The sequence below is a fragment of the Pantoea sp. SJZ147 genome, from assembly GCF_007828605.1.
Lineage (GTDB): Bacteria > Pseudomonadota > Gammaproteobacteria > Enterobacterales > Enterobacteriaceae > Pantoea > Pantoea allii.
In genome coordinates this window covers 57672-115342 of record NZ_VIVB01000009.1, presented here as the reverse complement: position 1 = coordinate 115342, position 57671 = coordinate 57672, and the positions used below count along the sequence as shown (strand labels likewise).

The window sequence follows — 57671 nt, the reverse complement described above, 5'->3', positions numbered from 1 at the left end:
CCACACGTGCCAGCATCAGTAAGTTATAACTGTAAGCCAGCGCACACAGCAGATTGCCGATGATAAAAATCACCATCAACAGGATTAGCGTTTTCTTACGCGGCAATTTCGCCGTTAACAGCGCCATGACTGGCGCACCGATTGCCACGCCTAATGCATAACCGCTAATTAACCAACCAGCTGACGGAATGGTCACACGCAAATCGTTTGCGACTTCCGGCAGCAGGCCCATGATCACAAACTCAGTGGTTCCGATGGCGAACGCACTCAGCGCCAATGCCAGCAATGCAACAGGCATAACACTCTCCCAAAAATGATAATTGCTGCGTGACAGGTGACTCACGCAATGTTATGAACGAGCTATAATTTATGATCTACATCACACTGTGTATTACAGCATAGCTGCCTGTCATCTGATACTCACATAACAACAACAATCTATTGCGTAAATGGCAATAATTGACACGCACTCCAACTACGCTTATTAAACATACTGTTAGAGAAAGAAATTCTGCTTTACGCACCAGACGTTGAGAAAGGTTGCCAGCGAAGTAGCCGTTTTTTTGCTAATACCGATTTTAGTTATCAATAAAGTATTAGCGTTGCCGATATAGCTCTTATGAATCGCCAGATGAAATGCAGTCCTACTGACGCGGAGAGAGAAAATGCAACGGCTTATCGTTTTAATGGTAATCAGTCTTACGGGCTGCTCAGTCGGTCATTATGAATACAGCAGAGAAGCTGAGAAACGCGTTGATATGACCGTGACCGGCATTCCAACCGTGCTGGGTGTGGGCACACTGGGTACCACCATTCCGTTAACCCCGAACTACAGCCTTACGGCGGCCCACGTGGCGAAATATTCGCTTTACCGTGTGAAAGCCTGGCATCCGGAATGCGATCTTGCGGTCGTGTACCACAAAAACAGCGAAGCCAACCTGCCCCCGTCATTCCGTAACAGCCATATCGGCGACAAAGTGAATCTTTATGGCTACAGCTTCATCTCCGCCATGCCCGTGAGCTCAACAGGCAAAAACCTGGTGAACACGACGTTAGCCAATGACTGGAATAAAGCAAACTGCGTGGTCGTGGCTGCCAATGCAGGCGTGGTTAAGGGCATGTCAGGCGGCGCAGTTTATAACGCCTCTGATGACACCCTGGCTGGCGTGATTATCGGCTACAGTCAGCGCATCAACGATAACCATAGTGGTAAAACCTTATATAAAGATGTGGCGCTGTATGTGCCCTATGCCCGTTTTCAGACCTGGCTGGATGATGCTGTGAAATCTTAGGATTTTTTATCCGGCAGTCCGGGATGCGTGCCCATCTGCTGCTGCGGTGGGTTAAGCCATCTGTCTTTGCGCGTTGCCTCGTAGTCGCGGTTGAGCGGATAAGTAATGCGATTCTCCGGCTTGCTGACCTCGCCGACCACCAGAAAGCGCGCGTCGGCGTCACTGTTATTAATAAAGGTGTGGCAAATACCGGTGCCGGCCGGAAAAGCCACTGCATCGCCCGGTGACAACGGGTAGAGTTCGCCATTGATCCAGGCGTGGGGATTGCCTTCCAGCACGTAGATAAACTCTTCTTCTGCACTCTCTGCATGAGGATAAGACATGCGTCGTCCGGGTCGTAGCCTTTCATGATGGATGCCGAGCCGGGTTAACCCTGACAGTTTTGCCAGAGGTGTACCAATGGACATCAGCTCATCGCTATCGGAATAATGTTCGTTGTCTTCGCCTTCCAGCGCTTGCCAGTGAAGAATGCAGTCAGGACGTTGCTTCATGATGATCGCTCCAGGTTGAGATTGTCAGCCTGGCAGACGAGGGGGGATTACTCAAGTCGATGCACATTGTGAGGCGTGGCGGGCAGCAGAAATGAAAAAGGCCGGAATCACCCGGCCTTTAACCAGCAGCTGATAATTACTTTGAGCCAGGGCGCAACGCCGGGAACAGGATAACGTCACGGATGGTATGGCTGTTGGTAAACAGCATAACCATGCGGTCAATACCAATGCCTAACCCAGCCGTTGGCGGTAAACCATGTTCCAGCGCGGTGACGTAATCTTCGTCATAAAACATCGCTTCATCATCGCCCGCATCTTTCGCATTAACCTGCTGCAGGAAACGTTCTGCCTGATCCTGCGCATCGTTAAGCTCAGAAAAGCCGTTACCGATTTCACGTCCGCCGATAAAGAACTCGAAGCGGTCAGTGATTTCAGGATTCTCGTCGTTACGACGAGCCAGCGGAGAGACTTCAGCCGGATATTCAGTGATAAAGGTTGGCTGAATCAGGTGCGCTTCAGCGGTTTCTTCAAAGATTTCCGTCACTACGCGGCCTAAGCCCCAGCTTTTCTCAACCTTAATATGCAAGGACTGGGCAATGGCTACCGCTTTGTCGAAATCCTCCAGATCGGCCAAATCAGTTTCCGGACGGTATTTCTTGATCGCCTCACGCATGGTGAGTTTTTCAAACGGCTTACCGAAGTCGAATTCCTGTTCACCGTAAGGCACAACGGTGCTGCCTAACACGTCCTGCGCCAGGGTACGGAACAGGCTTTCGGTCAGTTCAATCAGGTCTTTGTAATCCGCATAAGCCATATAGAGTTCCATCATGGTGAACTCTGGGTTATGACGTGGCGAAATGCCCTCGTTGCGGAAGTTACGGTTGATCTCGAATACGCGATCAAAACCGCCCACGACCAGACGTTTCAGATACAGCTCTGGCGCAATACGCAGATACATATCAATATCCAGCGCATTATGATGCGTGATAAACGGACGCGCCGATGCGCCGCCCGGGATCACCTGCATCATCGGCGTTTCCACTTCCATAAAGTCGCGTCCAACCATGAACTGGCGAATGCCGGCCATGATCTGTGAACGGATTTTGAAGGTGTTACGTGAGTCATCGTTGGCAATCAGATCAAGATAACGCTGACGGTAGCGCGTTTCCTGATCGGCGAGCCCGTGGAATTTGTCGGGCAGCGGGCGCAAGGCTTTGGTTAACAAGCGCAGCTCTGAGCAGTGGATCGACAGCTCGCCGGTTTTGGTTTTGAACAGTTTGCCGCGCGCACCGAGGATATCGCCCAGGTCCCACTTTTTGAACTGCTCGTTGTAGATGCCTTCGGCCAGATCGTCACGCGCCACATACAGCTGAATGCGGCCGCCCACGTCCTGCAGAGTAATAAAAGAAGCTTTGCCCATAATACGGCGCGTCATCATGCGGCCAGCCACGCTGACCTCAATGCCTAAGTCTTCCAGTTCTTCGTTACTCTTCTCGTCATAGCTGGCATGCAGCCGATCGGAGGTGGTATCACGACGGAAATCGTTAGGAAACGCCACGCCGTTTTCACGCAGCACGCTCAGTTTCTCGCGACGCGTTTTCAGTTCGTTATTTAACTCAAGTGCAACGTCAGCGCTCTGCGGTTGTTGTTCAGACATGTCGGTTCCTTATAGCCCTGCTTTTAAACTTGCTTCAATGAATCGGTCCAGATCGCCATCCAGCACCGCCTGCGTGTTACGCGTTTCCACGCCGGTACGCAGATCTTTAATACGTGAGTCATCCAGAACGTAAGAACGGATCTGGCTGCCCCAGCCGATGTCAGACTTATTGTCTTCCAGCATCTGCTTCTCGGCATTTTTTTTCTGCATCTCAAGCTCGTACAGCTTCGCCTTCATCTGCTTCATCGCCTGATCTTTGTTTTTGTGCTGAGAGCGATCGTTTTGACACTGGGTTACCGTACCGGTTGGAACGTGGGTAATACGCACCGCCGATTCCGTACGGTTAACGTGCTGACCACCGGCACCAGAGGCACGGTAAACGTCAATACGCAGGTCGGCCGGATTGATGTCGATATCAATATCGTCATCCACTTCCGGATAGATAAACGCTGAGCTAAAGGAGGTATGGCGGCGACCACCGGAGTCAAATGGACTCTTACGTACCAGGCGATGTACGCCGGTTTCGGTGCGCAGCCAGCCAAATGCATAATCGCCAGAGACGCGAATAGTGACGGACTTGATGCCTGCCACTTCACCTTCTGACTCTTCAATAATTTCAGTCTTGAACCCTCTCGCCTCTGCCCAACGCAGATACATGCGCATCAGCATGCTGGCCCAGTCCTGCGCTTCTGTTCCACCGGAACCGGCCTGCAGATCAATGTAGCAGTCGGCGCTGTCATACTCGCCGGAAAACATACGACGAAACTCAAGTTCACCGAGTTTACCTTCCAGCACGTCCAGTTCAGCAACGGCTTCGTTGAAGGTTTCTTCATCGTCGGCTTCTACCGCCAGGTCAAGCAGCCCCTGCACATCTTCCAGCCCCTGGTTCATCTGATCGAGCGTATTAACGATGGCTTCCAGCGAGGAGCGCTCTTTACCCAGCGCCTGAGCACGTTCCGGTTCGTTCCAGACGTCGGGCTGTTCCAGTTCTGCGTTTACTTCTTCAAGGCGTTCTTTCTTGGCATCGTAGTCAAAGATACCCCCGAAGAACGTCGCTGCGCTCGCTGAGGTCCTGAATACGGTATTTGACCGGGTTAATTTCAAACATGTGTTTAGCGTCTTTTTTACGTTCGATGGAATAAGAAATTCAGCCTGCGAGTTTACCCGAAACCGACGGCAGTTTGTAGCGTTGAGAAAATGCGCAGGTCTTAATCTTTCGGCTCAGTCAGATGGACTGGCTAAGCCGAAACGGGCGTGACGATGGTAATCATGACGACAGGGGGAACAGTGCCGCGCAACCCGCCTGCCCGGCTAGCTGAGCGGCCAGAGGTGTTCAACAATCAGTTGCACCGACCGGTTACCGCGGTACTCATTGATATCAAGCCGGTACGCGAGTTCAACCTGACGCACGCTGCTGTCAGGCCACCGCGTGGTATCCACATTAAACGCGATACCGTCAATCAGCGGCCCGCCTTCCAGCGGCTCAACCATCAGCTTCAGGTGACGTTCACCGACCAGGCGCTGCTGTAGTAGCCTGAACTTGCCGTCGAAAGCCGGTTCAGGAAAGGACTGGCCCCAGGGACCGGCATCGCGCAGCATTTCCGCCGTCTGAATTGAAAACTCGGCGGGCTGTAACGCGCCATCCGACCAGATAACGCCCTGTAACGCTTCTCCGGCCAGCCATTCGCCCACCAGGTCGGCAAAGCGCTGCCGAAATTCCTCGTAGCGCGTCGCTTCCAGCGACAGTCCTGCTGCCATAGCATGGCCGCCAAACTTCTGCATCAGGCCGGGATGCAACGTATCAAGACGTTCCAGCGCGTCGCGCAGATGCAAACCCGCAATCGATCGTCCCGATCCTTTCAACATGCCGTCACCGGCAGGTGCAAAGGCAATGACCGGGCGATGGAAGCGCTCTTTCAGGCGGGAAGCCAGAATGCCGACCACGCCCTGATGCCATTCGGGGTGATAAAAGGCCAGCCCCAGCGGCAGATCGCTTTGCTCGCTCTCCAGCTTTTGGCATAACGCCAGCGCCTCGCTCTGCATGCCCTGCTCTATCTCTTTGCGCATCTGGTTAAGCGCATCCAGTTCACTGGCTAACATGCGTGACTGGCTGAGATCGTCGGTCAGTAACAGCGCCACGCCAACAGACATATCATCCAGACGTCCGGCAGCATTAAGCCGCGGACCCAGCGCAAAACCCAGGTCGCTGGCGGCCAACTGGCGGGCATCGCGGTTGGCGATTTCCAGCAGGGCTTTAATTCCCGGTCGGCATTTGCCAGCCCGGATGCGGCTCAGGCCCTGCCACACTAAGATGCGGTTATTCGCATCCAGCGGCACCACATCCGCCACCGTGCCCAGCGCCACCAGATCCAACAGGTCCGCCAGATTAGGTTCCGCTCGCGTGGCCCCAAACCAGCCCTGGGTTCGCAGATGCGCGCGCAGGGCCATCATCAGATAAAAGGCCACGCCAACGCCCGCTAACGAGCGAGAGGGAAAATCACAATCCGGCAGGTTGGGATTCACAATGGCATCAGCATCCGGCAGCGTTTCGCCCGGCAAGTGGTGGTCGGTGACCAGCACCGCAATGCCGTGCTGATGCGCCACCTGCACACCGGCGTGGGATGAGATACCGTTATCCACGGTCAAAATCATCTCGGCACCGCGCGCTCTGGCCTGCTCCACCACTTCCGGACTCAGACCGTAGCCATCTTCAAAACGGTTGGGCACCAGATACTGCACGTTGCTGTATCCCATGCTGCGCAGTGCCAGCACCGTCAGCGCGGTACTGGTGGCACCGTCGGCATCAAAATCGCCCACAATCATGATGCAGCGGCCATCCAGCAGAGCCTGATGAAGCAAACTCACGGCCTTGTCTATGCCGCTTAGTGCGCTGAAAGGCAGCAGGTTTTTCGCGCCTCTTTCCAGCTCGGCGGCATCGGTAACGCCGCGTTGCAGATAAAGCCGACGCAAGAGTGGCGGTAAATCAGCCGGTAACGCCGGCTGATCGGCCACCGCCTCACGGCGACGTAGTTCGACTTCGTGCTTTACCACGCCTTAACCACCACGCTTTTGATTATCCAGTACCTGCTTGAGTTCCTGTGGGCTTTGATAGCCTGGGATCATCATTCCGCTGTCGGTCAGAATAGCTGGCGTACCCTGAATGCCGAACAGCACACCCAGTTGGTACTGCTTGCCGATATCGATATTGCATGAGGCTGGCGCATCCATCTTCGGCACATCGCCTTTCATCGCCTCATCAAAGGCTTTGTTGCGATCGGCGCTGCACCAGACGGCCTTCATGGCGCTGGCGACTTTGCCGTTCATGCCTTCACGGGGGAAAGCCAGATAGCGAACGGTGATCCCCAGTGCGTTATAGTCCGCCATTTGCTCATGCAGTTTATGGCAGTAGCCGCAGGTGATATCCGTAAATACCGTCACCACATGCTGCTCTTTTGGCGCTTTATACACGATCATTTCCGGGACCAGCGCCTCAACTTTCTTATCCAGCAGCGCATTCGTGACGTTGACCGGCTGAGTGCCGCTGACATCATAAAGCGGCCCCTGGATCATGTGTTTACCATCATCGGTAACGTACAGCACGCCACTTTCGGTGAGCACGGTTTTAAAACCCGGCAGGGGTGAAGGTTGAATCTCAGTCTGGTGCAAACCCAGTTTTTTCAGGGAAAGCTGAATGGCGCTGTCATCAGCGTGGGTCAATCCGGAAAAGGCGCTGGCCAGAAGCGCCAGCATGGCAACATGTTTGTTCATTGTTTTCCTTACTATCCGTCGGTTATGCGCGCGGATGATGCTGTTGATGTAACAGTCGCAGACGTTCCGTGGCGACATGAGTATAAATCTGTGTCGTTGAGAGGTCGCTGTGCCCCAGTAACATCTGTACGACACGTAAGTCAGCCCCGTGGTTCAGCAAATGCGTGGCGAAAGCATGGCGCAGCACGTGCGGTGAAAGCTTTTCGCTGTCGATGCCCGCCAGCGTGGCGTAATGCTTGATACGATGCCAGAAGGTTTGTCGCGTCATCTGCTGGGCGCGGTTACTGGGAAAGAACACGTCCAGCGTCTGCCCATTGAGCAGCCATGGCCGCCCGTGCTCCATATAATATTCCAGCCAGTAAACCGCCTCTTCACCTAATGGCACCAGGCGCTCTTTATTGCCTTTACCGATCACCCGCACCACGCCCTGACGCAGGCTGACGTCATTCAGGGTCAGTCCCACCAGTTCTGAGACACGCAAGCCGGTGGCGTATAACAATTCCAGCATGGCTTTATCGCGCAGTTCAAGCGGCACATTGACATCCGGCGCCTGCAGCAGGCGATCTACCTGCGCCTCGCTCAGATCTTTTGGCAACCGCTGGGGCAATTTGGGGGCTGCCAGCATCGCGCTGGGATCGTCAGATCGAATCTTTTCGCGGTAGAGGTACTGAAACAGGCGGCGCATGGCGCTGAGCAGGCGTGCAGAGCTGGAGGCTTTATAGCCGCCCTCAAGCCGCTCCGCGAGAAACTGTTGCAGATCGGGCGCAGTCAGCGTCGTGAGCGTCAAACCGTTATGCACCAGCCAGCCAGTGAGGGTTTGCAGATCCTGTCGATAGGAAGACAGGGTATTTTGCGCCAGATTGCGCTCAATCCACAGCGCATCAAGAAACTGTTCTGTCAGTTCACTATCTTGCACGTTTTCCCCACCGTTCAGTATGAAATCGTGCTCATTATGCCTGATTCAACCCTGCTTCTGATACAATTACGCCAAAGTCAGGATTAACAGAGCACTATCTGCATGAAAATTGGTCTTTTTTACGGTTCCAGTACCTGTTACACCGAAATCGTAGCGGAGAAAATTCGTGATTTTATTGGTGACGAGTTAGTGACGTTGCACAACGTGAAAGATGACGATCCGCGTCTGATGGAAGAGTATGATCTGTTAATTTTGGGCATTCCTACGTGGGATTTTGGTGAGTTACAGGAGGACTGGGAGGCAATCTGGCCTCAATTACCTACTCTCAATCTGCATAACAAGATAGTGGCACTGTACGGCATGGGCGACCAGATTGGCTATGGCGAGTGGTTTTTGGATGCTTTGGGCATGCTGCATGAGCTGCTACAGCCAATGGGCGTGCAGTTTGTCGGCTACTGGCCACTGGACGGCTATGAATTCACCAGCCCCAAACCGCTGAGCGCTGATGGCAAACAGTTTGTCGGGCTGGCGCTGGACGATGTTAATCAGTTTGAAGCGACGGATGAGCGCGTCGAACAGTGGTGCGAACAGATTCTGACCGAGACTGCCGACCGGCTGTAACCCCTGTTCTGTAGCCCTTGCCCTGAAAGCGGTGTTAAAAACCGCCGTTCAGAAACGGGAGCTAAGAAGCCGCTGTTAACTCACCTTCTTCAGACAGGGTTATCCAGAAATCATTGTTTTGAAGGCCATGTTTTGAAAGACATGTTTTGAAAACCGTGCTTTAAAGCCGTGTTCTGAAAGCCCTGTCCCGGGCGCGTTATTCTGGAAACCTTATTCAGGAAACATTGTTCTGGAAACATTGTTCTGCAAATAGTGTTCTGGGAAGCGTGTTCTGACAACATGGCTCTGGAAGCCTTGTTCAGCGCGTCAGGTGTCACTGAAACAGCGAGCCCGTAACGCGCGCCATTCCTCTGGCTGCATGTTGTCCTGCATCAGCCAGAGCCGTAAAGTCTTGCCTTTGCCGTTGCGCAGGACCAGCAAGACCGCGCCGGGTAACCAGTACAACGGCTGCTGCGTTTGCCAGCTGTCACCTTGCCAGCGCCAGTCGCGGTTGTTGTCGCGCTGTAACCAGCCGTGACGTTGGCGTAAACGGCGATCCTGTCGCCACCCTTCCCACAGCACTACGGCGACCAGGACAGGCTTAATCATCCACTCTGCCGCAGGCAGTTCCATTATCCCGACGCCTGCTATAGTCATTAACAGCGTCAGGGTTAAGGTCGTGCGTGCGTGCCAAGAGGGATGAAGGTTACATCGCCACCGGTCCGCGTTCACGATTGCGCTGCTGGATAAGTTTAACCATACGATTCAGTTCGGGATCGCCCGGTTCGCCATGGTTCATCAACCAGTTGAAAAGATCGGGATCGTCACTTTTCAGCAGGGCGATAAACACCTGCTTATCCGTGTCGTTGAGCGTGTCATATTCGTACTTAAAGAACGGCATAATAGCGATATCCAGCTCCAGCATGCCACGACGGCAGGCCCAGTGAATTCGTGATTTATCATCAATATCCATGCAACAGTTTCCACATTTCACATCGTGGCCGCTAGTGTACCCTGGATTAATGCTGACTGCAGGCTAACAACACCACCCTGTGCAACGCGCCGCAGAGTCAGGTTTTTTTAACGCCTCAGTACGCGTTTTGTGCGCCCTGTTCAGTAAACAGGTTGCATTGCCAGTGTGCTCTTTTAACATTGAAGACATTGTTCCGGATGAACCTTCATACTCAGGATTTATCGATGCCAACATTTACGCTTCCCCCACGTCAGCCCGCAGCCTCGTCACGCCTGCCGTTAACGTTAATCTCTCTGGATGCCTGGGCACTGGTTTCCGTCGTCGGCCCCGACAGCACGCCTTATTTGCAGGGCCAGTTGACTCTGGATGTGGCAGCGCTGGATGCGGCTCACCATCTGCCTGCCGCCCACTGTGATGCTAAGGGCAAGATGTGGAGCAACCTGCGTCTGTTTCATCGTGGTGAGGGCTATGCCTATTTGGTGCGTCGCGAGCTGCGAGACACGCAGTTGCCTGAGCTGAAAAAATATGCCGTTTTTTCTAAAGTCACTCTGGCGGCGGATGACGATGTCGTTTTGCTGGGCGTCGCCGGTTTCCAGGCGCGTGCCGCGCTGGCGAATGTCTTTGACACGCTGCCCGACCACTCAACTCCCGTAGTACAGCAGGGCGATACAACGCTGTTGTGGTTTGAACATCCTGCAGAACGTTTTCTGCTGGTCACGTCGCTTTCACAGGCAGAAGCGCTGAAACAGAGGCTGGCGGAGGATGCGCAGTTCAATGACAGCACACAGTGGCTGGCGTTAGATATCGAAGCCGGTATTCCGGTCATCGACGCGGCTACCAGCGCGCAGTTTATTCCCCAGGCTGCAAACATGCAGGCACTGGACGCAATTAGCTTTAAAAAAGGCTGTTACACCGGCCAGGAAATGGTGGCAAGGGCCAAGTATCGCGGCGCGAATAAACGTGCGCTCTACTGGCTGTCAGGCCAGGCCAGTCACCTGCCCGCCGCTAACGACTCGCTTGAGCTGCAGATGGGCGAGCGCTGGCGTCGCACGGGCACCGTTCTTGCGGCGGTCCAGTTGGACGATGGCGTGACCTGGGTGCAGGTCGTGATGAACAACGATCTGGAGCCGGACAGCGTACTACGCGTTGAAGGCGATGAAGGCGGTAAGCTGCAGATTCAGCCCTTGCCTTACTCGCTGGAAGAAGGCTGAGTTCAGGGGCGGGATTTTGTCCCGCCCTTTTTTCTTTACATAACGTAGAAGTAGATGGCGCAGAAATGGCAAATACAGCCGCCTAAAACAAAACCGTGCCAGATAGCATGATTAAAGGGCACCCGACGCGCGACGTAAAAAATCACGCCCAGGGAATAGATAATGCCGCCCAACGCCAGCAGCCAGATCCCGCCAGCCGACAGTTTCATCGCCAACTGATAAACCACAATCAGCGAAAGCCATCCCATGCAAAGATAAGTAACCAGGGACAGCACCTTAAAGCGATCGGCGATAGTCAGCTTAAAAAGAATCCCCAGCAGCGCCAGGCCCCAGATGACCGCCATTAATCCATAGGCCAGAGGCGACTGTAACCCCACCATCAGGAACGGCGTATAAGTGCCTGCAATCAACAAGTAGATAGCGCAGTGGTCAACTTTTTTCAGCACGCGCTTAGCACGCGGATGGCTGACAGCATGGTAAAGCGTTGAGGCCAGAAACAGCAGGATCATGCTGCCGCCGTACAGGCTGGAACTGACGATAGTGGTTATTCCAGCGTTCATCGCCATTGCCTTATCAAGCAACAGCACTAATCCTACAATCCCAAACAGGCAACCGAGCCCGTGACTGATACTGTTGGCAATTTCCTCTGCCAGTGGATAACCCTGCGTCGGTAAACTTTTGTGAGTCATAACATTCCTGCCTGAAAAGTGATAACAACTGCAGATTTATCGTGCAACAGAGTACCCAGAAAAAGTTTCAGTGTACAAGTGTAAGCTTAAAATAATTATTGCGGTCAACCCCTGCGCGATTTCTGGTAAAATGCTGGCTAGTCAATTGCCTGATGAGTTTTTCCATGTTCTCGCATCACGATCTTGCCACCCTGAACGATCTTGAAATGCAGGTTTATCAGTACATCATCAAACATCGCGACAGTGTCAGTTACATGACCATCCGCGATCTGGCCGAGCAGGCAGCGGTGTCGACCACCACCGTATTGCGTTTTTGTCGCAAAATGCAGTGTGAAGGCTGGTCAGAATTTCGTATCCGGCTGCGTCTGGCGCAGGAGCAAACGGCCCCTGTGCTGCCGGTCTCGGGCGTCGCGGATATGCTGAGTTTCTTTAAAAGCATCAACAACGATGAGTTTGAGCAGGTCATGCGTCAGGCGGCAGAGATGATCAATCTGGCTGAGCGGGTGTTTTTTATTGGCGTGGGAACATCGGGAAGCCTGGGAAAATATGGGGCGCGCTTTTTCTCGAACGTCGGTAAGTTCAGCCATGCCATTGACGACCCTTATTATCCGGTGAGTCCGAGCTTATATGAAAACGCCCTGGCTATTATCCTTTCTGTTTCCGGCGAAACGGAAGAAGTGCTGCGTATCGCCAGTCAGTTCAGCCTGAATAAGTGTAAAATCATTGCCATCACCAATAGTGAAACCTGCTCACTGGCAAAAATGAGCGACTTTACGGTGTCTTATCATGTACCGGTGATACGAATGGCAGACCACAGCGATATTACGACTCAGGTCCCGGTCATGTATATTATTGAGTCTCTGGGTCGAAAACTGGGTAAATAAAACAAGGCGTTTTTTCGCCGTAACAAATCCCTTTTTTGCTACGGTGTTATAGCGTGACATTATTAAGTGCTTTGCTACACTCAGCCCAATTTTATTGTCAGGGGAGAGAGCGTAATGAGCTTACCAAAAACGTTTCTGTGGGGCGGTGCGGTCGCGGCACATCAGGTGGAAGGCGGCTGGGATCAGGGCGGTAAAGGCATCAGTATTGCCGATGTGCTGACCGGCGGTTCGCATGGTGTGGACCGGGTCATCACTGACGGCGTCCAGCCCGGAAAATTCTATCCTAATCATCAGGCTGTTGAATTTTACTCTCATTACAAACAGGATATTGCGCTGTTTGCTGAGATGGGTTTTAAATGCTTCCGTACCTCAATTGCCTGGACCCGTATTTTCCCGAATGGCGATGAATTGCAACCCAATGAAGCCGGTCTACAATTCTATGACGATCTGTTTGATGAATTACTTAAATACGGTATTGAGCCGGTTATTACCCTTTCCCATTTTGAAATGCCCTATCACCTGGTTAAAGAATACGGTGGCTGGCATAACCGTAAAGTCGTCGATTTCTTTGTTCGCTTTAGTGAAGTCGTACTGAAGCGTTACAAGAACAAAGTAAAATACTGGATGACCTTTAACGAAATTAATAATCAGCGTAACTGGCAATATCCGCTGTTTGGTTACTGCTGCTCAGGCGTTATTTTCACTGAACATGAAAAACCTGAACAGGCGATGTATCAGGTCATGCATCATCAGTTTGTTGCCAGCGCCAAAGTGGTGAAGCTGGGTCATGAGATCAACCCGGACTTTCAGATTGGCTGCATGATCGCCATGGTGCCGGTTTACCCCTTCTCCTGCCATCCGGATGACGTCCTGCTGGCGCAGGAAGCGATGCATCAACGTTATGTATTCAGTGACGTGCAGATGCGGGGTTACTACCCGGCTTATGCACTGAAAGAGTGGGCGCGCAAAGGCTATCACATTGAAATGGAAGCTGAAGATGCTGAAACCCTGCGTAATGGCTGCGCGGATTACGTGGGTTTCAGCTATTACATGAGTACTGCCGTGCAGACCAGCGCCAGCGGCGTAGATGACCCCATTACCGGTTTTGAAGGCGCGGTTAAAAACCCGCATGTTAAAGCCTCAGACTGGGGCTGGCAGATTGATCCCGTTGGCCTGCGCTATACGCTTAACGAGTTGTACGAGCGCTACCAAAAGCCCCTGTTTATTGTGGAAAATGGCTTTGGTGCCATCGATAAACCGAATGCACAGGGCGTCATCGAGGATGATTACCGCATTGATTATCTGGCCGCACATATTGAAGAGATGAAGAAAGCCGTCACACATGATGGTGTGGATCTTATGGGATACACGCCGTGGGGCTGTATAGACTGTGTGTCTTTCACCACCGGTCAGTACAACAAACGTTACGGTTTTATTCATGTGAATAAAAACGACGACGGCAGCGGCGATTTCTCGCGCGCGAAGAAAAAGAGCTTTGCCTGGTATCAACAGGTTATCGCCAGCAACGGCGAAAAACTGTAAGTCCGTGCCGCAGCGCTCTGCTGCGGCATAATTTTAGCGCCCGCCGGCGGCATCAATAATGCTGCCGGTGATGTAAGAGGCGGCATCGCTGGCTAACCAGACGATGGCTTCTGCAATTTCTTCGGCATAACCGCCGCGCCCCATTGGAATTCCGCTGGCCAGCCGGTCGACTCTGCCCGGCTCGCCCCCGTCCGCATGCATCTCGGTGTAGATCATCCCCGGACGTACGCCATTGACACGGATTCCCTGCTGAGCGACTTCCAGCGACAGGCCTTTGGTCATCGTATCCATCGCGCCTTTCGATGCTGCGTAATCGACATATTCATTTGGCGACCCCGTGCGGGCCGCAGCAGACGACACATTAACAATGCTACCGCCCTGCCCGCCATGATGGGTTCCCATGCGCCGGACAGCTTCCCGACTGCAGAGAAAGGGGCCAAGCACGTTGGTGGCAAAAACCTGCTGAATACGCGAGGCATCCAGTTGCTCAAGGCGACATTGCTGGAACAGTATGCCGGCGTTATTCACCAGCAGCGTGAGCGGCAGATCTTCCTGATCCAGCCGCTGAAACAGCGACATCACCTGCGCTTCATCACTGATGTCGGCCTGAACGCTAAAAGCCTCACCGCCCTGACGCACTATCTCATCCACAACCTGATGGGCCTCACTGGCGCGTGAGCGGAAATTTACCGCCACCCGGTAGCCTCGGGACGCCAGTAAGAGGGCCGTCGCGCGACCAATGCCGCGACTGCCGCCGGTAACGAGTGCGAGTTGCATGGCTGTCTCCATAAAAAAGGGCCGAAAATCGGCCCTCAGAAATAAATGCGTTAACCTGACTTAAGCATAGTCGCTCATCGGCACACACGAACAGAACAGGTTACGGTCGCCAAAGACATCATCCAGGCGCTTGACCGTCGGCCAGTATTTATTGTGTCCGCCTGCCGGGAACACGGCCAGCTCACGGCTGTAGGGATGCGACCATTCTCCGATGACTTCCGTTTGCGTATGAGGCGCATTGACCAGAGGGTTATCCTCAAGTGACCACTCTCCCTGCTCAACCCGACTGATTTCCATGCGAATCGCCAGCATGGCATCAATGAAACGGTCCAGTTCGATTTTGCCTTCCGATTCTGTCGGTTCCACCATGAGCGTTCCGGCTACCGGGAATGACATGGTCGGCGCATGGAAGCCATAGTCGATCAGGCGCTTAGCAATATCCAGCTCACTGATGCCGGTTTGCTCTTTTAACGGACGAATATCGAGAATACATTCGTGCGCCACGCGACCATCGCGTCCTGCGTAAAGAATGGGATAGGCCGATTTCAGGCGGCTGGCAATATAGTTAGCGTTAAGGATCGCGACCGAACTGGCCTGCTTCAGCCCTTCTGCCCCCATCATGCGGATATACATCCAGCTGATAGGCAGAATGGATGCGCTGCCAAATGGCGCGGCGGAGACGGCGCCCTGCTGCGTCAGCATGCCATCAATCTGCACCACGCTGTGTCCCGGAACAAACGGGGCCAGATGGGCTTTCACGCCGATCGGTCCCATTCCCGGGCCGCCACCGCCGTGCGGTATGCAGAAGGTTTTGTGCAGGTTGAGGTGCGAAACATCTGCGCCGATGTAGCCTGGCGTGGTAATGCCCACCTGTGCATTCATGTTGGCACCATCAAGGTAAACCTGACCACCGTGCTGATGCACGATCTGGCACACCTCACGGATGGTTTCTTCATAAACGCCGTGGGTGGAGGGATAGGTCACCATAATGCATGACAGTTTATCGCCGGCCTGAGCCGCTTTTTCACGCAGGTCGCCAAGGTCGATATTGCCCTGTTTGTCACAGGCTACCACCACGACATCCATGCCTGCCATCTGCGCTGAGGCCGGATTGGTGCCGTGCGCCGAGCTGGGAATCAGGCAAAGATGACGTTCACCTTCACCACGGCTTTCGTGGTAACGACGAATCGCTAACAGTCCGGCATATTCCCCCTGCGCGCCCGAGTTAGGCTGCATGCAGAGGGCATCGTAACCGGTCAGCTGTACCAGCCACTGTGAAAGCTGCCCAATCATTTGCAGGTAACCACCCGCCTGTTCTGCCGGGCAGAACGGATGCAGTTCGGCAAATTCAGGCCAGGTGATGGGGATCATCTCGGCGGCCGCGTTGAGTTTCATGGTGCAGGAACCCAGCGGAATCATCGCCTGATTCAGTGCCAGATCTTTTTTCTCCAGGCTGTGCATATAGCGCATCATCTCAGTTTCACTGTGATGACGGTTAAACACCGGATGAGAGAGAATTTCACTTTTACGCTGCTGCCCGGCCGGAACCGACTGGCTGTCAGCCGCGACCTGGCTGTCGAGTTGGTCGATATCCTGACCGTGTTCATCACCCAGCAGAATAGCGAACAGCGTGCTGATGTCTTCACGGCGCGTGGTTTCATCCAGCGTGATGCCGACTGCATTATGAATGTCGCTACGCAGGTTAACGCCAAAACTCAGCGCACGGTTAAGCACGCCCGCTTTATCTGCAACCTCTACCGTCAGCGTGTCAAACCAGTGGCTATGACGCAATTTCAGCCCGCCACGCTGGAGGCCGGCAGCCAGAATATCGGTGAAGCGATGGATACGCGACGCAATACGTTTCAGTCCAACCGGCCCGTGGAACACCGCATACAGCCCCGCGATATTGGCCAGCAGCACCTGTGAAGTACAGATGTTGGAGTTGGCTTTTTCACGACGGATATGCTGCTCGCGGGTTTGCATCGCCATACGCAGGGCGGTATTGCCTGCCGCATCGCGGGAAACGCCGATAATACGGCCTGGCATAGAGCGCTTGTGCTCGTCGCGGCTGGCGAAGAAGGCGGCATGAGGCCCTCCATAGCCCATTGGCACACCAAAGCGTTGGGCGGAACCAAATACAATGTCCGCCCCTTGTTTGCCCGGCGACTCAAGCAGCACCAGCGCCATAAAGTCGGATGCCATGCTCACCACCACCTTGCGCGCTTTCAGCTCGCTAATCAGGTGGGTAAAGTCGTGTACTTCTCCGGTGGTGCCGACCTGCTGTAGCAGCACACCAAACAGGTTGTCGTGATCCAACGCTTTGGCCGGACTATCGATAATCAGTTCAAAGCCAAAGGTTTCGGCGCGGGTACGCACCACATCCAGCGTTTGTGGATGAATATCGTCAGCGATAAAGAACCGGTTGGCATTTTTCAGTTTGCTGATGCGTTTTGACATCGCCATCGCTTCAGCGGCGGCGGTGGCTTCGTCCAGCAGTGAAGCGGACGCAATGTCCATGCCGGTCAGATCAATCGTGACCTGCTGAAAGTTAAGCAGTGCCTCAAGGCGGCCCTGCGAGACTTCTGGCTGATAGGGCGTATAAGCCGTGTACCAGCCCGGATTTTCCAGCATGTTACGCAAAATTACCGGCGGCGTGATCACCGCACTGTATCCCATGCCAATCCAGGATTTATAAAGCAGGTTTTGTCCGGCAATGGCCTTTAACTCAGCCAGCGCCTGTTGTTCAGTTGCGGCATCGCCGACAGCGGGCGGGCCTGGCAGCTGAATGTCGGCGGGGACGATAGAACCAATCAACGACGCCAGAGAGCTGGCACCGATCGCCTCCAGCATGACGGCCTGTTGTTCTGGCGACGGACCAATATGGCGCTCGATAAAGGCACCGTTGTGTTCAAGCTGGCTGAGAGTCTGAGTCATGAGCTGTAAATCCTGAATCGGGCTGGGGAACAGAGAATGCAAGTCAGATATGTGCGGCCCCGATAAGAGGCCGCACAACGATTACTCGTCGATGGAGGCTTTATAAGCATCCGCGTCCAGCAGCGAGTCAATTTCGGACTCATCGCTGGCTTTGATCTGGAATAACCAGCCACCGTCATAAGGCTCGCTGTTCACCTGTTCAGGGGAATCGTTCAGGGAATCGTTCACTGCCACAATTTCACCGCTGACGGGCGCATAAATATCTGAAGCGGCTTTGACCGATTCGGCGACGGCGCACTCTTCTCCGGCAGAGAAGGTGGCACCGACCTCAGGCAGGTCAACAAACACCATATCGCCCAGTAACTCCTGCGCATGTTCGGTGATACCAACGGTATAGGTACCGTCCGCATTTTTGCGCAGCCATTCGTGACTGTCGCGGTATTTCAACTCTGCTGGCACATTGCTCATCGCCATTTCTCCTGTAATTATATGTTACTGCGCAACCGGTTTTCCGGCGCGAACGAAAATCGGTTTAGTGACTTTTACAGGCATTTCACGGTTACGGATTTCAACAATCGCGTTCTCACCGATACCTGCCGGCACGCGGGCCAGGGCAATGCTATAACCCAACGTAGGGGAGAAAGAACCACTGGTGATCACACCCTGCTGCATCTGACCCTGTTGATCGGTAAAACGTACCGGCAAGCCGTTACGCAGTACGCCTTTTTCCGTCAGAATCAGCCCAACCAGTTTTTCAGTGCCCTTTGCTCGCTGGCTTTCCAGCGCTTCACGTCCAATAAAGTTGCGGTCAGTTGGCTCCCAGCTAAGCGTCCAGCCCATATTGGCCGCCAGCGGTGATACGCTCTCGTCCATTTCCTGACCGTAGAGATTCATGCCCGCTTCCAGACGCAAAGTATCACGTGCGCCCAGTCCCGCAGGTTTGACGCCTGCGCTCAGCAAGCGCTGCCAGAACGCGACGGCTTCGGCGGCAGGGAGCGCAATTTCATAGCCCGCTTCGCCCGTATAGCCGGTGGTGGCGATAAACAGCTCTCCGGCTTGTACGCCAAAGAAGGGTTTCATGCCCTGCACCGCCTGGCGCTGCGCATCGCTGAATAACGTTTGCGCTTTTTGCTGGGCCTGCGGGCCTTGTACAGCGATAAGCGCCAGATCGTCACGCTCTGTTAACGCGACGCCGTAACCCTGGGCATGTTCACTGATCCAGGCCAGATCTTTTTCACGCGTCGCGGAATTGACCACCAGACGGAAAAACGTCTCGTCCATAAAATAAACAATCAAATCGTCAATCACGCCACCGGAGGCATTCAGCATGCCGGTGTAGAGCGCTTTGCCCGGCTGGGTCAGTTTGGCGACATCGTTTGCCAGCAGGTAGCGCAGAAACTCGCGCGTGCGCTCACCTTTCACATCAACAATCGTCATATGCGACACATCGAACATGCCGGCATCGCTGCGTACAGCATGATGCTCATCTATTTGCGAGCCATAGTGCAACGGCATCATCCAGCCGTGGAAATCCACCATCCGCGCGCCATTTGCCTGGTGCTGTTCAAACAACGGTGTGTGCTGAGTCATAACCATCCTGTGCAGAAACGAGTGAGTTTGAAACCACGCCGCCATGTTGCCGACGCAAACGTTCTCTTTGCCTTGACGTTACCACCGAATCTGACGATTAACCATAAGCAAAGCGAGGTCGAAAGACGTTGCACAGCCTAACCAGGGAGAAAGGCAAACAGGACAAAAAACTGTAATTTTGTGATTAGCCACGCAATAAATACGCCATGGTGATTTATACGCAGCAATTTTATGCGCGAAGCCTGGCAGGATGTTAAAAAAATAGCGGGACGAAAAGGCGCAGGGATAAAAAAAAGTAATGCGAAACATCAGGCAAAATTAGAATAAATCAAATGAGGCGCAATCAGGGTGCAGCACTGCATTTTTATGGTGCAGCGGATTAAGGCGATAAAAAAAGCCAGCACGAATGCTGGCTTTTCGCTGCAGGATGGCGTTAGCGAAGCCACTCTGGCATATCATTCAGGCCCATTGCCTGACGGAGCATTATCGGCTTCACGCCCGGCAGATTATCGGCTAATTTCAGGCCCAAATCGCGAAACAGCTTCCTGGCAGGATTGTTGCCTGCAAACAATTCACGGAAGCCCTGCATCCCGGCCAGCATCATTGCTGCACTGTGTTTACGACTGCGCTCATAGCGGCGTAGATAAAGGTGCTCTCCAATATCTTTGCCCTGCTGATGCAGGCGACGAATTTCGCCGATCAGCTCTGCGGCATCCATGAATCCCAGATTGACGCCCTGCCCTGCCAGCGGATGAATGGTATGCGCCGCATCGCCCACCAGCGCCAGTCGGTGAGCGGCAAAGTTACGTGCATAACGTGCCGTCAGCGGGAAACACTTGCGTTCCCCTTCCAGCTCGCACAGCCCCAGCCGCATATCAAACGCGACGGACAACTGTTGATTGAACAGCGACTCTGGCATGGCTTCCAGGCGGCTGGCTTCCTGAGGTGAAAGCGACCAGACGATTGAGCAAAGATGCGGATCCTGCATGGGCAGGAACGCCAGAATGCCATCGCCGTGAAAGACCTGACGAGCCACGCCGCCATGGGGCAAGGCTGTACGAATATTCGCCACCAGCGCATGGTGGTCGTAATCCCAGAAGGTCAGGGGAATGTCGGCTTTGTTACGCAACCAGGAGTTGGCCCCGTCCGCCGCAACCATCAGCCGCGCGCTCATCATGCTGCCATCTTGCAGCGTAATAAAGGCTTCATTATCGCCAAATGCCACTTGCTGTAGCTGTGAAGCCGCCAGTAACGTGACATCACTGCAGTTGCTGGCACGCTGCCAGAGGGCGGTGTGGATCACGGGATTTTCGATGATGTGCCCAAGATGCGCCAGCCCCTGCTGCTCGCCATCAAATGCGATCGCGCCAAAGCTGTCACGCTCCCAGACTTCCATCGCCTGATAAGGGCTGGCCCGGAGGGACAAAATAGTTGACCAGACATCCAGCTTTTGCAAAAGACGTTCACTGGCCGCATTAATCGCGGATACGCGCACAGAGGGAGATGCGCCTGCATCAAATTGCGGCTCGGCCGACTGTTCCAGCACGGCAATGCGTAATCCGCTCCCTTGCAGACCGCAGGCCACTGCCAGCCCTACCATTCCGCCGCCAGCGATCACCACATCGTAAGTTTGCATCAGTGCCTCTCAGTTAACGCTTAACCCAGCCGAGCGTACGCTCAGCCAGAAGATTTCTCAGCCACGGCAGATGATCCATTGCCAGCAAGCCCAGGTTGCGCCCGACGACCAGCGGCGCATGACGATTAGCAAACAGACGTACCAGCCCGTCAGTGATGCCCACGGTAATGGCCCGGTCCTGTTGGCGACGTTGCTGGTAGTGCTGCAAAACCCCGTAGCTACCGGGATCTTGCTGCTGCCGATGTGCATTGGCCAGGGTTTCAGCCAGTGACATCACATCCCGCAGACCCAGGTTAAATCCCTGACCGGCTATCGGATGCAGCGTCTGCGCAGCGTTTCCGACGGTGACTACACGATGGGAAACCGCAGGATTGGCCTGCTGTAACGCCAACGGATAAACATCACGCTTGCCGGTATGGGTGAATTTGCCCAGCCGCCAGCCAAAGGCGCGCTGAAGCTGGCTGAGGAATACCTCGTCGTTCCAGCTTTCTACCTGCGGGCGCTGCTCCAGCGGATGGCACCACACCAGCGACAGACGGTTGTTTGACATTGGCAGCAGCGCCAGGGGGCCAAACTCGGTAAAGCGTTCAAATGCCCGGCCCTGATGAGGACGCTCACTGGTGACGTTGGCGATAAGCGCCAACTGCTGATAGGCCTCTGTCTGCCACTGAATGCCGCAGGCGGCAGCAACGGCAGAACGGGTGCCATCAGCGGCCACCAGTACCTCGCCTTCCAACTGCTCACCATTATCAAGCGTAACCTGCACGCGTTCCTGGGTACGGGCCACCTGAGTTACGCGTGACGGACAACGCAGTGTGACGCCAGGTGCCTGCTTAAGCTGCGTAAACAGCTGCTGTCCTACGTCGAATAACTCAACCACGTGCCCCAACGCGGGAATCGCATAATCGCGGGCGGCCAGGGATACAAAACCGGCATGACCGCGATCGGAAACATGGATAGTGGTGATGGGTGTCGCACAGGGTGAAATACGCTGCCAGAGATTGATATCAGCAAGTTGCTGGCAGGTGCCCGCAGACAGCGCGATCGCACGCCCGTCATAGCCCGGATGCGTGCGGCTGGCAGGTTCGCTGCTTTCAATCAGCGTCACGGGCAGTGCGCCCTGTGTCAGGTGTGAAATCGCCAGCGCCAGCGTGGCGCCGGTCATTCCACCACCGGCGATAAGAATGGTCATACTGCGCGTGCCGCCGCCATCAGTGCCTCAATGGCATCGGGGTCTTTCACCACGCTGTCGGTAAGATTCTCGTTACCGTTTTCAGTAATCACGATGTCATCCTCAATGCGGATGCCGATACCGCGGTATTCCACAGGCACATCCGCATCTGGCGCGATATACAGCCCCGGCTCAACCGTGATAACCATGCCCGGTTCCAGGATACGATCGCGGCTTGGCGTGCCGTAGTGCCCCACATCGTGGACATCCAGACCTAACCAATGGCCCAGGCCATGCATAAAGAATTTGCGATGCGCGTCTTCGGCGATGAGTGCATCCACCTCGCCCTGCATTACGCCCAGCTCAACCAGGCCAGTGACCATAATGCGCACAACGTCATCATTAACCTCGCGGATGCTGACGCCGGGACGGAATCGGGCGAGTGCCGTTTCTAAGGATTTGAGTACGATATTGTAGATAGCCCGCTGTGGCGGGCTGAACTTGCCATTAACCGGAAAAGTCCGGGTAATATCGCCCGCATAACCCTGTAATTCGCATCCCGCATCAATGAGCACCAGGTCGCCATCCTGCATCTCACACTCATTTTCGGTGTAGTGCAGAATGCAGCCGTTTTCACCGGAGCCTACGATAGTGTTGTAAGACGGGAAGCGCGCACCATGACGGTTAAATTCGTGATGAATTTCGCCTTCAAGATGATATTCAAACAGGCCTGGACGACAGGCTTGCATGGCGCGAGTATGTGCCAGCGCACTGATCTCGCCTGCGCGACGCAACAGCGCAATTTCTTCAGGGCTTTTAAACAGGCGCATCTCATGCACCCAGGGACGCCAGTCAGTCAGGCTAGCCGGTGCACTCAGATTCTGGCGAAAGCCCTGACGCAGTTTATCCAGCGCACTAAACACCAACTTGTCAGCCTCAGCATACTGGCCCTGCGCGTGATACACCTCATCCAGACCGTTCAGCAGCAGGTGGAGTTGTTCACCGATATCGTTCCATGGCAGAGCACGATCCACACCCAGTTTAGCGGGCGCCGCGTCCTGTCCCAGACGGCGGCCAAACCAGATTTCTGCAGTCAGGTCGCGCACACGATTAAACAGCACGCTGTGATTGTGGTTCTCATCACTTTTGATCAGTACCAGTAACGCCTGCGGCTCATTGAAGCCGGTGAAATACCAGAAGTCACTGTTCTGACGGAACGGATATTCACTGTCGTTACTGCGTGTTACTTCAGGCGCGGCAAAGATTAACGCTGCGCTGCCCGGAACCATTTTCGCTAACAGCGCCTGACGGCGTTGCTGGAAACTTTCCAGTGAAATCATGTCTGCACTCCCTGTTGAACTCAGATATCTGGCTTAGTGTAGCGTTGGCTTTTGTACTTCTGGTGCGGTCGGTTGCGGGCGCGTGAAGGTATCGTGACAGAGTAGCGCAGCAACGCGAACATACTCGATCACCTCTTCCAGCGACTGCTCGAGTTCTTCCTGATCTTCGTCTTCGTCATAGCCAAGCTGAGCAATCGTGCGCAGATCGTCAATGGCCTCACCCGTTTCGCCGGTGACCTTATCCAGTTTAGGCTGGGTTACGCCCAGGCCAAGTAAAAAATGATTCACCCAGCCCGCCAGAGCATCAGCACGGTCAAACACCGTGATGTCATCATCGCCAGGCAGCATCAGTTGAAAAAGAAAGCCATCGTCCTCAAGCGCAGTAGCAATGCTGGCATGCAGAGACTGCAGTGGCTGAGACAGCGTTTGCGAAAAAGCCATGCCTTCATTCGCGAGATCATGGACCAGCGTTTTCCAGCTGTTATCCTGATTACCGCCACACAGGATGCCGCTAAGCAATCCGTGCATTTCCGCGGGCGTCATACCGACGCCGTGGTGTGAGAGCGCCGCCGCCAGCGCGTTGTAATCGGGGGTTGCGTTCTGTGAAGACATCATTTTTCATCGTCGTTGGCTGTAAGAGTTCGTGGTATGCTACCACTAGCTGCCTCAAGGTTTCCAGAAAAGGGGTTGTATCTTATTTCTCAGGTCTATATAGTTGCCCGCCTCCCAGGCCATTGAAGGCTAAGGGGAATGGCGAGCCAGGTAATCAGTCAGGAAGGTGGCATGTCTGCACAACCGGTAGATTTACAAATTTTTGGTCGTTCTTTGAGAGTAAATTGTCCGCCTGAACAGCAAGATGCGCTGAACGCGGCGGCAGAAGATCTCAATCAACGGTTGCAAGATTTAAAAGTTCGCACTAGAGTCACAAATACAGAGCAACTGGTGTTCATTGCCGCGTTAAACATTTGCCATGAACTGGCACAAGAGAAAGGTAAGACGCGTGACTATGCTGCTAATATGGAACAACGAATCCGTATGCTACAGCAGACAATTGAACAGGCATTAGTTGAGCAAGGTCGCATAACCGATCGCGAGGATGCGAAGTTCGAATAACACTTCATGGTCGCTGTGCTACACTGACGGTGAAGTAAATTTTCTCTGAGATGTTTGCAAGTGGGCCAGTCCCCTGAGCCGATATTTCATACCAACAGAATGTGACGCTCCGCAACCTGTGAGCATGCTCGGCCCGTCCGAGAAGCCTGATGGTTGCGACGGCATGTTCACCTTGAACCAAGGGTTCAAGGGTTACAGCCTACGGCGGCATCTCGGAGATCTCCTTTCTGGTAGTACTGCTTTATCTCCCACCAGGCATGATATAATGCGTCGCTCAAGCGACCTTGTCTGGGGGAAACCATGTCAGAACCCTCTTTGCTACCGCGACAGGACATCCGTCAGCATGTTCGTCATTTACGTCGCGCACTCAGCCCCGAACAGCAACACGCTGCAGCCGATCAGCTTGCGGAACACGCGATTAACGTTGCGCCGATTGCCGACGCCAGCAACATAGCGCTGTTTTTGTCTGTCGATGGCGAAATCAATACGCGACCACTTATCGCGAAGCTGTGGCAGCAAAACAAACGGGTTTATCTGCCGGTTCTGCATCCCTTTGCTGCCGGTCATTTGCTTTTTCTTCGCTATACGCCGGAAACACAGTTAATCCAAAATAAGCTGCGCATTCCCGAACCTCCGCTCGATATCCGCCATCTGGTTACACTTGATAAACTGGACGTAATGATGGTGCCGCTGGTGGCATTTGACCGCACCGGGCAGCGTTTAGGCATGGGCGGCGGTTTCTATGACCGCACCTTACAGAACTGGAAACAGCACGGATTCCTACCGATTGGGGTTGCCCACGATTGTCAGTTGGTTGATGCGCTGCCTGCAGCGGCCTGGGATATCCCCCTGCCCGCGGTACTGACACCGTCTAAACTCTGGCTATGGGATGAATAAACCCAGGCACGCTCGTGCGCCTGGGTTTATGACAGCGATGGATTAGTAAAGCAGACGGGCGCGGATAGTACCCGGAATAGCCTTCATGAGCTGCAGGGCTTTCTCAGCCAGTTCATGCTCGGCGTCAACGTCAATCACCACATAACCCATCATCGGCGAGGTTTGCAGGTACTGAGCGGCAATATTGATGCCCTGCTCAGCAAAGATCTGGTTGATCGCGGTGAGGACGCCTGGGCGGTTCTCATGTATATGCAGCAGACGACTGGCGCTCACGCCGTGCATCGGCAATGAGACTTCAGGGAAGTTAACGGCGGACAGCGTTGAACCGTTATCCGAGTATTTAGCCAGCTTACCTGCGACTTCAATACCAATATTTTCCTGCGCTTCTTCGGTAGATCCACCGATATGCGGCGTCAGGATAACGTTGTCGAATTCGCTCAGTGGTGAAATGAACGGATCGCTGTTGGTCGCAGGCTCGACCGGGAATACGTCAATAGCGGCTCCGCCAACCTGCTTACTTGCCAGCGCGTCACACAACGCCGGAATATCCACTACGGTGCCGCGTGAGGCGTTTATCAGCAACGCACCGGGTTTCATCTGCGCCAGTTCATTGGCAGAGATCATATTTTGCGTGGAGGCGGTTTCAGGTACATGCAGGCTGACGACATCGCTCATGTTCAGCAGTTGCGTCAGGCTACGAACCTGTGAAGCGTTGCCGAGCGGCAGTTTGTTTTCAATATCGTAGAAATAAACGTGCATGCCCAGGCTCTCAGCCAGCACGCCCAGTTGCATACCGATATGACCATAGCCAATGATGCCGAGCTTTTTACCGCGCGCTTCAAATGAGCCCTTGGCAATTTTATTCCAGACGCCGCGGTGCGCCTTCGCATTCGCTTCCGGTACACCACGCAGCATCAGCAGCATTTCGCCAATAACCAGTTCGGCAACAGAGCGCGTATTGGAGAAAGGCGCATTAAACACCGGGATACCGCGCTTAGCGGCCGCGTTTAAATCAACCTGGTTCGTTCCGATACAGAAACAGCCCACAGCCACCAGTTTTTCTGCAGCGGCAAAAATCTCTTCGGTCAGTTGGGAACGGGAACGGATACCGATAAAATGCGCATCGCGAGCGGACGCTTTCAACGCCTCGGCATCCAGTGCGCCTTTGTGGAATTCAATATTGGTGTAACCTGCAGCACGGAGGTTTTCCAGCGCACTCTGATGGACACCTTCCACCAGCAGGAACTTAATTTTGTCTTTTTCCAGTGATACCTTTGCCATTTCCCAACCCTATTCAGAATTCAACGAGGACTGAACGCCGCCAGCCGTCTGTCAAAATATCAAAAATATCGCCTGCGGCAATACAAACGATTGCCTGCCCGTCAGCATGGCCGGGCTCAGAGGGCGCACTTTGCCAGACAAAATCATGGGTTGGCCGCATCGGAAAGAACGAACCCGCTGCCGATGACGGTTATGTGACATAAGTCACCAAATTTTGACCTGGTAAGAAAAGTTTTTTAAATCAAAAAAAAGCGGGCGCCGTTCAGCGCCAGGCGCATTATTTTTTGAGAGTTTTGACGCCGTCCGGCCCACCAATCAGTGCAACGTCTGCGCCGCGCGTCGCAAACAGTCCAACGGTGACCACACCGGGCAAGGCGTTGATGGTTTTTTCCAGCTCAATGGGATCGAGAATACGCAGGTTGTGCACATCAAGAATGATATTGCCGTTGTCGGTCACTACATTCTGACGATATTCAGGTAAGCCCCCCAACTTCACCAGTTCACGCGCAACATAACTGCGCGCCATCGGGATGACTTCAACCGGTAGCGGAAAGCGTCCAAGCACATCCACTTCTTTGGATGCATCGGCGATGCAGATAAACTTTTTGGCCACTGCAGCGACGATTTTCTCACGCGTCAGCGCAGCGCCACCGCCTTTAATCATCTGCATTTGTGGGTTAATTTCATCGGCACCATCGACATAAATGGCCAGGTCATCGATTTCGTTCAAATCAAACACCTGAATGCCCAGGCTTTTCAGCTTTTGCGTTGAGGCTTCGGAACTGGAAACGGCACCGTCAATCTGATGTTTAATGCTTGCGAGCGCATCAATAAAGTGGGCGGCAGTAGAACCTGTTCCAACACCGACGATTGTCCCGGGCTGGACATAATCAAGTGCAGCCCAACCAACAGCTTTTTTCAGTTCATCCTGGGTCATGATATGTTTAGAACCTGTGCGATAAGGAATTGCGCGTAGTATAAAGCAAGGCTTGCTGAAAATGCTCGGATGCATTGGGCGGATTTAATGCTTTGGAAGCCAGCCCACAAAAATTTCCCCGACATTGCCGTTGGCACTTTTGTGGCATAGTGACGTCCATCCTGAAGGAGAGAGAAAAATAATGAAACGCCCTGACTACAGAACGCTTCAGGCGCTGGACGCAGTGATACGTGAACGCGGCTTCGAACGTGCCGCGCAAAAGCTGTGCATTACGCAATCTGCCGTATCGCAGCGCATTAAACAGCTGGAAAACCTGTTTGGTCAGCCGCTGTTAGTTCGCACCGTGCCGCCTCGCCCTACCGAGCAAGGTCAAAAACTGCTTGCGCTGCTGCACCAGGTTGAGTTGCTGGAGGAAGAGTGGCTGGGCGATGAAATCAGCGGGACAACGCCGCTGCTGCTGTCGTTGGCGGTGAACGCCGACAGTCTGGCAACCTGGCTGTTGCCCGCATTAAAAGACGTACTGGCCGATTCGCCGGTGCGTCTGAACCTTCAGGTTGAGGATGAAACCCGCACTCAGGAACGCCTGAGACGAGGCGAAGTGGTTGGCGCAGTGAGTATCCAGCCCCAGCCGCTGCCAAGCTGTCTGGTGGATCAACTGGGTGCCCTGGATTATTTGTTTGTGGCCTCAAAGGATTTCGCAGATCGCTTTTTCCCCAACGGCGTAACGCGTTCCGCCCTGCTTAAAGCGCCAGCGGTGGCCTTTGATCATCTGGATGATATGCATCAGGCCTTCTTGCAGCAGAACTTTGATTTATCACCGGGCAGCGTTCCCTGCCATATCGTCAACTCATCCGAAGCGTTTGTGCAGATGGCGCGGCAGGGATCGACCTGCTGTATGATCCCTCACCTGCAGATTGAACGCGAACTGGCAAGTGGCGAGCTCATCGATCTCACGCCGGGGCTGTATCAACGTCGGATGCTGTACTGGCACCGTTTTGCGCCAGAAAGCCGGCTGATGCGTCGGGTAACGGATGCGCTGATTGCCCATGGCCATCGGGTGCTACGTCAGGATACGGCGGAATAGCGGGCGGTCGGCAGATCATAAAAGCGCTAAAGGCCAGGAAAAACGAGCTGGCTGAAGGTTGTGTGCCAAACGCCTAATCTTTGCCGCCGCAAAAGTTGGGCGTTGCGGTGAGAAGGTGTAGTTGTGAAAGCGGCACGGCGTTAATGGCCGTCAGGGCATTTTTCAGAAGGCAATACGCAGCGCTGAGCAGAGGGAATCCACCCGGATTTACCCGCAAGGATGCGGGTAAAAGGCACAGCCGGCACAGCGTTGTGCCGGCTGTGCCGGTCCGTCAGGTTGATGAGCGATGTGAAGGAACCGCATCAGCGGCGCAAGGACCGCCTGGCAAACATTGCCCCTGATGACTTAACCACAACACCAATAACGGCTTACTGTGCCGTATTCGGTTTCATCTCAAACACCACATCCACCTGGTCATCAAAGTTAATACTTTGCTGATCGTAGGTTTCCTGCGCAGACGTATCTGCCGCAGCCGAGGCTTTAAACATGCGGTTCATGGGCATTGGCTGATAGTTTGCCACCTGATAACGAATGCTGTAGATCGGGCCCAGTTTGGCATTAAAGCCTTCAGCCAGTTCAGCGGCCTGTTGGGTCGCATTCTTAATCGCGGCTTTACGTGCCTGCTGCTTGTAGCTCTCTGGATTGGCGACGCCCAGTTCAACACCGCGCACTTCGTTCAGACCGGACTTCAGCGCACCATCAAGGAGATCGTTCAGCTTGTCCAGCTGACGAACGGTGACCTGCACCTGACGCACCGCACGATAGCCTTTAAGCTGCGATTTACCGTCTTTGGTGTAGTCATACTCTGGCTGCGTCGTCAGGTTCGCCGCTTCAATGTCTTTTTTCTCAATACCGTTTTTTTGCAGGAAATCAAAATATTGCGCTACGCGACTATCGACCTGCTTTTTTGCTTCAGCGGCATCTTTCGATGAGACATTCACCACAATTGACAGCGTCGCGATATCCGGGCGGGCATCTACGGTTGCCTTACCTGACGTAACAACATGGGGTCCGTTCGGCAGTTCGTCAGCCTGTACGCTCAAGGGCAATGCCCCTGCGCTCATCATCGCGGCAAGCGCCAATGCTTTCAGTTTCATGAAAGTCCTCCTTGAAAAGGTCAGTTCGATGGCTTCCAGTATATGAAGCCCACAAGCGCATCATATTACGCCTTGGTTGGAGTGGAGATTATGGCAAAAGTTCGGCAGATTGACCTTAATAACCGGTTTTCGTTTACCTTTTGGTCAAAACCCAGTGATGACCTGTCGGGCAAGCTGAAACGCAATAAACCACATTACCGCCCCAACCAGCAGGTTAATGATGCGCTGAGCACGCGCCGTTTGCAGTAAAGGCGCGAGCCACGCAGCCAGCAGCGCCAGACCAAAAAACCAGATTACCGACGCGCTGATGGTGCCCAGTGCAAACCACTGTCGCGCCGTCGTTCCTGGCAACTGACCACCAAGGCTGCCCAGCACCACAAAGGTATCAAGATAAACATGCGGATTTAGCCAGGTCACCGCCAGCATCGTCGCAATAATTCGCCCTCTGCTTTGCGTTGCGTGCATCCCTGATGCCAGTTCAATATTGCGGCTAAACGCCGTACGCAAGGCTCCCCAGCCGTACCACAGCAGGAAAGCAACGCCTGCACAGGTAATCATCATCAGGAGCAGTGGCGACTGATTCAGTAGCGCGCTGCCACCAAAAATGCCCGCACAGATTAAGGCGATATCACTTAGCGCACAGAGCGCCGCCGTCATGAGATGATACTGACGCTTTACGCCCTGGTTCAGCACAAAGGCATTTTGTGGGCCTAACGGCAGGATGAGCGCAGCCCCAAGAGCAAGCCCTTGAAAATAAATGGTTAACACAGGATGTTATTCCTTACATCGGTGAGATGCAGGGATTATAGAGAGCGGTTTGGATTAGCGGAAATTGAAAAATTTAATCTGCCATTAACGAAATTAATGGGCGGCACGGGCCGCCCATCGCACGACTTACTGGGTCGCGGTCACGTCGCTGTCTGGCTGTTTAACCTGATGCAGGTGTACATCCATTTGTGGATAAGGAATGCCGATGCCTTTGCTATCCAGCGCACGCTTGAAGTTCTTCAGCAAATCCCAGTAGACGTCCTGCAGATCGCCGCTATTACTCCAGCAACGAACAACAAAGTTAAGCGAAGATGCGCCTAATTCGTTCAGGCCAATCTGGATGCCACGATCTTTTAATACCCGCTGATCGGCTTCAACGACATCACGCAACAGAGCAATCACCTCATCCACATCGGCTTCATAAGCCACTCCGACGATAAATTCATTACGACGCACAGGCTCACGCGAAAAGTTAACGATATTACCGCTGATGATTTTACCGTTCGGCACCACCACAATTTTGCCATCGGCGGATTTCAGGGTGGTAGAGAAGATTTGTACATTGAGTACGGTCCCCATTACGCCGCCCAGATCGACGAACTCGCCGGTACGGAACGGGCGGAAGGTGACGAGCAGCACGCCAGCCGCTAAATTGGAGAGCGAGCCTTGCAAGGCCAAACCGACTGCCAGACCAGCGGCACCCAGCACCGCGATGACCGAGGCCGTTTGCACTCCCACACGACCCAGCGCAGCAATAACCGTAAAGGCGATAACGCCATAGCGTACCAGAGCGGAAAGGAAATCGGCGACGGTGGCATCAATATGGCGCGCGCGCAGCAGCCGATTAACCGTGTTCGAAATCACCCTGGCAATGATCATGCCGACAATGATAATGGCAATCGCCGCCACGATATTGACGGCATAGCTCAGAATCAGTGCCTGGTTATGCACCAGCCAGCCACCGGCACTGTTGATGCCATTAACAACATTCAAGTCTTCCATTTGTAAGCCCTGTTGATGGTTCCCCCTACGGGGGAAAAACAAAAACTGCCAGATGTAATCCGACACCCAAGGGTTAAGGGTAATCAATTATTTAGCCAGGCGCCAAAATGAGTGACACATTAAGACGGCTTTGCACAATTACTCATCAGTGCCCCAGAAGCCACGGTTTTGCTCACTGCACATGGCTCAGGATATTAATGAGCCTGCCGAAAGGATCGCGGACATAAAAACGACGGACGCCCCACGCTTCTTCCGTAAGCCCATATTCCACCGTTAGCCTCGCGGCGACAACGCGTCGGTACACCTCATCAAGATTATCGACCTCAATGGACAAGTCCGGCACAGGCGTGCCTGCACCGCCTTCCAGCGCAATGCTGAGCTGGGGCGCCATAGCATTCTCCGCAGCCCAGGTCACAATCCATCCGTGATCCATGGTCAGTTTCAGGTCGAGAATGTCACTATAAAAGCGTTTGGCTTCTTCCGTATTTTTGCCCTGAATATTCGCGACGATGCGTTTGACTGCCATAAAATCGCCCTCACCTGTTAACTCACAGACAAAGCATACCGGGGACCGTGCGATGAGGTTGTGACAGCCGGTCAGAAAGTGTCGCCCTGTAAGAAGAAATGAAACCGGGGGTAAGCGGAAAGGATAAAAAAAAGTCCCGATCGGACGATCGGGACTGCGTCATTCATCCGGCGTTCTTGCGAACTCAGACGAGTGCGTTGTGATGCTTACAGAACGTCAACGGCGTTAAGTTCTTTGAACGCCTGCTCCAGACGCACCACCATGGATGCCTGAGCAGAGCGCAGCCATACACGTGGATCGTAGTATTTCTTGTTTGGCTTGTCTGCGCCTTCTGGGTTACCCAGTTGCGCCTGCAGATAGCCTTCGTTCTTTTTGTAGTACTGCAGGATGCCGTCCCAGGTTGCCCATTGGGTATCGGTATCGATATTCATCTTGATCACGCCGTAGCTGATAGACTCTTCGATTTCTGCAGCAGATGAACCTGAACCACCGTGGAATACAAAGTCCAGCGCGTTGTGCGGCAGACCGTGTTTTTCACAAACGTATTTTTGTGAATCACGCAGAATCGTTGGGGTCAGTTTTACGTTGCCTGGCTTGTAAACGCCGTGCACGTTACCGAAGGATGCCGCAATGGTGAAACGCGGGCTGATCGCATTCAGTTTTTCGTACGCGTAGTTTACGTCTTCTGGCTGGGTGTAAAGTGCAGAAGCGTCCATATGGCTGTTATCTACGCCATCTTCTTCACCACCGGTGCAGCCCAGTTCGATTTCCAGGGTCATGTCGATTTTCGCCATGCGCGCCAGGTATTTGCTGCTGATTTCGATGTTTTCTTCCAGTGACTCTTCAGACAGGTCGATCATGTGAGAAGAGAACAGTGGCTTACCGGTTTTCTTGAAGTGCTCTTCGCCCGCGTCCAGCAGGCCGTCGATCCACGGCAGCAGTTTCTTGGCGCAGTGGTCGGTATGCAGGATAACCGGCACGCCGTACTGTTCAGCCATCAGATGCACGTGATGTGCGCCAGAGATAGCACCGAAAATCGCTGCGCCCTGTGGCTTGTCTGTTTTAAAACCTTTACCGGCGATGAATGCAGCACCACCGTTGGAGAACTGTACGATAACCGGCGCTTTTACTTTCGCGGCAGCTTCCAGTACAGCGTTAATTGAGTCGGTGCCGACGCAGTTGACCGCTGGCAGAGCGAATTTGTTCTCTTTCGCTACTTTGAAGATCTTCTGAACGTCATCACCAGTGACAACGCCGGGTTTTACGAAATCAAAAATTTTAGACATGATTGTGTCCTGTTTCGTGACCGGTTATCCCCAATACGGGGACAGCGATTTAAACGCCCTGTTTCGGGCGAGTTTTCAGGCGATGCCGCAGGGCATCGCCCCCAAAGGATTACTGCTTCGCACGCTCTTCCAGCATGGCTACGGCAGGCAGTTTTTTGCCTTCAACGAACTCAAGGAAGGCACCGCCGCCGGTAGAGATATAGGAGATTTTGTCTTCGATCCCAAACAGATCGATGGCAGCCAGCGTGTCACCGCCGCCCGCGACAGAGAAGGCTTCACTGTCCGCAATGGCGTTAGCGACGATTTCAGTGCCTTTACGGAAGTTCGGGAACTCAAACACGCCAACCGGGCCATTCCACAGGATGGTTTTAGCATTCTTCAGAATGTCCGCCATGGCCTGGGCTGTCTCATCGCCGAAGTCCATAATCTCTTCGTTATCTGCGACTTCTGAAACCTTTTTCACGGTTGCCGGGGCAGTTTCAGAGAATTCCGTGCCAACACGGGAGTCGGTTGGAACAGGAATACCATATTGATCGCGCAGGCCTTTTGCCGCCTCAACGAAGTCTGGCTCGTACAGCGATTTGCCCACGTTGTTGTCGATCGCGACAAAGGTATTCGCAATGCCACCGCCGACAATCACGGTATCAGCAATCTTCACCAGCGACTGCAGCACATCGAATTTGGTCGATACTTTAGAACCGCCCACCACGGCCACCAGCGGACGCTCAGGGCTTTTCATCACTTTACCCAGCGCTTCCAGTTCTGCAGACAGCAGTGGACCTGCACAGGCGACAGGCGCAAATTTACCGACGCCGTGCGTCGATGCCTGGGCGCGGTGCGCGGTACCAAACGCATCCATCACGAAGACGTCGCACAGCGCAGCATATTTCTTAGACAGCGCTTCGTCGTCTTTCTTTTCGCCTTTGTTAAAGCGCACGTTTTCCAGCACCACCAGTTCACCTGCGCCGATGTCGACACCGTCAAGGTAGTCTTTCGCCAGGGTAACCTGAGTACCGTTCAGTTTTTCTTTCAGGTAATTCACTACTGGCAGCAGTGAGAATTCTTCGTTGTATTCACCTTCGGTCGGGCGACCCAGGTGAGAGGTAACCATCACTTTGGCGCCCTGTTTCAACGCCGCTTCGATAGTTGGCAATGAAGCACGAATACGTGCATCCGACGTCACTTTCCCTTCTTTCACTGGTACGTTGAGATCGGCGCGAATTAATACGCGTTTGCCAGCAAGATCCAGATCGGTCATCTTAATTACGGACATGGTGAACCCTCTCGTTGATTCTCATAAGTTTTGCCAGACGCAAACCGCGTCTTACCTGAAACCGCTTGCGGCCATCGCTAACGTTGTGTCGAGCATTCGGTTAGCAAAGCCCCATTCGTTGTCACACCAGACCAGGGTTTTGATCAGATGCTGACCGCTGACCCGCGTTTGTGTACCGTCCACAATGGCACTGTGCGGATCATGGTTGAAATCTACTGAGACTAACGGCAATTCCGTATAGTCAACTATACCACGAAATGCCCCTTCTGCCGCGCTTTGCAACAAGGCGTTAACCTCGCAGGCCCGTACGGGCTGGCATACAGAAACGCTGAGATCAATGGCTGTCACGTTGATCGTCGGCACGCGAACCGCAATGGCTTCGAAGCGATCGTTAAATTTCGGAAAAATACGCGTAATGCCCGCCGCCAATCGGGTATCGACCGGGATGATAGACTGACTGGCCGCACGCGTACGGCGCAGATCGCTGTGATAAGCGTCAATCACCTGCTGATCGTGCATCGCCGAATGGATGGTCGTTACTGTGCCCGACTCAATACCAAAGGCGTCATCCAGCAGCTTAATCACCGGAATGATGCAGTTGGTGGTACAGGATGCATTAGAGACAATACAGTCCGTTTGTTTCAGCTCCTGCTCGTTGACGCCGTACACCACGGTTGCATCAAGATCGTTACCACCCGGATGGGAAAACAGGACTTTTTTCGCCCCCGCACGCAAATGGGCTTCGCCATCGTCGCGGGAACCGTAAACGCCGGTACAGTCCAGCACCACGTCAACGTTAAGCTCGCGCCAGGGCAGCTCATCCAGTCCGGCGTGGTGCAGAATGCGAATAATATCGTCCCCGACCCACAGCTGGTCACGCTCCTGACGGACATCCAGTGCAAAACGTCCATGGCTGGTGTCGTACTTCAGCAGGTGCGCCATGCCTGCGGCTTCAGCCAGTTCGTTAACCGCCACCACCGTAATTTCAGCGCGGCGCCCCGTTTCATACAGTGCACGCAACACGTTGCGTCCAATGCGACCAAAGCCGTTTATCGCTACCCGAATGGTCATCTTTCTCCTGCCAAACCAGACTGAAAAAAAGGTGCTGATAGCCTGAGCGTTTCGCTGCATTTTGTACAGGAGATTCTTAGCCCGGAACAGGGCAAAGCGGCCCAAACTGAAACGGTTCAGCTAGGATAATGGAAGGAAGGAATAACGGGAATGATTGCGATCAAGGGCGCTGCTTATTTTTGGATCTACGTCACAAAAACGGGCAAAAAATCGCTATTACTGGAGGAATAATTTGGTTAATAAGGGGACGGATTCCGCCCCCTTTAATCAGAAGGCAGGCGTGCATTCACTCGCCTGCCTCTCTTTACTATGCCAGCAACGCTTTGGCTTTCGCTACCACGTTATCTACCGTGAAGCCAAAGACTTCAAACAGCTTCTCAGCTGGCGCTGACTCACCAAAGGTAGTCATGCCGATGATTGCGCCGTTCAGACCGGTATATTTAAACCAGTAATCTGCAATACCGGCTTCAATCGCAACGCGTGCGGCAACGGCTTTTGGCAGGACCGATTCACGATATTCAGCCGACTGTTTGTCGAAGGCATCGGTAGAGGGCATGGATACCACACGTACCTTACGGCCTTCATCGGTCAGCTTCTGATACGCGGCTACAGCCAGTTCAACTTCGGAACCGGTGGCAATCAGGATCAGCTCTGGCGTGCCTGCGCTGTCTTTCAGCACGTAACCGCCACGCGCGACGTTTGCCAGCTGCTCCGCGGTACGATCCTGCTGTGCCAGATTCTGGCGAGAGAAAATCAGTGCGCTTGGGCCGTCTTTACGCTCAATGGCATATTTCCACGCAACCGCCGATTCAACCTGGTCACACGGACGCCACAGGCTCATGTTTGGCGTGGTGCGCAGGCTTGCCATCTGCTCTACCGGCTGGTGAGTCGGGCCGTCTTCGCCCAGGCCAATGGAGTCGTGGGTATAAACCATGATCTGACGAATTTTCATCAAGGCAGCCATACGGGCGGCGTTACGCGCATACTCAACAAACATCAGGAAGGTTGCGGTGTAAGGCAGGAAGCCACCGTGCAGCGCCAGACCGTTAGCAATGGCGGTCATACCAAACTCACGCACGCCATAATGGATATAGTTACCGGCTGCGTCTTCATTGATTGGCTTAGAACCTGACCAGATGGTGAGGTTACTTGGTGCCAGGTCAGCAGAACCGCCCAGATATTCTGGCAGGATTTTACCAAAGGCTTCGATAGCATTTTGTGACGCTTTACGGCTGGCAATTTTCGCCGGATTCGCCTGTAACTGCTCGACAAACTTCTGCGATTCCTGCTGCCAGTTAGCTGGCAGGTCATTGCTCATGCGGCGGGTAAACTCAGCGGCCAGCTCAGGGAAAGCCTTAGCATAGGCTGCAAATTTGGTATTCCACGCCGCTTCTTTGGCCTGGCCCGCTTCTTTAGCATCCCACTCAGCATAAATATCTGAAGGAATCACGAAAGGAGGATATTCCCAGCCTAACTGCTTACGGGTCAGTGCAATTTCGTCATCGCCCAGTGGCGCGCCGTGTGAGTCATGGGTACCGGCTTTATTCGGTGAACCAAAACCAATAACGGTTTTGCACATCAGCAGTGAAGGCTTGTCGCTAACGGCTTTCGCTTCTTCAATCGCTTTGGCGATAGCATCGGCGTTGTGACCATCTACGCCACGTACCACGTGCCAGCCGTACGCTTCAAAGCGCTTAGCGGTGTCATCGGTAAACCAGCCGTCAACGTGACCATCAATTGAAATGCCATTGTCATCATAGAATGCCACCAGCTTGCCCAGCTTCAGCGTACCCGCCAGCGAGCAAACTTCGTGTGAAATGCCTTCCATCATGCAGCCGTCACCCATAAAGACCCAGGTATTATGGTCTACGATGTCATGGCCCGGCCGGTTGAACTGCGCTGCCAGCGTGCGTTCAGCAATGGCAAAACCCACCGCGTTAGCAATGCCCTGCCCCAGCGGACCGGTGGTGGTTTCCACGCCGACGGTATAGCCGTACTCAGGGTGACCCGGCGTTTTAGAGTGCAGTTGACGGAAGTTTTCCAGCTCACTGATCGGTAAATCGTAGCCGGTCAGGTGCAGCAGGCTGTAAATCAGCATGGAGCCGTGGCCGTTAGACAGCACAAAACGGTCACGATCGGCCCAGTGTGGGTTGGTTGGGTTATGATTGAGATAGCCGCGCCACAATACTTCGGCGATATCCGCCATGCCCATCGGGGCACCCGGGTGTCCCGATTTAGCTTTTTGCACTGCATCCATACTTAACGCGCGAATGGCGTTGGCAAGATCTTTACGAGAGGGCATCTTCTACTCCAGTTCGGATTAATGATTTGCGCCTTAACCTGTTGTAATTAATCAGCTATCGGGCAAAGCACGGGGAAAAGTTTCACCACAATGTACATGAAAAACGGGGCAAAAGTAATGTGGTAAAACGCTAAATGTTCCCGCTTCGTCTGGCTTTTCCAGTAATGTCTGCTAGCAAAATGGCTTATCGCGAACTATAACCTGTTGGTTCAACCACCTGGCACAGATTCAGGTGATTGTTTTTTATCTTGTTACTTATGGGACGACAGAATGAAAATTCAAAAAACGGCACTGGCTCTGGGCCTGGTTGCATTGCTAAGTGGTTGTGAAGGCGTAAACAGTGATGGTCTGCTGCAGTCGGGCGCACAGGCTTTCCAGGCTTACACCCTGAGCGATGCTCAGGTTAAGCAGCTCAGCGATCAATCCTGCGCCCAGATGGACAAAGAAAACCAGGTGGCACCGGCTGACAGCGAATACCAGCAACGTCTGAACAAAATCGCTGCGGCGTTGGGTGACAACATCAATGGCATCCCGGCGAACTACAAGGTTTATCAGACCAAAGATGTTAACGCATGGGCCATGGCCAACGGCTGCATCCGCGTCTACAGCGGTTTAATGGATATGATGACCGACAATGAGGTCGAGGCGGTGCTGGGCCACGAAATGGGCCACGTTGCGCTGGGGCATACGCGCAAAGCGATGCAGGTCGCCTTCACCACGACAGCAGCACGTACCGCGGTAGCTTCGGCTGGCGGGATCATTGGTTCGCTGTCACAGTCACAGTTGGGTGATTTGGGCGAAAAACTGGTGAATGCGCAGTTCTCGCAGACACAGGAAACACAGGCCGATGACTACTCCTACAGCCTGTTGAAGAAGCGCGGTATTGATCCCGTTGGGCTGGCAACCAGCTTTGAAAAACTGGCAAAACTGGAGAAGGGCCGTCAAAGCTCTATGTTTGACTCGCATCCTGACTCGGAAGCCCGTGCTCAGCACATTCGCGATCGCATTGCCGCAGACGCTAAATAACGCGTTATCAGAGGGATAACCCTGAGGTTATCCCCCTGTCACCTCAGCCCTTGTTGGCAGCCTGGACGTGCAACATGTCCAGCGCCAGGGTGGCCGCGGCAAGAGCCGTCAGATCGGCGTGATCGTAACCCGGTGCAACTTCCACCAGATCCATCCCCACGATATTCATGCCCTGTAAACCCCGAATCAGCTTGGTCGCTTTATCAGTGGTCAAACCGCCAATGACCGGCGTACCGGTGCCCGGTGCATGCGCAGGGTCCAGACAGTCGATATCAAATGTCAGATAGACCGGCAGATCGCCAACGGTGCGTTTAATTTCAGCCAGAATATCGTCCACGCTACGGTCGTTGACCTGAGCGGCATCCAGCACGTTGAAGCCCAGGCTCTTGTCGAACTCGGTACGAATACCAATCTGCACCGAGTGCTGAGGATCGATCAGCCCTTCCTTCGGTGCGGTAAAGAACATGGTGCCATGGTCAAACGTTGGGCCATTAGAGTAGGTATCGGTATGCGCGTCAAAGTGCACCAACGCCATTTTACCGAAGTGCTTCGCGTGCGCGCGCAGCAGAGGCAGCGTGACGTAGTGATCGCCACCGAAGGTCATCATACGTTTGCCGTTGGCCAGCAGTTTCTCTGCATGGGCCTGCAGCTTGTCAGACAGATCCTGTGAATCGCCAAAGGCATAAACCAGATCGCCACAGTCCACCACGTTCAGACGCTGACGCAGGTCAAACTCCCACGGCCAGCGGCAACCTTCCCAGGCGAGATTGGTCGAGATCTGACGGATAGCGCCTGGGCCAAGACGGCTGCCCGGACGGCCCGAGGTGGCCGCATCAAAGGGCACGCCGGTGATCACCCACTCTGCATCGCTGTCGTAAGGCTGGAAATTTACCGGGAAACGCATAAAACCAAAGGCATTAGAAACCAGTGAATTGTCGTACTGATTGCCAAGGGTATTGTACATAAGTCGTCCTCTGTCTGTGCTTGAGTCGGGTCTGGCCCGCGCACCATGAAGGTTGAGATAAAAAAAATCCCTCCCGCGTCGTTAGGCCCGACGAGGAAGGGATGAGTTGCTGCCGATTATCAACAATGTCCCGGCAAGCTGCAAGCGCTTCGCGGGGCTTTATTCGTCTTCTAAATAGGTGTAGCCATACAGACCACTTTCAAACTCTTGCAGGAACTGCTCGCGCAGTTCGTCATCCAGTTCAGAGGTCTGAATTTGCTTACGGAACAGCGTCATGAGTTCGTTTGGATCAAGCTGAACATACTGCAGCATATCGGCTACGGTATCGCCTTCATCCGACAGCTGGACTTCCACTTCCCCATTCTGGAACGCGAACACGTCAACCGCTTCGGTGTCACCAAACAGGTTGTGCATATTGCCCAGGATTTCCTGATAAGCGCCCACCATAAAGAAGCCGAGCATCGGTGGATTGTCCACGTCGTACTCCGGCATCGGCATGGTTGTCGCAATCCCATCACCATCCACATAGTGATCGATGGTGCCGTCTGAGTCACAGGTGATATCCAGCAACACGGCGCGACGTTCCGGCTTTTTATTCAAGCCTTCCAGCGGAAGCACAGGGAACAGTTGATCAATGCCCCACGCATCCGGCATTGACTGGAACAGCGAGAAGTTAACGTAGATCTTGTCCGCCATACGTTCCTGCAGCTCGTCGATAATAGGACGGTGTGCACGGTTGCTGGGATCAAGATGCTGCTGAATATAGTGACAGATGCTCAGATAGAGTTGCTCTGCCCACGCGCGTTGCTTCAGGCTGTAAGTGCCCGATGAGTAACCCGTATGGATATCAAACAGGTCCATCTGGCTGTCATGAAGCCATTCACGCAGGGAGCGGCGGGTATTCGGCTCGTGCATCTCCTGCCAGGTTTCCCACATGCTCAGGATAGGACGAGGCGCGTCTTCAATATCTGGCGCTTCTGGCTTACTGAATTCGTTACGCTCAACGCCGATGATGTTAGACACCAGCACCGTGTGGTGCGCCGTGACTGCACGACCGGATTCGGTGATAACCGTTGGGTGCTCAAGACCATGCTCGTCACAGGCCGCGCCAATTCCCCAGATCACATTGTTGGCATATTCATTCAGCCCATAGTTAACCGAACAGTCGGACTGCGAACGGGTACCTTCATAGTCAACGCCCAGACCACCGCCGACGTCAAAGCACTTAATGTTGACGCCCAGTTTCGCCAGCTCAACATAAAAGCGTGCTGACTCACGTACGCCGGTGGCGATATCGCGGATGTTAGACATCTGCGATCCCAAATGGAAATGCAGAAGCTGCAGGCTGTCCATCCGACCGGCTTCACGCATGATGTCGACCAGCTTAAGGACCTGGGTGGCAGACAGACCAAATTTGGATTTCTCACCACCGCTCGACTGCCATTTACCGGAGCCTTGTGAAGCAAGACGGGCGCGAATACCCAGACGTGGCACCACGTTCAGGCGTTCCGCTTCTTCCAGCACCATGCGCACTTCGGTCATCTTCTCAAGTACCAGATAAACCTTGTGACCAATCTTCTCGCCAATCAACGCCAGACGAATATATTCACGATCTTTGTAACCATTACACACAATCACTGAACGGGTCTGCCCGGCATGGGCCAGCACCGCCATCAGTTCGGCTTTTGAACCGGCTTCCAGGCCCAGGGGTTCGCCGGAGTTAATCAGAGATTCAATCACGCGCTTGTGCTGGTTAACTTTGATGGGGTAAACCAGGAAGTAATCACCGGTATAGCCGTAAGACTCACGCGCACGTTTAAACGCCCCGTTAATGGAGCGCAGGCGGTGTTGAAGAATCTGGGGGAAACAGAACAGTGCGGGCAGGCGTTGGCCTTGTGCCTCTCGCTCCTTGACCAGCTTAGCCAGATCGACGCGTACATCCGGGCGATCCGGGTCCGGGCAGACGCTAATATGACCCAGTTCATTGACGTCATAGTAGTTGTTGCCCCACCAGGCAATGTTATACGTTCGCAGCATCAGGCTGGCGTCTTGATCGTTCATCGCCACCTCCTGCATTGAGCGGAGTGCACCTTGTTCGCCAGCTGACGAACCCTTGATATTCTTCATGCCGTCAGACATCGCGAACCTCAATTTTCCGTTGAAAGATAATAATGTAAACCGACTCAAAGGTCGGAAGTCTGAAAATTCGTTGCCACATATTACGTCATGCTCTGTCTGCGTCGCGAACCCGCACGATGCATCGTTGAATACCTAAGTGTAAAACACTCAGCCATGTCAGGTGCAAAAGGGTCGCGAATAATTGACGACGCTCGCAGCCTGGGCGATATAAACCGCTATCGCGTCAGAGGTTAGCCAGCGCTTGTGTCGGGATAATTACCGAAACCAATAAAATGTCGGCAGAAGAGAAATAAAGGTGGGAAACAGGATAACGCCGGCGCAACGCCAGCACGCGAAGAACCCAGGAGTGGGAACATAAGGCTCATAACTCGTATCACCTCCGCACAGGTCAAAGACATGTGGAAAAGCATCAGGGTGAAAGCCAGACAGTTGTCTGACAGGCGCGACGCGCTAGCACGTCATCCTTTTTTTCTGCTGAGAACGCAGCGGCGTTTTATACATTTTGCGCACAAAAAATGCAAAGAGATTATTTGCTTAATGCCTCCGCCATAAACAGAATTTTCCACTGCGCAGCATAAAGTTAACAGCGTAACCTCAAAAAGGGCTGGTAATTCGCTCACCCCGTAACCTAAAATAGACGTCCAGATGGTTTTCCATCTAAACAGGTTAATATCCAGGCGGTGTTGGCCTGCGTGCTGACACTACCTGACTGCTCACGGCTTTGCCTTAAGGGGCGTTAAGTCAGCTAATACTCACTTGCGCTATGCAGTCGAATTCAAACCATTGGTAAGGTAAAGAACATAATGGCTAAACATCTTTTTACATCCGAGTCCGTATCCGAAGGACATCCTGATAAAATCGCCGACCAGATTTCTGATGCCGTGCTTGATGCCATCCTGGAACAGGATCCGAAAGCGCGTGTGGCCTGCGAAACTTACGTGAAAACCGGTATGGTGCTGGTTGGCGGCGAAATCACCACCAGTGCCTGGGTCGATATCGAAGAAATCACCCGTAATACCGTTCGTGAAATCGGCTATGTTCATTCCGATATGGGCTTTGATGCCAACTCTTGCGCAGTGTTAAGCGCAATTGGCAAACAGTCTCAGGATATCAACCAGGGCGTTGACCGTAGCGATCCGCTGGAGCAAGGCGCGGGTGACCAGGGCCTGATGTTTGGCTATGCCACAAACGAAACTGATGTTCTGATGCCCGCACCGGTGACCTATGCGCACCGTCTGGTTCAGCGCCAGGCTGAAGTGCGTAAGAACGGCACGCTGTCATGGCTGCGCCCGGATGCTAAAAGCCAGGTGACCTTCCAGTACGACGACGGTAAAATTGTTGGGATTGATGCCGTCGTGCTGTCAACCCAGCACAGCGAAGACATCTCACAGACAGCGTTGCAGGAAGCGGTGATGGAAGAAATCATCAAGCCTGTCCTGCCTGCCGAGTGGCTGAATGCATCAACTAAATATCACATCAACCCGACTGGCCGCTTTGTTATCGGTGGTCCAATGGGTGACTGCGGCCTGACCGGTCGTAAAATCATTGTTGATACTTACGGCGGGATGGCCCGTCACGGTGGCGGCGCATTCTCTGGTAAAGATCCGTCTAAAGTTGACCGTTCAGCCGCCTATGCCGCCCGCTATGTTGCCAAAAACATCGTGGCCGCGGGCCTGGCCGATCGTTGTGAGATTCAGGTTTCCTATGCGATTGGCGTCGCTGAGCCGACCTCTATCATGGTCGAGACCTTTGGCACAGAAAAAGTGTCTACTGAACAGCTGACCTTGCTGGTGCGCGAGTTCTTTGACCTGCGCCCTTACGGCCTGATTCAGATGCTGGACCTGCTGCATCCTATCTATAAAGAAACCGCTGCCTACGGTCACTTCGGTCGCGAGCATTTCCCTTGGGAAAAAACCGACAAAGCTGCCCAGCTGCGTGAGGCTGCGGGCCTGTAAGGCTGACGCATCACTGAAAAGCCCCGCCATCTGGCGGGGCTTTTTTTTGTCTGTTCTGCTTCCTTTTCATGGCGTTTTTTCCTTCTGCACATTTTTTTAACTCAACTACACTTTCTTTCGGCTTGTACGCTGCTGATGTGTTAACGCTTACAATTTGAAACGCTTTATATATCGGCTATTTAGGAATTTATCGCCGTAGTTATTCTTCTGAAAATGCGTTATTTTCAGCGTCATCTGATAGGCGTTAAACAGGACATTGTCAGAAACTTCGAGGGTGCTATACCTCACTGGTTACTTGACCTTTCTGGGTTGTAAATGCTGGATTTCAGGGTTTCAGCAAGTGTAAGCGATTACATCAATGTGATCGGGCTCACTTTTTGCTCAGTTAAGGTTTTTTAACATCGATAACAACAATGATGGATAATTTTGGAGGCAACCATGCCTGGCAATTCACATAAAAGCAGAACCTCAAATAAGGCAATGACCTTATTTGTCTGCTTTCTGGCAGCCCTCGCAGGCCTGCTGTTTGGGTTGGATATCGGCGTTATTGCCGGTGCTCTGCCCTTTATCGCGAAGGACTTTAACGTCACTGCCCATCAACAGGAGTGGATTGTCAGCTCCATGATGTTTGGTGCAGCGATCGGTGCCATCGGCAGCGGCTGGATGTCATCCCGTCTGGGCCGTAAGAAAAGCCTGATGGCCGGTGCGATTCTGTTTGTTATTGGCTCACTCTGGTCAGCCATGGCACCGAACCCTGAAATGCTGATCAGCGCACGTGTACTGTTGGGTCTGGCGGTAGGTATCGCCTCTTACACCGCGCCGCTTTATCTTTCAGAGATTGCCCCTGAAAAAATCCGCGGCAGCATGATCTCGCTGTACCAGTTGATGATCACTATCGGTATTCTGGGTGCTTATCTTTCCGATACGGCGTTCAGCTTTACAGGTAACTGGCGCTGGATGCTGGGCGTTATCACTATTCCTGCCCTGCTGCTGCTGGTTGGCGTGTTCTTCCTGCCTAACAGCCCACGCTGGCTGGCGGCGAAAGGCAACTTCCGCGATGCGCAACGCGTACTGGATCGCCTGCGTGATACCAGTGAGCAGGCAAAGCGCGAGCTGGATGAGATCCGTGAAAGCCTGAAGATCAAACAGTCAGGCTGGGGATTATTTACCAGTAGCAGCCACTTCCGTCGTGCGGTGTACCTGGGCATTCTGCTGCAGGTTATGCAACAGTTTACCGGCATGAACGTCATCATGTATTACGCACCGAAAATTTTTGAGATTGCAGGTTTCTCAAATACGACCCAACAGATGTGGGGAACGGTGATTGTCGGGCTGGTTAACGTACTGGCGACCTTTATTGCTATCGGCCTGGTGGATCGCTGGGGCCGTAAGCCGACCCTGATTCTGGGCTTCCTGGTCATGGCAGCCGGTATGGGCGTTCTTGGCACCATGCTGCATATGGGCATTCATTCGTCAGGCGCGCAGTACTTCGCGATTGGCATGCTGCTGATGTTTATCGTGGGCTTTGCCATGTCAGCCGGTCCGTTGATCTGGGTTCTGTGTTCTGAAATTCAGCCGCTGAAAGGACGCGATTTCGGTATCACCGTGTCAACGACCACCAACTGGATCGCCAACATGATTGTCGGCGCAACCTTCCTGACCATGCTGAATACGCTGGGCAATGCACCGACCTTCTGGGTTTACGGTCTGCTGAACGTCTTCTTCATCGTACTGACGGTTATGTTAATTCCCGAAACCAAAAACGTTTCGCTGGAGCACATTGAACGTAACCTGATGGCAGGTAAAAAGCTGCGCGACATCGGTCAGTAAGCCTCCGCTTTTCATGTCTATCTCAAAGCCAGTCAGTGAAAACTGACTGGCTTTTTTGCTGGCGTTTTACCGGCGTTCTCTCTCGAAAAATCCCCCGCCTTATTATCGTCAAGCCCTGCTATTTCCCCATTGTCACCGTCACCGCTTCGCTTTTCTTTCATTAAAGTCGAATAACAATACGCCGATAAATTAAATGACGTTTTCATTATAAAAATAATTTTTCAGACTTTACGTTTACCAGGAAATCAAATGAACAGCACCAGCATAAAAAAGACAATGAGCACCCGTGCTCAGATGCTGCTGGCCGGCGGAATGACGATTGTCGTGGGGTTTACTGCGACTATCGGATTACTCAGTTGGCAGTCATCCAAAGAACAAAAATCCCTTGCTGCCGAATACCTGCAGCAAATTGCTGCCGGTCATGGCGGGCAAATCCAGCAAGAACTGACTCACGCACTGGATGCCGCGCAAAATCTGGGACAAAGCCTGGCCGCTCTGCCTGCGGCGGGGATAACCGATCGCAAAGTTGCCGATAAGCTCATGGAATATGCGCTGCACAAAAACCCAGACTTTGTGTCGATGACCGTGGTGTTTGAACCCGATGCCTTTGACGGCCGCGATAGTGCCTTCGTCGGGCAGCAGGGCACGCCACCTGGTGGTCGCTATGCCTGGTACATAGACCGGGACAAAGACGGCCGTTACAAAATGAATCCGGCACTGGATTATTTGCAGCCCGGTGCCGGAAATTACTATTTGCTGCCGAAGGAAACGCTAAAGGACACACTGATTGAGCCTTACAGCTTCGCTTATGATGGCGCAAAACCAGAGTGGCTAACCTCGGTGGCAACGCCTGTCATGGTCAACGACAAACTGAAAGTGGTGGTCAGTTCCGATATCCTGCTGTCCGCCATCCAGAAAAAGGTCAATCAAATCAAGCCCTGGCAGGGAACCGGCTATGCGCTGCTGCTCTCGAATAGCGGCAACGTGATTTCCTCCCCCCGATGCAGGTGAAGCCGGTAAAAAATGGCAGGGCAATGCAAACGGCTATCGTACGGCAGTGACAGAGCAGTACGATCCCGTCCTGAAAGAAAAAGCCATGTATACCTGGTACCCGATAAGCGTGGGCAACAGCACTAAACCCTGGTATGTCGGGATTGTCGCGCCGGTCAGCCAGGTGATGGCGGCGGCTGACCAGCAGCTTTACTGGGCTATAGCGTTGATGATAATCAGTATTCTGTCCGTAGGGGCCGTGTTGGGGCTGTTATTCAACCGTAAAGTAATGCGTCCGCTGGGCGGTGAACCCGCAGAGGCGGCGCGCATTGCGCTGGCCGTTGCTGAGGGCCGGTTAAACAACGGCATTCAGGTGGCGCCAGGCGACAGCAGCAGCCTGTTTTATGCTTTACACACCATGCAGGCACAGTTACAGAGTATCGTGGGTCAAATCAAAGACGCCAGCACCTCGGTCCAGCAGGGTGCGGGCGAGATTGCCAGTGCGAACCTCAATCTCGCCTCACGCACCGAGGAACAGGCGGCGGCGCTGGAGCAGACTGCCGCGAGCATGGAGCAGATTAGCGCCGCCATTCGCATGAATGCGGACAATGCACAGCAGGCAACGGGCCTGACCGAAAATGCCACGCGTATCGCCAGCCGGGGAGAAACCCTGGTGGATCAGGTGGTAACGACCATGGCCCAGATCGATGAAAGCTCAAAGAGAATCGGTGATATCACCACGCTGATTAACAGCATCGCGTTCCAGACCAACATTCTGGCACTCAACGCCGCCGTCGAAGCGGCTCGCGCCGGAGAACAGGGGCGCGGCTTTGCTGTGGTGGCCTCTGAAGTGCGTAATCTGGCTCAGCGGACGACCAGCGCCGTGAAAGATATCTCCGCCCTGATTGAAGCGTCCGCCGTGCGGGTCGAAAATGGTGTCGTACTGGTCAACGATGCGGGCAAAACCATGCATGAGATGACGACTGCCGTTTCATCCGTGCAGCATATCATCGGCGAAATTGTTGCCGCCTCCGATGAGCAGGCTCGCGGCATTGCGCAAGTGACCATCGCCGTCAACGAAATGGATGGGACCACGCAGCAGAATGCCGCGCTGGTTCAGCAGATGTCGGCCGCGTCGAGTTCGCTTGAGGACCAGGCCCGGCAACTGGCGCAGACGGTTAAGCAGTTTCATTAAAAAGCGGGTTGTGCCGGTCGGTCAGCATGACCTTTTTTGCAGGCGGTGTATTGCTGTTGAGTTCCTCGCCTGCGCCGCTTATGCTGAGCGCCATGAAAACAGCCCGTCTTCCCATTGCCCTGCAACAAGCCGTTATGCGCGCCCTGCGTAGCGCGCTTGAGCGGGCCAATGAAAAGCTTGAACGCCATTATCCTGAGCCAACGCTGGTTTATCAGCAGCGTGGCACCGCCGCTGGCACGGCCTGGCTGGAAAAATGGGAAATTCGCCTCAATCCCGTCCTGCTGATGGAAAATCAGCAGGCCTTTATTGAAGAAGTCGTTCCCCATGAGCTGGCCCATTTGCTGGTGTGGAAAACCTTTGGCCGCGTCGCGCCCCATGGCAAAGAGTGGAAATGGATGATGGAGAGCGTTCTGTGCGTGCCGGCACGGCGCACTCATCAGTTCGAAGTCGAGTCGGTGCGCAGCCGCACTTTTGCTTATCGCTGCCAGTGTCAACAGCACCAGCTTACCGTGCGTCGCCATAACCGCGTGCTCCGTGGCGAAAGCGAGTACCGCTGCGTGCACTGCGGTAGCCTGTTGAAAGCCGACGTCTCTCCCCTCTCCTGAACGGATTCTCATTCCGCCTGCGCCTGCATTCTGGTACCCTGCCGCCCTTTTAAGGATCAGGGGTAAAACTGGAATATGTCTCGCAAATTAATCATAACCACGGCGCTGTTACTGGCATCTTTTAACAGCCAGGCCCTTAACCTCGATAACTATCATCAAAATAATTTTCAGCAGGCCAAAGCCTTCGCCGCAGAGATTAACCAGGATGCGCCAGGCAGCTTTTATTGTGGCTGTAAGATTAGCTGGCACGGCAAAAAGGGCGAGCCTGACCTGAACAGTTGTGGTTATCAGCCGCGCAAAAATGCCAACCGCGCCGCGCGTATTGAGTGGGAACATGTGATGCCTGCCTGGGAGTTCGGTCATCAACGTCAGTGCTGGCAGAATGGCGGCCGCAAAAATTGCAGTAAAGATGCCGACTACCGCCGTATCGAAACCGACCTGCACAATCTGCAACCGGCCATCGGTGAGGTGAATGGTGACCGCGGTAACTACGCTTACAGCCAGTGGAACGGCACTGAAAAGCAGTACGGTCAGTGCACCATGCAAATTGATTTTAAAAACAAGCAGGCGCAGCCGCCAGAGCGGGCTCGCGGCGCGATCGCCCGCACTTACTTCTACATGCGTGACCAGTATCATCTGCGCCTGTCGCGTCAACAAACCCAGTTATTCACGGCCTGGGACAAGCTCTATCCGGTGAGCAAATGGGAATGTGAGCGCGACCAGCGCATCGCGCGTGTACAGGGGAATCATAATCCTTATGTGCTCGAGGCTTGCAAGCGTTAAAATCCCTGCCCTAAACTAACGGTTTCACCGCCCCGCCGCGTTAATCCCGCGGCGTTTAGCTCTCAGGGACCTTATGCGCATACCTCGCATTTATCACGCACAGCCTGTTCACGTTGGCAGTGAAATTACGCTGGACGACGACGCCGCCAACCATGTTGGCCGCGTGCTCCGTATGACCAGTGGGCAGCATGTAGAACTGTTTGATGGCAGTAATCTGACTTTCGCAGCAGAAATCACGCATGTTGATAAAAAACGTGTAAAAGTATCCATCACGGCAAGCCAGGAAGACGATCGCGAATCACCGCTTTATCTGCATCTCGGTCAGGTGATGTCTCGCGGCGAAAAAATGGAATTTACTATTCAGAAATCGATCGAACTGGGTGTAAATGTCATTACGCCGCTGTTTTCTGAACGCTGTGGTGTCAAACTGGATGCCGAACGTCTGGCAAAAAAAATTCAGCAGTGGCAAAAAATTGCCATTGCTGCCTGCGAACAGTGTGGTCGTAACCGGATACCTGAAATCCGCCCGGCCATGACGCTGGAAGCCTGGTGCAGTGAAGCAGAAAGTGGGTTAAAACTAAATCTGCATCCGCGCGCCAGCCACAGCATCAATACGTTGCCCCAGCCGGTAGAACGTATCCGCCTGTTGATTGGTCCGGAAGGTGGGCTGTCAACGGATGAAATTGCCATGACGGCGCAGCATGGTTTTACCGATATTTTGCTTGGCCCACGGGTTTTACGCACCGAAACCACGGCACTGACCGCCATCACGGCACTTCAGGTGAGGTTTGGTGACCTGGGTTAAGCGATACTTTTAGCTTCATCGGGTCGCGCTCAGCACAAACCGCGTCCTGACTGTTCAGCCCCTTTTCGCCCGAACGGAACGAGACGGTAATCCCCGCCTCCTTCAGGAGATAATAATGATCAAGCTTGGCATCGTGATGGACCCGATCTCATCCATCAACATTAAGAAAGACTCCAGCTTTGCAATGCTGCTGGAAGCACAGCGCCGTGGTTACGAAATTCACTACATGGAGATGAACGATCTCTCCCTGCGCGGTGGCGTGGCTTTCGCCCGCACTCGCCTGCTCAGCGTGGAACAGAATGCCGAAAGCTGGTATCAGTTTGGCAGCGAGCAGGTGATTAAACTGGCTGACCTGAACGTCGTGTTGATGCGAAAAGATCCGCCATTCGACACCGAATTTATCTACTGCACCTATATCCTGGAGCGCGCAGAAGAACAGGGCACGCTGATCGTCAACAAGCCGCAAAGCCTGCGCGATTGTAACGAAAAACTGTATACCGCCTGGTTCGCAGAATTCACGCCAGATACGCTGGTCACCCGCTCTAAGCAACAACTGCGGGCGTTCTGGCAGGAGCATGGCGATGTCATTATGAAGCCGCTGGACGGCATGGGCGGCGCGTCCATTTTCCGCGTGAAGCAGGACGACCCGAATTTCGGTGTTATCGCAGAAACCCTGACTGAACATGAAAGCCGTTACTGCATGGCGCAAAATTACCTGCCGGCGATCAAAGACGGTGATAAGCGCGTTCTGGTGGTCGATGGCGAACCGGTTCCCTATTGCCTGGCGCGTATTCCGCAGGGGGGAGAAACCCGCGGTAACCTGGCGGCTGGCGGACGCGGCGAAGCTCGCCCGCTGAGCGAAAGCGACTGGGAAATTGCCCGCCGTGTCGGCCCTGCCCTGAAGGCCAAAGGCCTGATTTTTGTCGGGCTCGACATTATTGGTGATAGACTGACTGAAGTTAACGTGACCAGCCCGACATGCATTCGTGAAATCGAGGCCGCGTTCCCTGTCTCCATCACCGGTATGCTGATGGACGCCATCGAGAAGCGCCTGGGCTGAGCATAACGCTGGGGCCATGCTCCGTGATCAACCCAACACCGGTGCAGATGTCACGCACCGGTTATCTTTGGTAAAGCATGTGAGAATGAATTTACAGCATCACTTTTTAATTGCCATGCCATCGTTGCAAGATCCCTTTTTCAAACGTTCTGTGGTCTACATTTGCGAGCATAACGAAGAAGGGGCAATGGGGCTGATTATCAATAAGCCGATGGAAAACCTGACGGTTGACGGCATTCTGAAAAAGCTCAAGATCGCCGAAGAAAACCGCGACCCGGCAATCAATCTTGATAAACCGGTGTTCAGCGGTGGTCCGCTGGCAGAAGATCGCGGCTTTATTCTGCATTCGGCACAGCGAACCTTTACCTCCAGCATTCGCGTCTCAGACAACACCGTGATTACCACCTCACGCGACGTTCTGGAAGCGATTGGCACGGCCTCACAGCCCGATCATGTGCTGGTCGCGCTGGGTTATTGTGCCTGGGAAAAAGACCAGCTTGAAAACGAGCTGATGGAAAACGCCTGGCTGACCACTCCGGCTAACAGCAACATCCTGTTTCAGACGCCGATCTCTGAGCGCTGGCGTGAAGCCGCACGCAGCATTGGCGTTGATATTCACAATATGGCCAGCGATGCAGGTCACGCCTGATGAATACACAAACGTTGTTAGGTTTTGACTTCGGCACCAAAAGTATCGGCGTCGCGGTGGGACAACAGCTGACGGGCAATGCCCGCCCGTTGAGTGCGCTCAAGGCGCAGGATGGCACGCCTGACTGGCTGCAAATCGAAAAACTGCTCAAAGAGTGGCAGCCTGATTTTGTGGTGGTGGGATTACCGTTAAATATGGACGGCACTGAACAGCCTTTGACCGCGCGCGCGCGCAAGTTTGCTAACCGCCTGCATGGTCGTTTCGGCATTCGCGTGGAGTTGCAGGATGAGCGCCTCAGCACCGTCGAAGCGCGAGCCGATCTGTTTGAACGGGGCGGTTATCGTGCGCTGAACAAAGGATCAGTGGATTCACAGTCAGCGGCAATTATCCTGCAGGACTGGTTTGAAACCCATTAAGCAATTACGCCTTCGGCCTGACGGGCCAGGCGGCTCTGCTCAAACGTTTGCATTCCGGCCTGCGCGCCGGTTTGCAAAATGGCGGGAATCTGGTGCATTTTGCCTTCCCGAATCAGGTTGATGACCGCACTGGTCGTAATCAGTACCTCAAACAGCCCGACTCTTTTCTCATCGATGGCAGAAACCAGCTGCTGCGCGATTACCGCTTTCAGGCTGCCCGCCAGTTGCGTGCGTATCAGATTTTTTTCATCTGCAGGAAACACATCCACCAGCCTGTCCACCGCCTGAACCGCGCCGCGCGTATGCAAGGTTGCCAGCACCAGATGTCCGGTCTCTGCGGCGGTCAGTGCCTGACGAATGGTGTCACTGTCGCGTAGTTCACCCAGCATGATCACGTCAGGATCTTCCCGTAAAGCCGCTTTCAGGCCCAGACTAAACGACCGGCAATGCAACCCGACTTCGCGCTGTTGAATCAGGGATTGCTGGCTGTGATGAATAAACTCAATCGGATCTTCCAGCGTCAGAATATGACGCGCCTGCAGCCGGTTGATGGCATCGACCATAGCCGCCAGCGTGGTCGATTTACCACTGCCGGTTGCGCCGGTAATCAAAATCAGCCCGTCCTGTTTATCCAGTAAGGTCGGCACCACCTCCGGCAGGCGTAACGCTGCCAGCGTGGGACAGTGGCTGGCAATAATACGCAACGCCAGTGACAGCCCGTTACGCTGCCTAAACAGATTGGCGCGGAGGCGTTGTCCACTCACCAGGGTTAACGCAAAATCCAGCTGCCCTTCTTGCTTCAGTTGCGCCTGCTGTTCAGTGTCCAGCCATGCCGAGGTAAACCGCACCATCCAGTCAGCAGACAGGACAGGCTGGTCGGGAAGCGTTTCAAGCCGGCCCTGACGGCGCCAGTACGGCAAATGTCCGTTACAAAGGTGCAGATCGGCGGCGTTATGCTTTACACTAAGCGCCACTATTTCATCCAAATCCATTTTGATCTCCAGACTATGACTTCAATCCAGCACAACCTACAGCAAGTCCGTCAGCGAATCGCTGCTGCTGCAACCCGTTGCGGCCGGGCACCAGAAGAAATTACGTTACTTGCAGTAAGCAAAACGAAGCCTGCGAGCGCGGTCGAAGAAGCGGCAGCGGCGGGTCAGATTGATTTTGGTGAGAATTACGTTCAGGAAGGGGTTGAAAAAATTCAGTCCCTGGCCTCACATCCTGGATTGATATGGCATTTCATTGGTCCCCTGCAGTCCAATAAAAGCCGACTGGTAGCCGAACATTTTGCCTGGTGCCACACCGTCGATCGCCAGAAGATCGCCCAGCGGCTCAACGATCAGCGGCCTGAACATCTGCCGCCGCTCAATGTCTTAATTCAGGTAAATATCAGTGACGAAAACAGCAAATCTGGCATCATGCTGGATGCGGTTGCCGAACTGGCTCAGGAGATTACCGCCATGCCGCGTTTGCGGTTGCGTGGGCTGATGGCGATTCCGGCACCCGAACAGGATTATCAGCGACAGCTGGCGGTATGTCAGCAAATGGCTGATGCATTTCACCAGCTAAAACAGCAATATAGTGATGTTGACACCCTTTCACTGGGGATGAGCGATGACATGGAGGCGGCCATCGCCGCTGGCAGTACTCTGGTGCGCATTGGCACCGCTATATTTGGCGCGCGTGATTACACACAACCTTCACAACAATAATTGAGGAACTTCATGTTAACAATGACGTTTTTAGTAAAAACGATAATCGATCTCTACGTCATGGTGCTGCTGCTGCGCATCTGGATGCAGTGGTCACGTTGTGATTTTTATAATCCGCTTGCCCAGTTTGTGGTGAAGATTACTCAGCCGATTGTGAAACCCTTACGTCGTATCCTGCCTGCACTGGGTCCGATCGATACGGCATCTCTGCTGTTAGCCTTTGTACTGACAACGCTTAAATACCCGCTTCTGCTGCTCATCCAGGTCGGCGTGTTCTCTGTCGATCCCACCAATTTGCTGGTTGGGCTACTGTCGTTGCTGAAATCTGCCGGCTATTTGGTGTTCTGGGTGATTATCATTCGCTCCCTGATGAGCTGGATCAGCCAGGGCCGCGGTGCGATGGACTTCGTGCTGATCCAACTGACCGAGCCATTAATGGCGCCGATTCGCCGCATTCTCCCTGCCATGGGCGGCATCGACTTCTCAGCCATGATTGTGATTCTGGTGCTGTATGCCCTGAATTTCCTTGGCATGGATCTGTTCCCGGGTCTCTGGTATTTGCTGTAAATGAATCAAACTGGAACTGTTATGCAAAAAGTTGTTCTTGCCACCGGTAATCCCGGCAAAGTACGTGAACTGGCGGATCTGCTCGCCGCCTTTGGTCTGGATATCGTGGCGCAAACCGAACTCGGCGTGGAATCCGCCGAGGAAACCGGCCTGACCTTTATCGAAAACGCCATCCTGAAAGCGCGTCATGCCGCGCAGCTTACCGGCCTTCCTGCTCTTGCAGATGACTCCGGGCTGGCCGTAAATGCGCTGGGTGGCGCGCCCGGGATTTATTCTGCCCGCTATGCCGGTGAAGAGGCCAGCGACCAGCAGAACCTGGAAAAACTGCTTCAGGCGCTGGAAAATACGCCCGACGGGCAACGTCAGGCACAGTTCCACTGCGTGCTGGTCTATTTACGTCATGCTTCTGATCCCACGCCGCTGGTGTTCCACGGTAGCTGGGAAGGGGAAATTACCCGGACGGCAGCCGGTAACGGTGGGTTTGGTTACGATCCCGTGTTCTATGTTCCGGCATTGGGTAAAACCGCCGCCGAACTGACTAAAGCAGAGAAAGGAAACGTCTCTCATCGTGGTAAAGCATTGACGCTGTTACTGGAAGCGATGCGTAATGCCTGATTTACCGCCTCTGAGTTTGTACATCCACATCCCCTGGTGTGTACAGAAATGCCCCTACTGTGATTTTAATTCTCACGCCTTAAAGGATGAGGTGCCGCACGTTGAATATGTGCAGCACCTGCTGCGCGATCTTGAAAACGATCTGCCGCTGATTCAGGGTCGCGAGGTTCGCACGGTGTTTATCGGCGGCGGCACGCCAAGCCTGTTAAGCAGCAGCGCCATGCAGATGTTGATGGATGGTGTGCGCGAGCGCCTGACGCTGACGGCAGATGCGGAAGTCACGATGGAAGCGAACCCGGGCACGGTAGAAGCTGACCGCTTCAGCGCTTATCAACGCGCCGGCATTAACCGCATCTCCATTGGCGTACAGAGCTTCAGTCCGCAGAAGCTGGAACGACTGGGCCGTATCCACGGACCAGACGAAGCGAAACGCGCCGCCGAACTGGCTCAGGGATTAGGCTTACGCAGCTTCAACCTTGACCTGATGCATGGCCTTCCCGATCAGTCACTGACGGAGGCGCTGGACGATTTACGCCAGGCGATTGCGCTCAATCCACCGCATCTTTCCTGGTATCAGTTGACCATTGAGCCGAATACCTTATTTGCCTCTCGCCCGCCCACACTGCCGGATGATGACGCCCTGTGGGATATCTTCGAGCAGGGTCATCAGCTGCTGACCGCCGCCGGTTATCAGCAATACGAAACCTCGGCCTATGCCAGGCCGGGCTACCGCTGTGAACATAACCTGAACTACTGGCGGTTTGGTGACTATCTCGGCATTGGCTGTGGTGCCCACGGCAAACTGACCCAGCCCGATGGCCGCATTGTCCGCACGATAAAAGTGCGTCATCCGCGTGGCTTTATGAAGGGAAACTATCTCGACAAGCAGTACGACGTTGTGGACAGTGATAAGCCGTTTGAGTTCTTTATGAACCGTTTTCGTTTGCTGGAGCCCGCGCCGCGTGCTGACTTTAGCCGCTATACCGGGCTGGATGAAACGTGGGTTCGCCCGCAGATCGACCAGGCGCTTGCCGCAGGCTACATCACCGAAACGCCGGAATATTGGCAAATTACAGAGAAAGGCAAACTATTCCTGAACACGTTGCTGGAGCTGTTTTTAGCGGAAGCGTAGCGCATTCCCGGCCCGGAAGCCTGACGCCACAGGTTAGCGTAACCGGGCCGTTTACACCGCCGTTCAACCGCGCTCGGTATTCTGCCTTAGCTGTAACAGCCTCGTGTTAATAATGGCGATGTTAACCTCACAGGGCATACCATCATCCAGATAGACGGTTTCGTTGATCTCCAGCGCCGCATCATTCGCATTAAAATTCAGCAGCCTGAGCTGCTCACCGTCGGTAACGTTGATGGCATTCAGTTGCTGATCACGACGCTGAATTTTCTTGCCGGTGATCTGTTCAATGTACGAATATTTTGAGATTTCCAGTCGCCCAAACTCCATGCTGTTAAACAGGCTGACGGGCAGATGGATATATTCCAGCGCGACAGGGATGTCATCAAAGCACATCAGACGAACGATTTTGTATATCTGGTCGCTGTTCTTGATGCGTAAAGCCTGCGCCATATCGGGCCCGGGCACTTTGATAATGCTGGCAGTGAGCACCTTCCTGACCGCTTTGTGTCCTTTTTTGTGCGCCTGATAATCAAACGGCGAAAGCGCATGAAACCGGCCAGAATGATTACTCTTGCCGATTGATCCAACGAACAGACCCGAACCTTTTACCCGATAAATGCGCTGCTGCTCAATAAGGATTCGGGTGGCTTCCCGCACCGTCGCCCGGGTAATGCCAATGTTCTTTGCTATGGCAATTTCTGTGTCCAGCTTATCGCCCGGCAGAAGGCCATCCTGCATGATCTTCGTCAGAATATAGTCGACAACCTCTTTTTGCTTCTCTGTAATGCCATCGAACATCAGCATGTTCCCGAATAGTGTGCCCGTGCCTGCGGTGCGCTACAGCAACGCCTTTACGCCCGATTTCCGTCACGACGTGCCAGTAAGAAAGGACCCAGATGTGATCCAGCTAACGATTTTGCACTCAAATTCCCTTCGTCCAGCCAGAAATGATTCTTGCATATTGTATCTGTACAGGTCGAGGTGCATCATCAAGATGACTAGACAGGTTTAACATGTCTATACGTAAGAAACATTTTTTGCAACAGCGGATGTTCAAAACTGATGCGTGCAGTCAAAATAAAAACCATAATTTATAATGGTTTATATTTATTTTCTT

53 protein-coding genes, 1 other RNA gene and 1 pseudogene (1 of these 55 only partly in view) are annotated in these 57671 nt (G+C 53.7%); 23 read left to right on the top strand and 32 right to left on the bottom strand.

The genetic code is table 11. From position 1 onward, the window contains the following. Positions 1–298, bottom strand: the 5' end (the start) of a protein-coding gene (locus tag FBY13_RS14385; protein ID WP_063880796.1) for an MFS transporter. The gene continues 866 nt to the left of window position 1, outside the view; 298 of the gene's 1164 nt are visible here — the first part of the coding sequence; its start codon is at positions 296–298; the stop codon falls past the left edge of the window. A gap of 367 nt (positions 299–665) precedes the next feature. Here FBY13_RS14385 and FBY13_RS14380 point away from each other — a divergent pair, with 367 nt between their 5' ends. Next, the gene (locus tag FBY13_RS14380; RefSeq protein WP_145394492.1) at positions 666–1292 is read left to right on the top strand and encodes a serine protease; all 627 of its coding nucleotides are present in this window, start codon (positions 666–668) and stop codon (positions 1290–1292) included. On the opposite strand, the gene FBY13_RS14375 is transcribed toward FBY13_RS14380, so the two are convergent. From FBY13_RS14375 to xerD, 6 genes are all read right to left on the bottom strand, one after another. After that, entirely contained in the window at positions 1289–1783 is a 495-nt protein-coding gene (locus tag FBY13_RS14375; protein WP_145394491.1) for a cupin domain-containing protein, read from the bottom strand. The two genes, FBY13_RS14380 and FBY13_RS14375, sit on opposite strands and share 4 nt — an antisense overlap. Positions 1784–1919: 136 nt before the next feature. Beyond that, positions 1920–3440, bottom strand: a complete 1521-nt coding sequence (lysS, locus tag FBY13_RS14370; protein ID WP_063880799.1) for a lysine--tRNA ligase — start codon at positions 3438–3440, stop codon at positions 1920–1922. Between the two features lie 9 nt (positions 3441–3449). Next, positions 3450–4548, bottom strand: a protein-coding gene (prfB, locus tag FBY13_RS14365; protein ID WP_096011771.1) for a peptide chain release factor 2 whose coding sequence is annotated in 2 segments (ribosomal slippage) — positions 3450–4472 and positions 4474–4548 — 1098 coding nt in all. Because the reading frame shifts where the segments join, the coding sequence is not laid out codon by codon here. A gap of 203 nt (positions 4549–4751) precedes the next feature. Then, the gene (recJ, locus tag FBY13_RS14360; RefSeq protein ID WP_145394490.1) at positions 4752–6491 is read right to left on the bottom strand and encodes a single-stranded-DNA-specific exonuclease RecJ; all 1740 of its coding nucleotides are present in this window, start codon (positions 6489–6491) and stop codon (positions 4752–4754) included. Between the two features lie 3 nt (positions 6492–6494). Continuing rightward, positions 6495–7208, bottom strand: coding sequence for a bifunctional protein-disulfide isomerase/oxidoreductase DsbC (gene dsbC / locus FBY13_RS14355; protein ID WP_063880801.1), 714 nt, complete (start codon positions 7206–7208; stop codon positions 6495–6497). Positions 7209–7230: 22 nt separating this feature from the next. Then, complete coding sequence (gene xerD, locus FBY13_RS14350; RefSeq protein WP_063880802.1) at positions 7231–8124, bottom strand: site-specific tyrosine recombinase XerD; 894 nt, start codon at positions 8122–8124, stop codon at positions 7231–7233. Between the two features lie 102 nt (positions 8125–8226). On the opposite strand from xerD, the gene fldB reads away from it, so the two are divergent. Next, complete coding sequence (gene fldB, locus FBY13_RS14345) at positions 8227–8745, top strand: flavodoxin FldB (RefSeq protein WP_063880803.1); 519 nt, start codon at positions 8227–8229, stop codon at positions 8743–8745. Positions 8746–9051: 306 nt separating this feature from the next. On the opposite strand, the gene FBY13_RS14340 is transcribed toward fldB, so the two are convergent. Both FBY13_RS14340 and sdhE read right to left on the bottom strand, forming a co-directional pair. After that, positions 9052–9456 carry a protein YgfX gene (locus FBY13_RS14340; protein ID WP_145394489.1) on the bottom strand — a complete coding sequence of 135 codons (405 nt, stop codon included), beginning with the start codon at positions 9454–9456 and terminating at the stop codon, positions 9052–9054. Beyond that, positions 9431–9697 (bottom strand): FAD assembly factor SdhE, encoded by a 267-nt coding sequence (gene sdhE, locus FBY13_RS14335; RefSeq protein WP_063880805.1) that lies wholly within the window; start codon positions 9695–9697, stop codon positions 9431–9433. Before sdhE ends, FBY13_RS14340 begins: the two co-directional genes overlap by 26 nt. A 224-nt stretch (positions 9698–9921) precedes the next feature. On the opposite strand from sdhE, the gene ygfZ reads away from it, so the two are divergent. Further along, positions 9922–10908 (top strand): tRNA-modifying protein YgfZ, encoded by a 987-nt coding sequence (ygfZ, locus tag FBY13_RS14330; protein ID WP_109717002.1) that lies wholly within the window; start codon positions 9922–9924, stop codon positions 10906–10908. Between the two features lie 35 nt (positions 10909–10943). Here the strand turns inward: ygfZ and FBY13_RS14325 are convergent, their stop codons facing one another. Continuing rightward, positions 10944–11597, bottom strand: a complete 654-nt coding sequence (locus FBY13_RS14325) for a hemolysin III family protein (protein ID WP_096011776.1) — start codon at positions 11595–11597, stop codon at positions 10944–10946. Positions 11598–11761: 164 nt separating this feature from the next. Here FBY13_RS14325 and FBY13_RS14320 point away from each other — a divergent pair, with 164 nt between their 5' ends. Both FBY13_RS14320 and FBY13_RS14315 read left to right on the top strand, forming a co-directional pair. After that, entirely contained in the window at positions 11762–12481 is a 720-nt protein-coding gene (locus FBY13_RS14320) for a MurR/RpiR family transcriptional regulator (protein WP_063881244.1), read from the top strand. A 114-nt stretch (positions 12482–12595) separates the two neighbouring features. Continuing rightward, positions 12596–14023 (top strand): 6-phospho-beta-glucosidase, encoded by a 1428-nt coding sequence (locus tag FBY13_RS14315; RefSeq protein WP_063880808.1) that lies wholly within the window; start codon positions 12596–12598, stop codon positions 14021–14023. A gap of 33 nt (positions 14024–14056) precedes the next feature. On the opposite strand, the gene FBY13_RS14310 is transcribed toward FBY13_RS14315, so the two are convergent. The 8 genes from FBY13_RS14310 to FBY13_RS14275 form a co-directional block, all read right to left on the bottom strand. Beyond that, positions 14057–14800: an SDR family oxidoreductase gene (locus FBY13_RS14310; RefSeq protein ID WP_063880809.1), complete on the bottom strand. Its 744-nt coding sequence runs from the start codon at positions 14798–14800 to the stop codon at positions 14057–14059. Between the two features lie 60 nt (positions 14801–14860). Further along, entirely contained in the window at positions 14861–17734 is a 2874-nt protein-coding gene (gene gcvP, locus FBY13_RS14305; RefSeq protein ID WP_096011779.1) for an aminomethyl-transferring glycine dehydrogenase, read from the bottom strand. Positions 17735–17815: 81 nt separating this feature from the next. Then, positions 17816–18202: a glycine cleavage system protein GcvH gene (gene gcvH, locus FBY13_RS14300; protein WP_063880811.1), complete on the bottom strand. Its 387-nt coding sequence runs from the start codon at positions 18200–18202 to the stop codon at positions 17816–17818. 24 nt (positions 18203–18226) lie between these two features. After that, positions 18227–19324 (bottom strand): glycine cleavage system aminomethyltransferase GcvT, encoded by a 1098-nt coding sequence (gene gcvT / locus FBY13_RS14295; protein WP_145394488.1) that lies wholly within the window; start codon positions 19322–19324, stop codon positions 18227–18229. 433 nt (positions 19325–19757) lie between these two features. Continuing rightward, positions 19758–20960, bottom strand: coding sequence for an FAD-dependent 2-octaprenylphenol hydroxylase (gene ubiI / locus FBY13_RS14290; protein ID WP_096011781.1), 1203 nt, complete (start codon positions 20958–20960; stop codon positions 19758–19760). A gap of 13 nt (positions 20961–20973) precedes the next feature. Beyond that, positions 20974–22152: a 2-octaprenyl-6-methoxyphenyl hydroxylase gene (ubiH, locus tag FBY13_RS14285; protein ID WP_145394487.1), complete on the bottom strand. Its 1179-nt coding sequence runs from the start codon at positions 22150–22152 to the stop codon at positions 20974–20976. Further along, positions 22149–23471 (bottom strand): Xaa-Pro aminopeptidase, encoded by a 1323-nt coding sequence (pepP, locus tag FBY13_RS14280; protein ID WP_145394486.1) that lies wholly within the window; start codon positions 23469–23471, stop codon positions 22149–22151. Before pepP ends, ubiH begins: the two co-directional genes overlap by 4 nt. A gap of 33 nt (positions 23472–23504) precedes the next feature. After that, on the bottom strand, positions 23505–24083 hold the full coding sequence (locus tag FBY13_RS14275; protein WP_063880815.1) for a YecA family protein: 579 nt from the start codon (positions 24081–24083) through the stop codon (positions 23505–23507). Between the two features lie 171 nt (positions 24084–24254). Between FBY13_RS14275 and zapA the strand changes: the two genes are divergently transcribed. The 3 genes from zapA to FBY13_RS14260 all read left to right on the top strand — a co-directional run bounded on the left by zapA (position 24255) and on the right by FBY13_RS14260 (position 25481). Beyond that, on the top strand, positions 24255–24584 hold the full coding sequence (zapA, locus tag FBY13_RS14270; protein ID WP_063881246.1) for a cell division protein ZapA: 330 nt from the start codon (positions 24255–24257) through the stop codon (positions 24582–24584). Positions 24585–24623: 39 nt separating this feature from the next. After that, positions 24624–24807, top strand: a non-coding RNA gene (gene ssrS / locus FBY13_RS14265) — 6S RNA. Positions 24808–24884: 77 nt separating this feature from the next. Next, positions 24885–25481: a 5-formyltetrahydrofolate cyclo-ligase gene (locus tag FBY13_RS14260; protein ID WP_145394485.1), complete on the top strand. Its 597-nt coding sequence runs from the start codon at positions 24885–24887 to the stop codon at positions 25479–25481. A 42-nt stretch (positions 25482–25523) separates the two neighbouring features. Here the strand turns inward: FBY13_RS14260 and serA are convergent, their stop codons facing one another. Both serA and rpiA read right to left on the bottom strand, forming a co-directional pair. Continuing rightward, on the bottom strand, positions 25524–26762 hold the full coding sequence (serA, locus tag FBY13_RS14255; RefSeq protein ID WP_063880817.1) for a phosphoglycerate dehydrogenase: 1239 nt from the start codon (positions 26760–26762) through the stop codon (positions 25524–25526). Between the two features lie 277 nt (positions 26763–27039). Further along, a complete protein-coding gene (gene rpiA, locus FBY13_RS14250; RefSeq protein ID WP_145394484.1) occupies positions 27040–27699 on the bottom strand; it encodes a ribose-5-phosphate isomerase RpiA in 660 nt (219 codons plus the stop codon). Between the two features lie 181 nt (positions 27700–27880). Between rpiA and FBY13_RS14245 the strand changes: the two genes are divergently transcribed. Continuing rightward, positions 27881–28783: a LysR family transcriptional regulator ArgP gene (locus FBY13_RS14245; protein ID WP_063880819.1), complete on the top strand. Its 903-nt coding sequence runs from the start codon at positions 27881–27883 to the stop codon at positions 28781–28783. A 368-nt stretch (positions 28784–29151) separates the two neighbouring features. Here FBY13_RS14245 and FBY13_RS14240 read toward each other — a convergent pair whose 3' ends face one another. The 8 genes from FBY13_RS14240 to tkt all read right to left on the bottom strand — a co-directional run bounded on the left by FBY13_RS14240 (position 29152) and on the right by tkt (position 38108). Continuing rightward, positions 29152–29880 carry an oxidative stress defense protein gene (locus FBY13_RS14240; protein ID WP_063880820.1) on the bottom strand — a complete coding sequence of 243 codons (729 nt, stop codon included), beginning with the start codon at positions 29878–29880 and terminating at the stop codon, positions 29152–29154. Positions 29881–30024: 144 nt separating this feature from the next. Further along, positions 30025–30648 carry an arginine exporter ArgO gene (argO, locus tag FBY13_RS14235; protein WP_145394483.1) on the bottom strand — a complete coding sequence of 208 codons (624 nt, stop codon included), beginning with the start codon at positions 30646–30648 and terminating at the stop codon, positions 30025–30027. Between the two features lie 126 nt (positions 30649–30774). Beyond that, on the bottom strand, positions 30775–31650 hold the full coding sequence (gene mscS / locus FBY13_RS14230) for a small-conductance mechanosensitive channel MscS (RefSeq protein WP_063880822.1): 876 nt from the start codon (positions 31648–31650) through the stop codon (positions 30775–30777). A gap of 172 nt (positions 31651–31822) precedes the next feature. Continuing rightward, a complete protein-coding gene (locus tag FBY13_RS14225; protein WP_145394482.1) occupies positions 31823–32176 on the bottom strand; it encodes a VOC family protein in 354 nt (117 codons plus the stop codon). Positions 32177–32382: 206 nt separating this feature from the next. Next, a complete protein-coding gene (fbaA, locus tag FBY13_RS14220; RefSeq protein ID WP_013027074.1) occupies positions 32383–33462 on the bottom strand; it encodes a class II fructose-bisphosphate aldolase in 1080 nt (359 codons plus the stop codon). 109 nt (positions 33463–33571) lie between these two features. Next, positions 33572–34735 carry a phosphoglycerate kinase gene (gene pgk, locus FBY13_RS14215; RefSeq protein WP_145394481.1) on the bottom strand — a complete coding sequence of 388 codons (1164 nt, stop codon included), beginning with the start codon at positions 34733–34735 and terminating at the stop codon, positions 33572–33574. A 51-nt stretch (positions 34736–34786) separates the two neighbouring features. Beyond that, complete coding sequence (gene epd, locus FBY13_RS14210; protein ID WP_145394480.1) at positions 34787–35806, bottom strand: erythrose-4-phosphate dehydrogenase; 1020 nt, start codon at positions 35804–35806, stop codon at positions 34787–34789. Positions 35807–36113: 307 nt separating this feature from the next. Next, the gene (gene tkt, locus FBY13_RS14205; RefSeq protein ID WP_063880826.1) at positions 36114–38108 is read right to left on the bottom strand and encodes a transketolase; all 1995 of its coding nucleotides are present in this window, start codon (positions 38106–38108) and stop codon (positions 36114–36116) included. A gap of 270 nt (positions 38109–38378) precedes the next feature. Between tkt and FBY13_RS14200 the strand changes: the two genes are divergently transcribed. Further along, a complete protein-coding gene (locus tag FBY13_RS14200) occupies positions 38379–39134 on the top strand; it encodes a M48 family metallopeptidase (RefSeq protein WP_145394479.1) in 756 nt (251 codons plus the stop codon). A gap of 43 nt (positions 39135–39177) precedes the next feature. Here the strand turns inward: FBY13_RS14200 and speB are convergent, their stop codons facing one another. Continuing rightward, entirely contained in the window at positions 39178–40098 is a 921-nt protein-coding gene (gene speB / locus FBY13_RS14195; protein ID WP_063880828.1) for an agmatinase, read from the bottom strand. Positions 40099–40257: 159 nt separating this feature from the next. Then, the gene (gene speA, locus FBY13_RS14190; RefSeq protein ID WP_074181035.1) at positions 40258–42237 is read right to left on the bottom strand and encodes a biosynthetic arginine decarboxylase; all 1980 of its coding nucleotides are present in this window, start codon (positions 42235–42237) and stop codon (positions 40258–40260) included. Between the two features lie 803 nt (positions 42238–43040). Between speA and metK the strand changes: the two genes are divergently transcribed. The 9 genes and pseudogenes from metK to ruvX all read left to right on the top strand — a co-directional run bounded on the left by metK (position 43041) and on the right by ruvX (position 52525). Continuing rightward, positions 43041–44192, top strand: a complete 1152-nt coding sequence (metK, locus tag FBY13_RS14180) for a methionine adenosyltransferase (protein ID WP_063880829.1) — start codon at positions 43041–43043, stop codon at positions 44190–44192. 438 nt (positions 44193–44630) lie between these two features. Next, positions 44631–46022 carry a sugar porter family MFS transporter gene (locus FBY13_RS14175; RefSeq protein ID WP_063880830.1) on the top strand — a complete coding sequence of 464 codons (1392 nt, stop codon included), beginning with the start codon at positions 44631–44633 and terminating at the stop codon, positions 46020–46022. 249 nt (positions 46023–46271) lie between these two features. After that, positions 46272–48207: pseudogene (locus tag FBY13_RS14170) on the top strand (methyl-accepting chemotaxis protein). A gap of 92 nt (positions 48208–48299) precedes the next feature. After that, positions 48300–48812: a SprT family zinc-dependent metalloprotease gene (locus FBY13_RS14165; RefSeq protein WP_145394528.1), complete on the top strand. Its 513-nt coding sequence runs from the start codon at positions 48300–48302 to the stop codon at positions 48810–48812. A gap of 75 nt (positions 48813–48887) precedes the next feature. Continuing rightward, on the top strand, positions 48888–49595 hold the full coding sequence (gene endA / locus FBY13_RS14160; RefSeq protein WP_145394478.1) for a deoxyribonuclease I: 708 nt from the start codon (positions 48888–48890) through the stop codon (positions 49593–49595). Between the two features lie 73 nt (positions 49596–49668). Then, the gene (gene rsmE / locus FBY13_RS14155; protein ID WP_096011789.1) at positions 49669–50400 is read left to right on the top strand and encodes a 16S rRNA (uracil(1498)-N(3))-methyltransferase; all 732 of its coding nucleotides are present in this window, start codon (positions 49669–49671) and stop codon (positions 50398–50400) included. A gap of 115 nt (positions 50401–50515) precedes the next feature. Continuing rightward, a complete protein-coding gene (gene gshB / locus FBY13_RS14150; RefSeq protein ID WP_063880834.1) occupies positions 50516–51460 on the top strand; it encodes a glutathione synthase in 945 nt (314 codons plus the stop codon). An 85-nt stretch (positions 51461–51545) separates the two neighbouring features. Next, entirely contained in the window at positions 51546–52109 is a 564-nt protein-coding gene (locus tag FBY13_RS14145; protein WP_063880835.1) for a YqgE/AlgH family protein, read from the top strand. Then, positions 52109–52525, top strand: a complete 417-nt coding sequence (ruvX, locus tag FBY13_RS14140) for a Holliday junction resolvase RuvX (RefSeq protein ID WP_063880836.1) — start codon at positions 52109–52111, stop codon at positions 52523–52525. The genes FBY13_RS14145 and ruvX overlap by 1 nt, the downstream gene beginning before the upstream one ends. Here ruvX and FBY13_RS14135 read toward each other — a convergent pair. Beyond that, entirely contained in the window at positions 52522–53517 is a 996-nt protein-coding gene (locus FBY13_RS14135) for a type IV pilus twitching motility protein PilT (protein WP_145394477.1), read from the bottom strand. The two genes, ruvX and FBY13_RS14135, sit on opposite strands and share 4 nt — an antisense overlap. A 15-nt stretch (positions 53518–53532) precedes the next feature. On the opposite strand from FBY13_RS14135, the gene FBY13_RS14130 reads away from it, so the two are divergent. Genes FBY13_RS14130 through hemW form a run of 4 tightly spaced genes read left to right on the top strand, consistent with a single transcriptional unit; the run spans position 53533 to position 56554 of the window. Continuing rightward, positions 53533–54240 carry a YggS family pyridoxal phosphate-dependent enzyme gene (locus FBY13_RS14130; protein ID WP_063880838.1) on the top strand — a complete coding sequence of 236 codons (708 nt, stop codon included), beginning with the start codon at positions 53533–53535 and terminating at the stop codon, positions 54238–54240. A gap of 12 nt (positions 54241–54252) precedes the next feature. Further along, a complete protein-coding gene (locus tag FBY13_RS14125; protein ID WP_063880839.1) occupies positions 54253–54807 on the top strand; it encodes a YggT family protein in 555 nt (184 codons plus the stop codon). Positions 54808–54828: 21 nt separating this feature from the next. Next, the gene (locus FBY13_RS14120; RefSeq protein ID WP_145394476.1) at positions 54829–55422 is read left to right on the top strand and encodes an XTP/dITP diphosphatase; all 594 of its coding nucleotides are present in this window, start codon (positions 54829–54831) and stop codon (positions 55420–55422) included. Next, positions 55415–56554, top strand: a complete 1140-nt coding sequence (hemW, locus tag FBY13_RS14115; RefSeq protein WP_063880841.1) for a radical SAM family heme chaperone HemW — start codon at positions 55415–55417, stop codon at positions 56552–56554. Before FBY13_RS14120 ends, hemW begins: the two co-directional genes overlap by 8 nt. 63 nt (positions 56555–56617) lie before the next feature. Here the strand turns inward: hemW and FBY13_RS14110 are convergent, their stop codons facing one another. Further along, complete coding sequence (locus tag FBY13_RS14110) at positions 56618–57352, bottom strand: GntR family transcriptional regulator (RefSeq protein WP_063881249.1); 735 nt, start codon at positions 57350–57352, stop codon at positions 56618–56620. Positions 57353–57671 lie beyond the last annotated feature (319 nt).

Excerpts from the sequence above, each read along its gene's own strand:
- speA (WP_074181035.1), bottom strand. The coding sequence starts at position 42,237 with ATGTCTGACGGCATGAAGAATATCAAGGGTTCGTCAGCTGGCGAACAA.
- lysS (WP_063880799.1), bottom strand. The coding sequence starts at position 3,440 with ATGTCTGAACAACAACCGCAGAGCGCTGACGTTGCACTTGAGTTAAAT.
- gcvH (WP_063880811.1), bottom strand. The coding sequence starts at position 18,202 with ATGAGCAATGTGCCAGCAGAGTTGAAATACCGCGACAGTCACGAATGG.
- pgk (WP_145394481.1), bottom strand. The coding sequence starts at position 34,735 with ATGTCCGTAATTAAGATGACCGATCTGGATCTTGCTGGCAAACGCGTA.
- FBY13_RS14275 (WP_063880815.1), bottom strand. The coding sequence starts at position 24,083 with ATGTCTTCACAGAACGCAACCCCCGATTACAACGCGCTGGCGGCGGCG.
- FBY13_RS14130 (WP_063880838.1), top strand. The coding sequence starts at position 53,533 with ATGACTTCAATCCAGCACAACCTACAGCAAGTCCGTCAGCGAATCGCT.
- endA (WP_145394478.1), top strand. The coding sequence starts at position 48,888 with ATGTCTCGCAAATTAATCATAACCACGGCGCTGTTACTGGCATCTTTT.
- FBY13_RS14310 (WP_063880809.1), bottom strand. The coding sequence starts at position 14,800 with ATGCAACTCGCACTCGTTACCGGCGGCAGTCGCGGCATTGGTCGCGCG.
- serA (WP_063880817.1), bottom strand. The coding sequence starts at position 26,762 with ATGGCAAAGGTATCACTGGAAAAAGACAAAATTAAGTTCCTGCTGGTG.
- gcvP (WP_096011779.1), bottom strand. The coding sequence starts at position 17,734 with ATGACTCAGACTCTCAGCCAGCTTGAACACAACGGTGCCTTTATCGAG.
- FBY13_RS14125 (WP_063880839.1), top strand. The coding sequence starts at position 54,253 with ATGTTAACAATGACGTTTTTAGTAAAAACGATAATCGATCTCTACGTC.
- FBY13_RS14240 (WP_063880820.1), bottom strand. The coding sequence starts at position 29,880 with ATGAAACTGAAAGCATTGGCGCTTGCCGCGATGATGAGCGCAGGGGCA.
- rpiA (WP_145394484.1), bottom strand. The coding sequence starts at position 27,699 with ATGACCCAGGATGAACTGAAAAAAGCTGTTGGTTGGGCTGCACTTGAT.
- pepP (WP_145394486.1), bottom strand. The coding sequence starts at position 23,471 with ATGATTTCACTGGAAAGTTTCCAGCAACGCCGTCAGGCGCTGTTAGCG.
- fbaA (WP_013027074.1), bottom strand. The coding sequence starts at position 33,462 with ATGTCTAAAATTTTTGATTTCGTAAAACCCGGCGTTGTCACTGGTGAT.
- FBY13_RS14145 (WP_063880835.1), top strand. The coding sequence starts at position 51,546 with ATGAATTTACAGCATCACTTTTTAATTGCCATGCCATCGTTGCAAGAT.
- FBY13_RS14325 (WP_096011776.1), bottom strand. The coding sequence starts at position 11,597 with ATGACTCACAAAAGTTTACCGACGCAGGGTTATCCACTGGCAGAGGAA.
- ygfZ (WP_109717002.1), top strand. The coding sequence starts at position 9,922 with ATGCCAACATTTACGCTTCCCCCACGTCAGCCCGCAGCCTCGTCACGC.
- sdhE (WP_063880805.1), bottom strand. The coding sequence starts at position 9,697 with ATGGATATTGATGATAAATCACGAATTCACTGGGCCTGCCGTCGTGGC.
- speB (WP_063880828.1), bottom strand. The coding sequence starts at position 40,098 with ATGTACAATACCCTTGGCAATCAGTACGACAATTCACTGGTTTCTAAT.
- rsmE (WP_096011789.1), top strand. The coding sequence starts at position 49,669 with ATGCGCATACCTCGCATTTATCACGCACAGCCTGTTCACGTTGGCAGT.
- mscS (WP_063880822.1), bottom strand. The coding sequence starts at position 31,650 with ATGGAAGACTTGAATGTTGTTAATGGCATCAACAGTGCCGGTGGCTGG.
- gcvT (WP_145394488.1), bottom strand. The coding sequence starts at position 19,324 with ATGACTCAGCACACACCGTTGTTTGAACAGCACCAGGCAAATGGCGCG.
- FBY13_RS14260 (WP_145394485.1), top strand. The coding sequence starts at position 24,885 with ATGTCAGAACCCTCTTTGCTACCGCGACAGGACATCCGTCAGCATGTT.
- dsbC (WP_063880801.1), bottom strand. The coding sequence starts at position 7,208 with ATGAACAAACATGTTGCCATGCTGGCGCTTCTGGCCAGCGCCTTTTCC.
- FBY13_RS14110 (WP_063881249.1), bottom strand. The coding sequence starts at position 57,352 with ATGTTCGATGGCATTACAGAGAAGCAAAAAGAGGTTGTCGACTATATT.
- FBY13_RS14375 (WP_145394491.1), bottom strand. The coding sequence starts at position 1,783 with ATGAAGCAACGTCCTGACTGCATTCTTCACTGGCAAGCGCTGGAAGGC.
- ruvX (WP_063880836.1), top strand. The coding sequence starts at position 52,109 with ATGAATACACAAACGTTGTTAGGTTTTGACTTCGGCACCAAAAGTATC.
- FBY13_RS14315 (WP_063880808.1), top strand. The coding sequence starts at position 12,596 with ATGAGCTTACCAAAAACGTTTCTGTGGGGCGGTGCGGTCGCGGCACAT.
- FBY13_RS14245 (WP_063880819.1), top strand. The coding sequence starts at position 27,881 with ATGAAACGCCCTGACTACAGAACGCTTCAGGCGCTGGACGCAGTGATA.
- epd (WP_145394480.1), bottom strand. The coding sequence starts at position 35,806 with ATGACCATTCGGGTAGCGATAAACGGCTTTGGTCGCATTGGACGCAAC.
- tkt (WP_063880826.1), bottom strand. The coding sequence starts at position 38,108 with ATGCCCTCTCGTAAAGATCTTGCCAACGCCATTCGCGCGTTAAGTATG.
- gshB (WP_063880834.1), top strand. The coding sequence starts at position 50,516 with ATGATCAAGCTTGGCATCGTGATGGACCCGATCTCATCCATCAACATT.
- FBY13_RS14165 (WP_145394528.1), top strand. The coding sequence starts at position 48,300 with ATGAAAACAGCCCGTCTTCCCATTGCCCTGCAACAAGCCGTTATGCGC.
- hemW (WP_063880841.1), top strand. The coding sequence starts at position 55,415 with ATGCCTGATTTACCGCCTCTGAGTTTGTACATCCACATCCCCTGGTGT.
- FBY13_RS14380 (WP_145394492.1), top strand. The coding sequence starts at position 666 with ATGCAACGGCTTATCGTTTTAATGGTAATCAGTCTTACGGGCTGCTCA.
- FBY13_RS14120 (WP_145394476.1), top strand. The coding sequence starts at position 54,829 with ATGCAAAAAGTTGTTCTTGCCACCGGTAATCCCGGCAAAGTACGTGAA.
- ubiI (WP_096011781.1), bottom strand. The coding sequence starts at position 20,960 with ATGCAAACTTACGATGTGGTGATCGCTGGCGGCGGAATGGTAGGGCTG.
- metK (WP_063880829.1), top strand. The coding sequence starts at position 43,041 with ATGGCTAAACATCTTTTTACATCCGAGTCCGTATCCGAAGGACATCCT.
- ubiH (WP_145394487.1), bottom strand. The coding sequence starts at position 22,152 with ATGACCATTCTTATCGCCGGTGGTGGAATGACCGGCGCCACGCTGGCG.
- fldB (WP_063880803.1), top strand. The coding sequence starts at position 8,227 with ATGAAAATTGGTCTTTTTTACGGTTCCAGTACCTGTTACACCGAAATC.
- FBY13_RS14225 (WP_145394482.1), bottom strand. The coding sequence starts at position 32,176 with ATGGCAGTCAAACGCATCGTCGCGAATATTCAGGGCAAAAATACGGAA.
- FBY13_RS14200 (WP_145394479.1), top strand. The coding sequence starts at position 38,379 with ATGAAAATTCAAAAAACGGCACTGGCTCTGGGCCTGGTTGCATTGCTA.
- zapA (WP_063881246.1), top strand. The coding sequence starts at position 24,255 with ATGTCTGCACAACCGGTAGATTTACAAATTTTTGGTCGTTCTTTGAGA.
- FBY13_RS14320 (WP_063881244.1), top strand. The coding sequence starts at position 11,762 with ATGTTCTCGCATCACGATCTTGCCACCCTGAACGATCTTGAAATGCAG.
- FBY13_RS14135 (WP_145394477.1), bottom strand. The coding sequence starts at position 53,517 with ATGGATTTGGATGAAATAGTGGCGCTTAGTGTAAAGCATAACGCCGCC.
- FBY13_RS14175 (WP_063880830.1), top strand. The coding sequence starts at position 44,631 with ATGCCTGGCAATTCACATAAAAGCAGAACCTCAAATAAGGCAATGACC.